Origin of the sequence: Puia sp., assembly GCF_036500295.1 — a bacterium.
In the GTDB taxonomy this organism is placed as follows: Bacteria; Bacteroidota; Bacteroidia; order Chitinophagales; family Chitinophagaceae; genus Puia.
In genome coordinates, this window is sequence record NZ_DASYCH010000092.1 from 1 (window position 1) to 57,227 (window position 57,227).

Annotated in this window: 56 protein-coding genes (1 of these 56 running past the window's edge); 19 read left to right on the forward strand and 37 right to left on the reverse strand. The window is 52.7% G+C overall.

The annotated features are described in order from the left end of the window. The first annotated feature begins 1,328 nt into the window (after positions 1-1,328). From VGM48_RS17225 to VGM48_RS17235, 3 genes are all read left to right on the forward strand, one after another. Complete coding sequence (locus VGM48_RS17225; RefSeq protein WP_331581372.1) at positions 1,329-2,546, forward strand: epoxide hydrolase family protein; 1,218 nt, start codon at positions 1,329-1,331, stop codon at positions 2,544-2,546. A 776-nt stretch (positions 2,547-3,322) separates the two neighbouring features. Beyond that, a complete protein-coding gene (locus VGM48_RS17230; protein ID WP_331581374.1) occupies positions 3,323-3,790 on the forward strand; it encodes a mobile mystery protein A in 468 nt (155 codons plus the stop codon). Further along, positions 3,781-4,386 (forward strand): mobile mystery protein B, encoded by a 606-nt coding sequence (locus VGM48_RS17235; protein WP_331581375.1) that lies wholly within the window; start codon positions 3,781-3,783, stop codon positions 4,384-4,386. The genes VGM48_RS17230 and VGM48_RS17235 overlap by 10 nt, the downstream gene beginning before the upstream one ends. Positions 4,387-4,498: 112 nt before the next feature. Here the strand turns inward: VGM48_RS17235 and VGM48_RS17240 are convergent, their stop codons facing one another. The 5 genes from VGM48_RS17240 to VGM48_RS17260 all read right to left on the reverse strand — a co-directional run bounded on the left by VGM48_RS17240 (position 4,499) and on the right by VGM48_RS17260 (position 7,548). Beyond that, positions 4,499-4,963 carry an SRPBCC domain-containing protein gene (locus tag VGM48_RS17240; protein ID WP_331581377.1) on the reverse strand — a complete coding sequence of 155 codons (465 nt, stop codon included), beginning with the start codon at positions 4,961-4,963 and terminating at the stop codon, positions 4,499-4,501. A 102-nt stretch (positions 4,964-5,065) separates the two neighbouring features. After that, a complete protein-coding gene (bla, locus tag VGM48_RS17245; protein ID WP_331581379.1) occupies positions 5,066-5,944 on the reverse strand; it encodes a subclass B3 metallo-beta-lactamase in 879 nt (292 codons plus the stop codon). A 183-nt stretch (positions 5,945-6,127) separates the two neighbouring features. Beyond that, positions 6,128-6,793, reverse strand: coding sequence for a ClpP family protease (locus VGM48_RS17250; protein WP_331581381.1), 666 nt, complete (start codon positions 6,791-6,793; stop codon positions 6,128-6,130). Between the two features lies 1 nt (position 6,794). Next, on the reverse strand, positions 6,795-7,052 hold the full coding sequence (locus tag VGM48_RS17255; RefSeq protein WP_331581383.1) for a hypothetical protein: 258 nt from the start codon (positions 7,050-7,052) through the stop codon (positions 6,795-6,797). Further along, on the reverse strand, positions 7,042-7,548 hold the full coding sequence (locus tag VGM48_RS17260; RefSeq protein ID WP_331581385.1) for a sigma-70 family RNA polymerase sigma factor: 507 nt from the start codon (positions 7,546-7,548) through the stop codon (positions 7,042-7,044). Before VGM48_RS17260 ends, VGM48_RS17255 begins: the two co-directional genes overlap by 11 nt. A 146-nt stretch (positions 7,549-7,694) precedes the next feature. Here VGM48_RS17260 and VGM48_RS17265 point away from each other — a divergent pair, with 146 nt between their 5' ends. Further along, a complete protein-coding gene (locus VGM48_RS17265) occupies positions 7,695-7,943 on the forward strand; it encodes a VF530 family protein (protein ID WP_331581387.1) in 249 nt (82 codons plus the stop codon). 4 nt (positions 7,944-7,947) lie between these two features. Here VGM48_RS17265 and VGM48_RS17270 read toward each other — a convergent pair whose 3' ends face one another. Next, positions 7,948-9,243 carry a DEAD/DEAH box helicase gene (locus VGM48_RS17270; protein ID WP_331581389.1) on the reverse strand — a complete coding sequence of 432 codons (1,296 nt, stop codon included), beginning with the start codon at positions 9,241-9,243 and terminating at the stop codon, positions 7,948-7,950. A 126-nt stretch (positions 9,244-9,369) separates the two neighbouring features. Here VGM48_RS17270 and VGM48_RS17275 point away from each other — a divergent pair, with 126 nt between their 5' ends. The 3 genes from VGM48_RS17275 to VGM48_RS17285 are packed head-to-tail and all read left to right on the forward strand — an operon-like array spanning position 9,370 to position 12,248. Continuing rightward, positions 9,370-9,780 (forward strand): SRPBCC domain-containing protein, encoded by a 411-nt coding sequence (locus VGM48_RS17275; protein ID WP_331581391.1) that lies wholly within the window; start codon positions 9,370-9,372, stop codon positions 9,778-9,780. Continuing rightward, positions 9,777-10,100 (forward strand): metalloregulator ArsR/SmtB family transcription factor, encoded by a 324-nt coding sequence (locus VGM48_RS17280; RefSeq protein ID WP_331581393.1) that lies wholly within the window; start codon positions 9,777-9,779, stop codon positions 10,098-10,100. The genes VGM48_RS17275 and VGM48_RS17280 overlap by 4 nt, the downstream gene beginning before the upstream one ends. A 27-nt stretch (positions 10,101-10,127) precedes the next feature. After that, on the forward strand, positions 10,128-12,248 hold the full coding sequence (locus VGM48_RS17285; RefSeq protein WP_331581395.1) for an alpha/beta fold hydrolase: 2,121 nt from the start codon (positions 10,128-10,130) through the stop codon (positions 12,246-12,248). Positions 12,249-12,307: 59 nt separating this feature from the next. Here VGM48_RS17285 and VGM48_RS17290 read toward each other — a convergent pair whose 3' ends face one another. Then, the gene (locus tag VGM48_RS17290; protein WP_331581397.1) at positions 12,308-13,765 is read right to left on the reverse strand and encodes a SusD/RagB family nutrient-binding outer membrane lipoprotein; all 1,458 of its coding nucleotides are present in this window, start codon (positions 13,763-13,765) and stop codon (positions 12,308-12,310) included. A gap of 13 nt (positions 13,766-13,778) precedes the next feature. Next, on the reverse strand, positions 13,779-17,033 hold the full coding sequence (locus VGM48_RS17295) for a SusC/RagA family TonB-linked outer membrane protein (protein ID WP_331581399.1): 3,255 nt from the start codon (positions 17,031-17,033) through the stop codon (positions 13,779-13,781). Between the two features lie 216 nt (positions 17,034-17,249). On the opposite strand from VGM48_RS17295, the gene VGM48_RS17300 reads away from it, so the two are divergent. Further along, positions 17,250-18,080, forward strand: coding sequence for a helix-turn-helix domain-containing protein (locus VGM48_RS17300; RefSeq protein WP_331581401.1), 831 nt, complete (start codon positions 17,250-17,252; stop codon positions 18,078-18,080). A 27-nt stretch (positions 18,081-18,107) separates the two neighbouring features. After that, a complete protein-coding gene (locus tag VGM48_RS17305) occupies positions 18,108-19,601 on the forward strand; it encodes an FAD-dependent monooxygenase (protein WP_331581403.1) in 1,494 nt (497 codons plus the stop codon). Between the two features lie 99 nt (positions 19,602-19,700). Here VGM48_RS17305 and VGM48_RS17310 read toward each other — a convergent pair whose 3' ends face one another. Beyond that, positions 19,701-20,789, reverse strand: coding sequence for a DUF2911 domain-containing protein (locus tag VGM48_RS17310; protein WP_331581405.1), 1,089 nt, complete (start codon positions 20,787-20,789; stop codon positions 19,701-19,703). Between the two features lie 293 nt (positions 20,790-21,082). Here VGM48_RS17310 and VGM48_RS17315 point away from each other — a divergent pair, with 293 nt between their 5' ends. Beyond that, positions 21,083-21,448: a LytTR family DNA-binding domain-containing protein gene (locus tag VGM48_RS17315; protein WP_331581407.1), complete on the forward strand. Its 366-nt coding sequence runs from the start codon at positions 21,083-21,085 to the stop codon at positions 21,446-21,448. Between the two features lie 15 nt (positions 21,449-21,463). Here VGM48_RS17315 and VGM48_RS17320 read toward each other — a convergent pair whose 3' ends face one another. Further along, on the reverse strand, positions 21,464-22,678 hold the full coding sequence (locus VGM48_RS17320) for an epoxide hydrolase family protein (protein WP_331581409.1): 1,215 nt from the start codon (positions 22,676-22,678) through the stop codon (positions 21,464-21,466). Positions 22,679-22,819: 141 nt separating this feature from the next. Next, positions 22,820-23,389, reverse strand: coding sequence for an RNA polymerase sigma factor (locus VGM48_RS17325; protein ID WP_331581411.1), 570 nt, complete (start codon positions 23,387-23,389; stop codon positions 22,820-22,822). Positions 23,390-23,593: 204 nt separating this feature from the next. On the opposite strand from VGM48_RS17325, the gene VGM48_RS17330 reads away from it, so the two are divergent. Together VGM48_RS17330 and VGM48_RS17335 are read left to right on the forward strand one after the other, a co-directional pair. Further along, positions 23,594-23,815 (forward strand): hypothetical protein, encoded by a 222-nt coding sequence (locus VGM48_RS17330; RefSeq protein WP_331581413.1) that lies wholly within the window; start codon positions 23,594-23,596, stop codon positions 23,813-23,815. A 73-nt stretch (positions 23,816-23,888) separates the two neighbouring features. Further along, positions 23,889-24,308 (forward strand): response regulator, encoded by a 420-nt coding sequence (locus VGM48_RS17335; RefSeq protein WP_331581415.1) that lies wholly within the window; start codon positions 23,889-23,891, stop codon positions 24,306-24,308. A gap of 41 nt (positions 24,309-24,349) precedes the next feature. On the opposite strand, the gene VGM48_RS17340 is transcribed toward VGM48_RS17335, so the two are convergent. The 13 genes from VGM48_RS17340 to VGM48_RS17400 all read right to left on the reverse strand — a co-directional run bounded on the left by VGM48_RS17340 (position 24,350) and on the right by VGM48_RS17400 (position 42,312). Beyond that, the gene (locus VGM48_RS17340) at positions 24,350-25,273 is read right to left on the reverse strand and encodes a glycoside hydrolase family 16 protein (RefSeq protein ID WP_331581418.1); all 924 of its coding nucleotides are present in this window, start codon (positions 25,271-25,273) and stop codon (positions 24,350-24,352) included. 20 nt (positions 25,274-25,293) lie between these two features. Next, the gene (locus VGM48_RS17345) at positions 25,294-27,096 is read right to left on the reverse strand and encodes a DUF5107 domain-containing protein (RefSeq protein WP_331581420.1); all 1,803 of its coding nucleotides are present in this window, start codon (positions 27,094-27,096) and stop codon (positions 25,294-25,296) included. Further along, positions 27,093-28,913, reverse strand: a complete 1,821-nt coding sequence (locus VGM48_RS17350; protein ID WP_331581422.1) for a DUF4091 domain-containing protein — start codon at positions 28,911-28,913, stop codon at positions 27,093-27,095. Before VGM48_RS17350 ends, VGM48_RS17345 begins: the two co-directional genes overlap by 4 nt. A gap of 189 nt (positions 28,914-29,102) precedes the next feature. Further along, positions 29,103-29,492, reverse strand: coding sequence for a hypothetical protein (locus VGM48_RS17355; RefSeq protein WP_331581424.1), 390 nt, complete (start codon positions 29,490-29,492; stop codon positions 29,103-29,105). Between the two features lie 311 nt (positions 29,493-29,803). Beyond that, entirely contained in the window at positions 29,804-30,058 is a 255-nt protein-coding gene (locus VGM48_RS17360) for an RNA-binding protein (RefSeq protein WP_331581426.1), read from the reverse strand. A gap of 64 nt (positions 30,059-30,122) precedes the next feature. Next, on the reverse strand, positions 30,123-30,548 hold the full coding sequence (locus VGM48_RS17365; RefSeq protein WP_331581428.1) for a DoxX family protein: 426 nt from the start codon (positions 30,546-30,548) through the stop codon (positions 30,123-30,125). Positions 30,549-30,653: 105 nt separating this feature from the next. After that, positions 30,654-33,278 (reverse strand): ABC transporter permease, encoded by a 2,625-nt coding sequence (locus VGM48_RS17370; protein ID WP_331581430.1) that lies wholly within the window; start codon positions 33,276-33,278, stop codon positions 30,654-30,656. Between the two features lie 134 nt (positions 33,279-33,412). Then, positions 33,413-35,605 (reverse strand): alpha-galactosidase, encoded by a 2,193-nt coding sequence (locus tag VGM48_RS17375; RefSeq protein WP_331581432.1) that lies wholly within the window; start codon positions 35,603-35,605, stop codon positions 33,413-33,415. 34 nt (positions 35,606-35,639) lie between these two features. Then, a complete protein-coding gene (locus VGM48_RS17380; protein WP_331581434.1) occupies positions 35,640-36,050 on the reverse strand; it encodes a hypothetical protein in 411 nt (136 codons plus the stop codon). A gap of 109 nt (positions 36,051-36,159) precedes the next feature. Further along, on the reverse strand, positions 36,160-38,874 hold the full coding sequence (locus tag VGM48_RS17385; protein WP_331581436.1) for a glycoside hydrolase family 2 protein: 2,715 nt from the start codon (positions 38,872-38,874) through the stop codon (positions 36,160-36,162). Positions 38,875-38,885: 11 nt separating this feature from the next. Beyond that, positions 38,886-39,740 (reverse strand): ROK family protein, encoded by an 855-nt coding sequence (locus VGM48_RS17390; RefSeq protein WP_331581438.1) that lies wholly within the window; start codon positions 39,738-39,740, stop codon positions 38,886-38,888. Next, on the reverse strand, positions 39,737-40,984 hold the full coding sequence (locus VGM48_RS17395; protein WP_331581440.1) for a sugar MFS transporter: 1,248 nt from the start codon (positions 40,982-40,984) through the stop codon (positions 39,737-39,739). Before VGM48_RS17395 ends, VGM48_RS17390 begins: the two co-directional genes overlap by 4 nt. Continuing rightward, positions 40,981-42,312, reverse strand: a complete 1,332-nt coding sequence (locus VGM48_RS17400) for a polysaccharide deacetylase family protein (RefSeq protein ID WP_331581442.1) — start codon at positions 42,310-42,312, stop codon at positions 40,981-40,983. Before VGM48_RS17400 ends, VGM48_RS17395 begins: the two co-directional genes overlap by 4 nt. 89 nt (positions 42,313-42,401) lie before the next feature. Between VGM48_RS17400 and VGM48_RS17405 the strand changes: the two genes are divergently transcribed. Beyond that, positions 42,402-42,599 (forward strand): hypothetical protein, encoded by a 198-nt coding sequence (locus tag VGM48_RS17405; RefSeq protein ID WP_331581444.1) that lies wholly within the window; start codon positions 42,402-42,404, stop codon positions 42,597-42,599. 10 nt (positions 42,600-42,609) lie between these two features. On the opposite strand, the gene VGM48_RS17410 is transcribed toward VGM48_RS17405, so the two are convergent. Together VGM48_RS17410 and VGM48_RS17415 are read right to left on the reverse strand one after the other, a co-directional pair. Continuing rightward, on the reverse strand, positions 42,610-43,317 hold the full coding sequence (locus VGM48_RS17410) for a DNA alkylation repair protein (protein WP_331581446.1): 708 nt from the start codon (positions 43,315-43,317) through the stop codon (positions 42,610-42,612). 42 nt (positions 43,318-43,359) lie between these two features. Beyond that, positions 43,360-44,307, reverse strand: coding sequence for an SDR family NAD(P)-dependent oxidoreductase (locus VGM48_RS17415; protein ID WP_331581448.1), 948 nt, complete (start codon positions 44,305-44,307; stop codon positions 43,360-43,362). A 50-nt stretch (positions 44,308-44,357) separates the two neighbouring features. Between VGM48_RS17415 and VGM48_RS17420 the strand changes: the two genes are divergently transcribed. Beyond that, positions 44,358-44,786: a rhodanese-like domain-containing protein gene (locus tag VGM48_RS17420; RefSeq protein WP_331581450.1), complete on the forward strand. Its 429-nt coding sequence runs from the start codon at positions 44,358-44,360 to the stop codon at positions 44,784-44,786. 32 nt (positions 44,787-44,818) lie between these two features. On the opposite strand, the gene VGM48_RS17425 is transcribed toward VGM48_RS17420, so the two are convergent. The 11 genes from VGM48_RS17425 to VGM48_RS17475 all read right to left on the reverse strand — a co-directional run bounded on the left by VGM48_RS17425 (position 44,819) and on the right by VGM48_RS17475 (position 52,444). After that, positions 44,819-45,106, reverse strand: coding sequence for a hypothetical protein (locus VGM48_RS17425; RefSeq protein WP_331581452.1), 288 nt, complete (start codon positions 45,104-45,106; stop codon positions 44,819-44,821). After that, on the reverse strand, positions 45,103-45,657 hold the full coding sequence (locus VGM48_RS17430; protein ID WP_331581454.1) for a sigma-70 family RNA polymerase sigma factor: 555 nt from the start codon (positions 45,655-45,657) through the stop codon (positions 45,103-45,105). Before VGM48_RS17430 ends, VGM48_RS17425 begins: the two co-directional genes overlap by 4 nt. Before the next feature lie 11 nt (positions 45,658-45,668). After that, on the reverse strand, positions 45,669-46,511 hold the full coding sequence (locus VGM48_RS17435; protein ID WP_331581456.1) for a helix-turn-helix domain-containing protein: 843 nt from the start codon (positions 46,509-46,511) through the stop codon (positions 45,669-45,671). An 85-nt stretch (positions 46,512-46,596) separates the two neighbouring features. Continuing rightward, entirely contained in the window at positions 46,597-47,901 is a 1,305-nt protein-coding gene (locus VGM48_RS17440) for a spondin domain-containing protein (protein ID WP_331581458.1), read from the reverse strand. A 90-nt stretch (positions 47,902-47,991) separates the two neighbouring features. Then, positions 47,992-48,504, reverse strand: coding sequence for a hypothetical protein (locus tag VGM48_RS17445; RefSeq protein ID WP_331581460.1), 513 nt, complete (start codon positions 48,502-48,504; stop codon positions 47,992-47,994). Continuing rightward, on the reverse strand, positions 48,501-50,180 hold the full coding sequence (locus VGM48_RS17450) for an NRDE family protein (RefSeq protein ID WP_331581462.1): 1,680 nt from the start codon (positions 50,178-50,180) through the stop codon (positions 48,501-48,503). Before VGM48_RS17450 ends, VGM48_RS17445 begins: the two co-directional genes overlap by 4 nt. Further along, entirely contained in the window at positions 50,168-50,551 is a 384-nt protein-coding gene (locus VGM48_RS17455) for a DoxX family protein (protein WP_331581464.1), read from the reverse strand. The genes VGM48_RS17450 and VGM48_RS17455 overlap by 13 nt, the downstream gene beginning before the upstream one ends. Positions 50,552-50,553: 2 nt before the next feature. Next, positions 50,554-50,997, reverse strand: a complete 444-nt coding sequence (locus VGM48_RS17460; RefSeq protein WP_331581466.1) for a YHS domain-containing (seleno)protein — start codon at positions 50,995-50,997, stop codon at positions 50,554-50,556. Between the two features lie 13 nt (positions 50,998-51,010). Then, positions 51,011-51,478, reverse strand: a complete 468-nt coding sequence (locus VGM48_RS17465; RefSeq protein WP_331581468.1) for a YHS domain-containing (seleno)protein — start codon at positions 51,476-51,478, stop codon at positions 51,011-51,013. 5 nt (positions 51,479-51,483) lie between these two features. Beyond that, positions 51,484-51,993, reverse strand: a complete 510-nt coding sequence (locus VGM48_RS17470; protein ID WP_331581470.1) for a hypothetical protein — start codon at positions 51,991-51,993, stop codon at positions 51,484-51,486. A gap of 115 nt (positions 51,994-52,108) precedes the next feature. Continuing rightward, positions 52,109-52,444 (reverse strand): hypothetical protein, encoded by a 336-nt coding sequence (locus VGM48_RS17475; protein WP_331581472.1) that lies wholly within the window; start codon positions 52,442-52,444, stop codon positions 52,109-52,111. Positions 52,445-52,570: 126 nt separating this feature from the next. Between VGM48_RS17475 and VGM48_RS17480 the strand changes: the two genes are divergently transcribed. The 5 genes from VGM48_RS17480 to VGM48_RS17500 form a co-directional block, all read left to right on the forward strand. Beyond that, positions 52,571-53,119, forward strand: a complete 549-nt coding sequence (locus VGM48_RS17480) for a TetR/AcrR family transcriptional regulator (RefSeq protein WP_331581474.1) — start codon at positions 52,571-52,573, stop codon at positions 53,117-53,119. A 109-nt stretch (positions 53,120-53,228) separates the two neighbouring features. Next, positions 53,229-54,089 carry an alpha/beta hydrolase gene (locus VGM48_RS17485; protein ID WP_331581476.1) on the forward strand — a complete coding sequence of 287 codons (861 nt, stop codon included), beginning with the start codon at positions 53,229-53,231 and terminating at the stop codon, positions 54,087-54,089. Positions 54,090-54,093: 4 nt separating this feature from the next. Continuing rightward, positions 54,094-54,960 carry an alpha/beta hydrolase gene (locus VGM48_RS17490; protein ID WP_331581478.1) on the forward strand — a complete coding sequence of 289 codons (867 nt, stop codon included), beginning with the start codon at positions 54,094-54,096 and terminating at the stop codon, positions 54,958-54,960. A 19-nt stretch (positions 54,961-54,979) separates the two neighbouring features. After that, the gene (locus VGM48_RS17495; RefSeq protein ID WP_331581480.1) at positions 54,980-55,201 is read left to right on the forward strand and encodes a hypothetical protein; all 222 of its coding nucleotides are present in this window, start codon (positions 54,980-54,982) and stop codon (positions 55,199-55,201) included. A gap of 63 nt (positions 55,202-55,264) precedes the next feature. Next, positions 55,265-57,227, forward strand: the 5' portion of a protein-coding gene (locus VGM48_RS17500; protein WP_331581482.1) for a glycoside hydrolase family 97 protein. 221 nt of this gene lie beyond the right edge of the window; 1,963 of the gene's 2,184 nt are visible here — the first part of the coding sequence; its start codon is at positions 55,265-55,267; the stop codon falls past the right edge of the window.

Consider the following 57,227-nt stretch of genomic DNA (forward strand, 5'->3'; position numbering starts at 1 on the left):
CACTACTTTGAGGTGGTAGCGCCGCGAGGCGTGTGAGTTCGAATCTCATCCCGCGCACAATCGATCATGGCCCTGGACAAAGTCCAGGGCTTTTTCGTTTTTGCAGCGTGCCGAGCGTTGCTCGGCTAAGCGGAGAAAATGAAAAAGCCGACCGCGAAGCGGGAGGGCCATGATCGGTTGTAGCCGCCCCCCTTGATCGCCGGAGGGCCGATAGGCCCGGAGGCAATCCATCCCGCGCACAAATGCCTTCCGGACGAAGTCCGGAGGGCATTTTAGTTTGGTAGCGGTGCGAGCATGCTCGCGGACAAACTGAAATGCCCGATCCCGCGAAGCGGGATGGAGGCTTTGGGTAAGAGCTCCCCCGGAAGAGATCAGCGGAGCTAATCTCTTCCCGCGCACTGTAAGGCCTTGTAAATGGATTGATTTACGAGGCCTTTTTTACTGTTCCCACCCCAAATAAATAGATAATACTAAAATAAGGTGTTCGAATTCACATGTCCTTCGAGAGTTAAATTTATCGAACACCAGTGTGGCGAGAACAAGTGCGTCTAAAAGTATCGGACGAAAGTCACGGCTTTAATTTCCTCAACCACTTTTTTACTTCCCTTTCTAGTTCTACCGCCCGCTGCACGGTTAACTTGTTATCTGTGATGCGCAAACGCTCTTTCCATAGTCGGTCCGAAACTATCCCTTCTGTTAGGAGGGAGAGTGAGGGATGCTCTTAGGCCGCGAAATATTGCTCCGTTGGGGTCCGTCTTTCCGCATAAGTTGATAGAAGGGGTCGCCAAAGCTATTTTGAATCGCGTTTTCAATATGAAGACCGTCGAATTTATACCAAGACGATGAAAGGGACAACGAAATCCCTGTTTCAGCTGGTAGTTCTCTTGTGGGATATTTTGAAACAGTCGTACCTTGACAACACTTTAATCTTTTTAAGAACCCAGAGTCTCCAATTAAAAGTGCTGTCACGAGCAGCATATTGCCCTCTCTTCCTTTTTATAGATTTTAAAGCTAAACAAGAATCCCCTTGTTTACTCGCTTAACAAGCGGTCTCCATTACCATGCTATTTGCTCAAATGGCTGGTACTTGAAATTTTGGCTTCAAAAAATCGACAATGAAAACCTAGAAAGCACCATTACGGGTACAAAGGGAATTGTCACGCCCAGTTCAGACGGCAGGGAAAGCACCCAAGAACCGCTACTATCTCCCAAAACGCCGGATTGTTGCCACGAGATGCCCGAAAAAGGAACCTGTCAATGATCAGGGTACTCCGCTGGCGCAAATAAGTCTTTAAACATGTCCGATTCAATAATTTAAACTCTTAACAATGACACAAGCAGAAAACACTATTGCTCCAGCATTAGTATCCAAAGACGAAATCCGTCCTTTCCAATTTCGTGCTTCACAAGCTGATCTGGATGATTTGCACCGAAGGATATTAACAACAAGATGGCCTGAAAAGGAACTTGTTACTGATCAAACACAAGGTGTGCCACTGGCGACGCTAAAGGCATTGGCGAAGTATTGGGCAACGGAGTATGATTGGCGAAAAGTAGAAGCAAGACTGAATTCTTACCCCAACTTTACAACTGAAATTGACGGTTTGGATATTCATTTTATTCATGTTCGTTCGAAAGAAACGAATGCGAGACCGCTTATCGTCTCACATGGATGGCCGGGTTCCCCCATTGAGCAGTTGAAAATCATTGGTCCCCTTACAGATCCCATTGCGTATGGCGGCAAGGCTGAAGATGCATTTGATGTTGTGATTCCTTCGATACCGGGGTTCGGGTTTTCAGGAAAACCAACAACTCTGGGCTGGAATCCTGGCCGGATAGCAAGTGCACAGGTTACACTAATGAAGCGTCTTGGATATAAGACGTTTTTTGCGCAAGGCGGAGATTGGGGTGCAATGATCACTGACTTAATGGCTGTACAGTCACCCGATAGCGTACTGGGCTCCGCTATAAATTTCCCGATTGGAGTTCCGCCTGAAATAGAAAAGGGGGCTTTTTCAGGAGCGCCTGGACCATCCAACCTCTCCCCGGAGGAAAAAAAGGCATACGATCAAATAAGCACTTTTATAAGCGATTTTATATTACAAATCATGATGTCAAAACGTCCGCAAAGCTTGCTCGCCGCTGCGGATTCGCCCGTAGGCCTTGCCGCTATATTTCTTGATCACGACCAGATTAGTCTGGCGATGATCTCGCGTGTATTTGTTGACGGAAAGTCTGAAGGACTTACGCGGGATGATATCCTCGACAATATTACGCTTGCCTGGTTGACAAACACGGCGGTTTCAGGATTCCGTATCTATTGGGAGAATAAATATGATTTTTTCAGCCCCCAAGGTGTCAAGGGCCCGGTTGTGGTGAGCGCTTTTCCGGACGAAGTCATCAATATTCCCCGAAATTGGGTAGAGAGCGCATATCCCAACTTGATCTACTACAAAAAACATGACAAGGGCGGACACTTTGCTGCTTTTGAACAACCGGAACTTCTCGTTGGAGATATCCGTGAAGGGTTCAGAATACTTCGCTGAGTGTGGAATGGTAAAACGGCGTACGATGATGAAATGTGCGCCGACTTATATGAAATACAGGTTGGCGTATACCCAGTGAATGGAGCGCTTTTTTGGATGGTATGCTTCTTTCCAAGGAACGACCTGAAAGTGGGGTTGCGACGGAAAAATCCTGATTTCTATTGAAGGCTAGCATCGGCCTGCCAAGCATAGGTGTTCGACACTTTCTCAACCACTCCGTTTTCAATCCACATGTTTATCAAACAATTCTATTCAAAAAAGAGGTCGTAAACGGCCAAGAAGTGTTCGATAGAATTCTCATTGGGTGCACAAGGCCCTTCTGACTACGTCAGAAGGGTTTTTTCGTTTGGAAGCGTGCCGGGCTCCCTCGGCTAAGCGGACAAATGAAAAAACCCATTCCGCGATAGCGGAATGAGGGCCGTGGGTGAGAGCACCCGGAAGAGATCGCCGGAGGCAGTCCATCCCGCGCACCATTACCGTACAAGCTAAATCCTAACCAATTTTGCTTCACCTCGGAGAACTTGTACCAAGATGCAATTTCCACATCCGTTATATTTCCACGTTTTGATTTGGTTCGTAAGAAAGGCAGGTATTGAAGTATGTCCTGGTGAAGTTTTTGATATTTCCTCAGTATCACTTCCATATATCAAAAATGGGTCAATAAATAAGTCTATAAGCTTATAATTAATTATATAAATTAAGTCTTTAAGCTTATAATATTATCCTATTTTTAAACTTATAGACTTATATTTGTAGTCAGTTTAAAAGGATATAGTATGAAAAATAAAAACAATTTGCTCATTATCAAACAATTAGACAAGAAGTTGCAAGACCTGCGACCTTTGTTTGACATAGCACAACCGCCCGAAGGCTGGATCAGCCTTATCCGAAAGACTTTAAAGATGTCCCTTCGCCAGTTAGCAAGTAGGTTATCTATTACCCCGCAAAGTCTGGGTGATCTTGAAGGTCGAGAAAAAGAGGGAACGATCACTCTCAAAACACTCAGGGAAGCGGCGTCGGCACTGGATATGAAACTCGTCTACGCATTTGTCCCGCAAAAAAACCAATCCTTGGAACAGATGGTCGAAAGTAAGGCCGCAGAGATGGCGCGAAAGATCGTGATGCGCACCTCAACGACTATGAAACTGGAAGATCAAGAAAATTCAAAAGAAAGGCTGGAAGAAGCCATTGCCGACCTGACCAATGACATTAAAAGAGAAATGCCGAAAACCTTATGGGATTAATAGAATTACAGTACGAAGAAGGGCAAACCCCGCTCGATGAAGATGAAAAGGATGGCTTGCTGATTCCATCGGTCATGACACGCGGTGACCTTGACGAAGTGGAACAACGAAACATCGAAGAAGCCATCCGATGGACTGTCGAAAGGCGGCGGAAGTTTTCACCTTCGGAAGTGTTGACTGAGGATTTTATTCGTGAGCTTCACAGGAAAATGCTAGGCAGCGTTTGGGAATGGGCAGGGGAGTTTCGGCAATCGGATAAAAACATCGGTGTCGATAAGTACCAAATCGGCGTGGAACTGCGCATTCTTTTGGATGACTGCAAATTTTGGATCGAAAATAAGACGTTCGGCCCCGATGAGACTGCCGTGCGCTTCAAACACCGGATTGTCTCCATCCATTGCTTTGCCAACGGGAATGGCCGGCATTCACGCCTTATCGGCGATATCATCATCGAAAAGCTGTTCGGGCGCGAGGTGTTTACATGGGGCGGGAATAAATTGATTGCAACCGGTAAGTTCCGCTTCGCTTATCCTACGGCACTTCGAGCGGCTGACAACGGCAACTATGAGCCGCTTGTGGTATTTGCCAGATCATAAACAATGACCAAAACAGTGACCAAAATGGCCCTGGACTTTGTTCAGCCCTTTTTCGTTTTTGCAGCATGCCGAGCGTTGCCCGGTCTCTTCCCGTCTCTTCGCATGAGGTGCATCACTTCGATTGAATATACTGCTCAAGCTTGTCGAGCGATTGCTCGGTGCCTTTTTCGTTGTCTTCCGGCCTGACCCCCAACGGGACATTGGTGAAGATGATCGTAACCAGTGTCGACGAACCCTGTCGTTCAAGTTGCACTTCCATGATCATCTCACCGACGAAACCCGGAGAGCCGGAATCAAACCGGATGGCCATTACGATCTTTTTATAGGGCTGCAAGGTGATGAAACGAGCGGTATACCGGTCTTCTGTTGCGTTGGTCTTTCCTCCCGGGCCGGTGTGGTCTTTAGGATAGTAGAGGGACATGACGTAACCGCCACCGACGGCGCCCTCAAAAGACTGCACCTTGCCGGTCATGTTTCCGGGCGCCATCCAGGCTTCCAGCGCAGCGGGCTCGGTGAATGCCCCGTATATTATATCAGGAGTGGCTTTTATCAGCCTTGAAGTTCGCGTTGTCGACATAAAACGATGATATGCATATCGACTATGCAAAAATCCGGCCGGATGGGGTGGCCGCCGGCGACCGTGAGGAAGTGCGCCATGGCCGCGAGGGCCGGGACTGAGCTATTGATCCAGTCTTTTTTTGTATTGCACCTTTATGGCATTGATCGTCGAGTCATACGCCGGCCGGTCGGCAAACACTTCGGGATTATAGCTATCGCCGGGGTTATGCTTCTCGTGCAGATCCATCTGGCTGGCATGGGAAGAAAGCCAGAGATCGAATTGTATCTTCGGCAACGTATCCAGGGTGTAGGCGTAGTCCTTCCCTACCCCGGGATAAGTGGGCATGCCGGAGAGTTTGGTCTCGCTGAGGATGGAGGGTACATTCAGGATCAACACCCGGTAAGCGCGGGTCTGATCCTTTACGGTGAAGATGAAACTGGAGGCCCCCTTGGTATGTCCGGGATGATGGAGCAGCATGATCTCCATGCCCCCGAGCTTTACCATATCCCCATTGTGCAGCAGACGATCGGCTTTCACCGGTAGGAACATCGGGCCATGCCCACCCATTATAAAATCCGAATTGCCGCCATCCGCCAGCAGGGGCGCATCTTTTTCCTCGATCATAAGCTTTGCTCCCGTCATTCGTTTTACTGCCGCCATCGCGCCGACATGATCAAAATGCGCGTGTGTGGCAAGGAGGATCCTGATATCGGAAAATTTGAAACCCAGCGCTTCCACATGCCGGCGGATCATCGTGTCCGATCCGGGTATCCCGGTATTGATAAGGATATGTCCTGCGGGGGTTGTGATAAGATAACTGGCCAGATCGTAGGTGCCGACATAATATAAGTTACCGGCAATCCGGAATGGCTCTTCATCCCTGATCCAGGCGGAATCGAAATTAGGCACATACAGTTTTTGGGCGACGGCGGGTAAGGCGAAAAAAGAAAGAATAGCGGCCAGCACGATGACCATCAGCGGATTCGGTTGCTTTTTCATACCTTAAAGATAAGGAAGCGGGTCTTTATTTATTGCCGGTCTGAGACGCGTCCTGCAGAGCCTTCAATTTCGTCCTGGACTCCCCGGTAAAATCCGAGCTGTGTAATTCAATAGCCTTTTCATAATGCCATAACTATGCATCGTTGCAGAAATTGCGTGCATCCGTAAGGGGGAGAACGAAGGTCATGCCGGATGCTGCTTGAACCCGATGCTCTCCCTGTCCTTTCCGGGCGTCTGAAAATGTATTTTGGTCGGGTCCTCATCCAGGGCGATGAGGTCATCGGTGTCGCCCAAAACCTCGTCTATAAAGCCGTACTGCCGGGCCTCCACGGAATTCATAAACCGGTCGCGGCGGAAAAGCTCTTCTATTTCCTCGCGGCTGTGGCCGGAGAATTTTCCCATCAGGTAGAATATCTGATTCTGCAGCCGTTCCTGCTCCTTGTATGCGATTCGTACGTCTTCTGTGTATCCTTTTGCACCACCACCGGTCGGATGCATGTGGATAGTAGCATGAGGCAGGGCATAACGCTGCCCTTTCTGTCCGGCAGTCAGCAGGAATGTACTCATGCTGCCGCAAAAGCCCATGGCCACCGTCGACACCGGGGACTTCAGTTTTCGGATGGTATCATAAATAGCAAAACCGCCATAAACAATGCCGCCCGGGCTGTTTAAGTACAGCATAATGGAATTGTGATTCTCACTATCCAGGTATAGCAGCTGTGCTACGATGAGGTTGGCGACATTTTCTTCGATCGCGGTTCCCAGGTAGACGATCCGCTCTTTCAGCAACAGGCTATAGATATCATAGGCACTCCTGGTGGCGCTATCGATAACGGTTGGGATGATCATATCAGGCAAATATTGTTTTTATCCGGTGGGCGAAATCAGCCTCATGGAGCAGTTGCCGGTAGATGCTCTCTAGCCTGTGGCGCCCCTCCCTGCGGGCATACCGGCGGACCATCCGGTGTGCCGTGCGCTGTGCTTCCACCTTTTCGGCAAATGCTTCATCCAGCACGAGTCTGGCTTCGAAGTCCTGTGCTTCCTCTGCACAGAGCTGACCGAGCAGCCATTGGTCGATCAGGAATGTCTCGTTCAATTCATTGCGCATACCTCTGGATTGATTTTATTTCTTCCCGGACCTTTTCCAGGCATTTGAATTTCTGGACGGTGGCCGATCTCTTTCCGTTAAAGCCAAATCGCGCAGCGATGTCCTGCATTGAGAAGTGGTCATAATAAAATGCCGTTAGAAGTTCCATACATTTCTTTCCGCTTCTCACAAGGGATTCCATCAGACTTTTCTCCATTTCCTCCGTAGCTGTATCTTCCGGTTCCGCCGCTTCAAACCTCTCGGGCAGGGCCAGGATTGCCCCCTTATCGTTTGCATGCAGCCAGCAGATCTTTGCCGTGCCCAGCAGGTACGCTTTTGGCGAGGAATGAAGGTTCAGTTTTCCCGCCTTTTCCTTTTCCATATAGATGAGTAAAGCGTCATGAAAGGCGTCTTTCGCCTCTTCAAGACTTCCGCCCATCCGCCGGATCATCCGGGCGAAGTGGGGAAATCCTTCTCTATACAGACTGATGATAGGGTCTTCTGTTTGTTTGATCATTGCCGGTGTCTTTTTAATAAGTGTTTAAAAAGGTAGGAAGATCACCCGGAAAACAAAAAAATATTCTATCCGGACACTTCCGGACCTTGGGGTCGCTGGGATGCGCGCTTTCTTGCTATATTTGGGGGGATAAAAGATCAAGACTAATGACCGACAAAAAGCAGGAGCCTTCCCCTTCAAAAGACCCGCTTCATGGACTGACCCTGGAAAGGATCGTAACACATTTGATGGAGAGTTATGGGTGGGAGGCTTTGGGCGAGCAGATCCGGATCAAATGCTTTACGAGCAATCCCTCCGTACAATCCAGCTTAAAGTTCCTGCGCAAGACTCCCTGGGCCAGAACCAAGGTGGAAGACTTTTATAAGTATTCGCTTCGGAAGAACAAATTGAAGTAGCGGTTTATTTCTTTTTGGCGCCTCTTGTCTTTGGCTTGCCATATTTCTTATGCATTCGTTCGGCTTTTCGCACCACGACATTGACCTTTTTGTTCTTTTCCGATTTTTCATGAAAGGCCCCGCCGCCCTGTTCGGGCTTTGGCGTTTTGAGAGGTATCGCTTTTTCAAAGGGCTTTGGCTTTTCATCTTCGGTAAGCATTGCCGAAATTTCCAGGTCGGCCGGCAATGGGACAATGGGGATCCGAAGGTTCATCAGGCTCTCGATCGCTTCCCGGGAAGATCTATCCTTCTCCATAATAAAACTGATGGCAATCCCTTTCCGATCGATTCTGCCTGTTCTGCCGATGCGGTGGATATAATTCTCCGGAACAGCAGGAAGATCGAAATTTATGACGTGGGATACTTCGGCCACATCCAGCCCCCGGGCCACGATATCGGTGGCAATGACAAAATGGTGTTCGCCGGTTTTGAACTTCTTTATCGTATTGAACCGGTAGTTTTGATCTTTATTCGAATGGATGATGCCTGCGAGGCCCGGAAATTTTTCGGCCAATTGTTCGTAAAGCTGGTCGGCCAGTTCCCTGGTTGCCACGAAGATGAGCACCTTTGTCATCTCCTTATCCGTTCTGAAGAGCCACTCCAGCAGGTTGATCTTGGTGTAAAAGTTGGGCACTTCGTATGCTTTCTGATCTATTGTCTCTACCGGGGTGCCTGTCGGCGCCGCCTCGATCCGTTCGGGGCCGTTGAAATAAGTCTCCATCAAGGCCTCCACTTCTTCGGTAATCGTTGCGGAAAAAAGCAGGTTCTGTCTTTTTACCGGCAGCAGGTCCAGGATATTCCTTAGTTGTGGACGAAACCCGAGATTGAGCATTTCATCCACTTCATCGATCACCAGCTTTTTGATCCCATTCAGCCGCAGTGCACCGCTGAGGACCAGGTCGTATAGTCGTCCCGGTGTGGCAACGACGATATCCATCCCCTTTTCCACTTCGACCCTTTGTGTATTGATGTTTACGCCACCATAGATGCCGACGGTCTGGAGGGTCATATAGGGGGTGAGTTCCTTTACCGATTCCACGACCTGCGCGACCAACTCGCGGGTAGGGACAATGATCAGCAGTTGTGTGGTCCGGGTCTTTGACCAGGTTAATTGCCGGAGGCAGGGTAATAAATAGGCATATGTCTTGCCCGTGCCTGTCTGGGCTATTCCACATACATCCCGGCCGGACATGATCACGGAAAACACCTTTTGCTGGATGGTGGTGGGGGAATGCAAGCCCAGGTCGTCTAAGGCGTTCAAGAGCGGTTTGGTCAGATTTAAGTCACTAAATGTCATTGGGCTTCGATTGAGTGCACAAAAATAAGAAAAAATTTGCGTAACTCAAAAGTTACTTATACATTTGAGTAACTTTAAAATTACATAAACGTGCAAAAGGAAATCAACCAAACATGGTCTTTCAACGCCTCCCCGCAAGAAGTCTGGGGCTATCTCACCAAGCCCGAACTCCTGGAACAATGGATGGGAAGCACTAATTTTCAGCCGATTATCGGTCATCAATTTCAACTCAATGGAAAGGGAGGGTGTGTCAATTTTTGCCAGGTGCTGGAGATCATCCCCTGCAAAAAGTTATCCTATTCCTGGAGAGTGAAAAATGCAAGCGGGGTGATCACTGTCGATTCGAAGGTGCTGTGGACCTTATCGGAAAAAGCCGGTGAAACGGAATTAAAGCTGGTGCATGACGGTTTTACCACCCTGGAAGATCACCAGGCACACAACAACGGCTGGACCACGTTAGGAAACCGCCTTACCGCACTCTTACATCCAATTAAAATATGACAACACAAAACCTTGATGTGTTTCAGGTCATTGCCGACCCAAGCCGCAGACAAATCCTTGTTATGCTTTCAAAGGAAAGCAAGACCATCAACGCGCTGGCACAAAATTTCGAAATGAGCAGGCCTGCTGTTTCAAAGCATGTAAAAATCCTGTACACCGCGGGTTTCATTTCTATCACGGACGTCGGCAGAGAACGCTATTGTACGTTAAAGCAGGACGGATTTATCGAATTACAGGACTTCATCAACTACTTCGATAAATTCTGGACGGGCAAACTCACCACATTAAAGGGCATTTTAAATGTGAAGTCAAAGCGGTAACTTCGGTTTTGTACAACCGTAGGGACCATGAAAAATATCTATCTCCTTCTCCTTTTCCCACTCGCGCTGCAAGCGCAGCAATTCCAGGTATACCCCGGGGAATACGACAACTGGGTACGCCATCCGAAAAGCAAGCGGGTTTTCAATATTGTTTCCAGCAGTACCGAACCGGTGGCGGATCTTCCGGCCATTGCCGATGGGGAGGGCAAGGGTTCCGCTTCGCTTCACACGGCGGGGTTTATCGGTGTCGATGGGTTTGCGTATGTATGGGGAGACAATGTCTGTAACATCTCCGGTCGTGGGTTAAAGGCGGCGTCGATCGGGGCGACGAAGACGGCGGTTTCGAATGCCCGGCAAATTGTTGCGTATGCGAATTCCGGCGACGGGTCCGGGCCGGGTATGGGATATGGATTTGCTATTGTCACCAACGACAACAAGCTGACGCTGCTCGGCAATACCCAATCGGGATTCAGAGGGGACGGCACGGAAGGCAACAGGGCCGAGCCGGCTCCCTATGTGGTAACGGCGATTAAAAAGCCTATACGAAAGGTGGCGGTCGGCTCATTCGTTTATGTCCTCTATATGGACGGGACCGTCGACAGCTGGGGTGGAACGCGGCTGAAATACTATCCCACTTACGTCCTGGGCCGTGGGGTTGACAATCCTGATCCGACCCGGCCCGGCGTCATGAAATTCCCCGAGCCGATCGTGGACCTTGACGGCGGGGGGGCCTGGACCTATTTCAGGGGTAAGAGCGGTGCTATTTATGGGGTTGCCTATAACACCCGGTATCTCGGTCTCGGTCCGGATGTCAGCGGCCGGAATATTCCTTTCAATCTTACCAAGACGCTCAGGCTTCCGGGCAATCCGGCGCAGTTGGCCGTCGGCACGCAGGCATCCTATGCGCTGATGTCCAACGGCGATGTCTACGCGTGGGGCGACAATACGCAGGCCGCGATCGGGAACGGACAGGAGGCGAAATTCGAGAATTTCGTCGCGCCATGGGGCGGCGGATCGCTCTGGGTTGACAAGCCTCTTAAGATCAATCCGGCAGGGGTATCTTTCGTGAAATTATTCACCAGTATCGGCGATGCCTTCTATGTGGTCGCGGAAGATAAAAGCGGCCAGCTTTGGGTATGGGGCCGGAACAAGGGCCATGTTCTCTGGAATGGCCGGGGTTCGGCTGATCCTACTATTCAGGCCAGCCAGCCAAACAAATGGGACGTTCTCGCCCCGATGAAGATCGCCGGGTTTAGTCAGGCGCAAGGCCAGGCGCAGGGTCAGGCGCAAAACCGGTCGCAGGATAAATTGCAAAACGAATCGCGCGGTCAATCGCAAACCCAATCGCCGGCGTCAGCGCAGGACCAACGCGTATCGCAAGGCCAATCGCAGGATCTGGACACCCTTGTTGACGTTGGCGGATATAAACTGCATTTTATTATTACCAGGGGTGACGGCTTACCGATACTCTTTGAAGCGGGTGGCGGCGAAGACGCCACTACCTGGAATAAGATCATCCGGCCCATTGCACAGCGTACGGCAACCACTATCATCACTTACGACAGAGCGGGATTTGGCAAGAGCACCTTCGACACGACCAGGCATGGGATCCAGAATGGGATCACCGGCCTGGAAACCGGGTTAAAGAAACTTGGCTACGACGGCAATATCATCCTGGTCGCCCACTCTCAGGGCGGTCTATACGCGCAGCTTTATTCCTCGCGGCATCCTGACAAAGTTGTGGCAGCCGTACTACTCGATGTTACTACAACCTGCTTCTACGATGAACAAAGACTTGCCGCAACCCAACAGCTGATCAACCGCCAAAACACCAACGCACTAAAGGCGACGAAGCCCGGAACCTATTACCAGGGGGCGGACTTCAGCGCAAATATTGAATGGATGCGAAAATTTGCCTTTCCCAATACGATCCCGGTTACGGACTTTGTTTCAGACCATCCGCCCTTTACCGATAGCGCGGACATCAATGACTGGAAACGCTGTCATCGCGAATTCGCCGCGGCGTCAGCGAACCGGACCGGCATCCTGGCAACCGGTTGCGGGCATTTTATATTCAATGACGATCCCTCGCTGGTGATCAATGCCATTGTCAAAACCTATTACAACGCATTCCACGAGATCAAATAAAAAAACCCGGAGAACCATTCTCCGGGTTTTTGCTTGTGAAGCAGGATTGTACTTCCATATTATTTATCCCACCATACCGGGGTCGTCTCCGGGACGGTGCCGGGGTATTTCAGGTTTCCGGTGAGTTCCGACTGCGGATACAGGAACCGCAGCGGGAAGGTCCGGCCGCCGGCGGCTGCTGAAGTCACCAGGAAGTCGGGATAGCCGGTACGCCGCCATTCGGTCCAGGCTTCGAAACCCTGAGAGCCGCACATGGCGTAATACTTCTGCGTGATGATGACCTTGAGCTGATCAGCCGCACCCGCGGGGAACTGGGCATCCGGTGCGCTGGCGATATAGGCAGCCGCGGAATCCGGAATTCCATCGGAGGCAAAGCTTGCCTTGATGCCTTGCGTGAACAGGGTGCTTGCCGAGCCTGATGCCCATCCACGGGAAACGGCCTCTGCCTGCAGGAAATTGCTTTCCGCCGCCGAAATCAGGATCACGGGTGCAAGCGCCGACTTGGCGTTCTGGGGATCGCCTGCTACCAGGGGGGAAGGGGTAGAGGTAATCGTATTAATATTCTGAGCGAAGGACCCTTGGGGCAGATAGGTGACTGTATCGGTGCTATCCAGCAGCGTAAATACAGCGAACTGCCGCGGATCATTATTCCGGACAAAAGCATCAACAACCGTCTTGCTCGCCGCGAGATTCACGGTCTTGCCCAGAGCCACCTCTTTAATGTAGAAGGGGTTCTGATTGCCACCGGTGGACGTATAAGTCATCTCGGCATTGGCGTTGAGAAAGCTGGCATTGGATGCATAAAGCGCCTTTACACCGGCCTCGGCCCTTGCGGGATCGATCTGGCTCAAACGCAGGTAGGCCCGCAACTCCAGGGTATTGGCGAAAGCGATCCAGCTGTCCATATCTCCCTGGAAGATAAGGTCCGGGGAAGTGGGGGCATTGGGGTCCGTATCGCTCATCAGCGCCTTGCCTTTTTCTATCAGGGCGAAAATGGAATCATACACCGTAGCCTGTGGATCGTAGGAAGGGTTTTTGTTGTCCGACCCTTGCAGGGCCTGGCTTACGGGAATATCGCCAAAGGCGTCGGTCGCCAGCTGCAGGCTATACGCTTTCAGCACATCGCCGATCGCCAGGTACTGCGTGAGCGCGGCATTTCCGGTGCTGTTGGTGATCATCAACTGCGTATTGATCAGTGCACTTTGATAAAGGTGCTGCCATGCGTAGTTGAAATCCGCATTTACCTGCAGGTACTGATCGATCGTCTTGTATTGCGAAGCGACCGCACTTTGGGTAAAATACTGGGACCAGATGTTGCCGTAGGGATAAAGATCATCGCCTAACGCAACGCCAATGGCCGCCTGGACTGTCGGCAGCAGCTGATCCGGTTGAGCGGCGACAAGATGGTTCGGATCCTGGTTTACATTGAGAAACTTTTTGCAGCCGGACGATAGTAGCAATATCGCGGGGAAGGCAAACAGCGCGATCCTTTTTAGTATATTGATTCGTGTGGTCATAATTGTTTGCATTTTAGAAAGTTAACTTTATATCAACGCCATAGTTCCGAACAGACGGTTGTGCCGTAAAGTCGAAGCCCTGCTCATTACCCGATCCCGAAGAGTTCATTTCCGGGTCTACGTATTTGTTGGACCTGGGCGTCCACAGGAAGAGGTTATTCCCGAACACGCCGATGCTGGCGTGCCCGAACGGCGTCCTTGTCAGTGTGTTTGCCGGCACCTGGTATTCCAGCTGCAGGGAGCGCAATTTGATATAAGATGCGTCAACAACGTTCATCCCCGCAGGCTGAACGTTGACGTAATAGTCCTGCTTGATATACCTGGCTGTCGTGTTTGGCTGGTAAGAAGGCTGTGCTGTTGTTCCCGTATTGATAACGGAACCTGCCCAGATCTGCGGATCGCGGACCCCGCCCGTTTCCAGGGAGGTGCCGTTGAAGTCAGCATTGGCCTTGGTATTGCTGTAATACACGCCACCCTGTTTTGTGTCGAACAGGAAGCCCAGGCTCCAGTTCTTGTACGTGAGCGTACCGCCCAACGATGCCGTGTACTTCGGATCATAGCTGCCCAGGTAGACCGCACTGGAAGTTGGAACAGGTTGCCCATCGGCAGCGCCTACGACAGTATGACCGTTCACGGTCTGATTGGTTACCGCATAGAATTCGCCATAGGGCATTCCTTCCTGAGCGACAATGGCCATGCCGTTAAACCCGCCGACCACTATCTGTGCATGGTTGGGCAGGGAAAGTACTTTGTTTTTATACTTGGTATAGGTGCCGAACAGTTCCAGTGAGAAGTTCCTCGTCTTGATGGGGGTTCCGCGAAGGGTGAGTTCGACCCCTTTATTTTGTATCGTCCCCGCATTCACCGTCGAGTTCAGGTATCCGCTGGAGGGTGCAACGGAAGAAGAGACGATCTGGTTTCTGGAGGTCTTCGTATAATAGTTGGCAATAACGGACAAGCGGCTATCCAGGAAACTGAGTTCCGTGCCAAATTCCGTAGCGGTGGTGATCTCCGGCTTAATAGCCGGATCACCCAGGCTGCTGTTGATCATGAATCCGGGCACTCCGCTAAAGGGAAAGATGGTGGTGCCGCCGGTATAACCGTCCGCAATCTGCGCCTGGGAATAGGTGGTGCTCAGCAGGTACGGCAGGGCATCGTTACCCACTCTGGCCCAGCTGGCGCGGACTTTACCATAGTTAAGGATCCGGTTGATATCGCTACCTTTCAGCAGTTCGGTAAAAACGAAGGCGCCGCTTACGCTCGGGTAGAAGAAGGAATTGGCACCGACCGGCAGTGTCGAGGACCAATCGTTTCGGGCTGTGGCGTCGACGTACACCATATTCCGCCAGGAAAGGCCGAGGTCGCCATAAACAGACACCCTGCGCTGAACCGTGCGCGTATTCTGCGCTAAGACCGGACCGTCACTGTTCCCGAAATTGTACCAGCCCGGAACGATCAACCCGGAACTTTGGTTGGTAGAAGTAACCGTAAGATTGTTATTGTTCAACCGGACGTTGTTGCCCAGCATCAGGGAGCCGGAAAAGTCATCCCAAAAAGTATGTTTGGCGGTGACCATCAGGTCGTGGTTGAATTCGCCGTTCGTAATGACATCTTCTTCGTATCCACCGTTGCTGGTGGCGATCGCCGCCGCGGGATAGGCCGGCGGGTTTCCGCTGGTTCCGGGGTCTGCGGGCGAATAAAGATATTTTGGACTGAGCAATCTTCTGCGGTCGGAATAAAAGTCTTCCGTTACGCGTTCCAGTACGTCCAGCCAGGGAGTCGGCTTGTAGCCCAGGCTGAAGGCGCCCGTGGCTCTGTCCACATCGTCATAGTTCTTGTAGTTCGCCAGCAGGAAATAGGGACTGGGGTAGAACTCCTGGTAGAACCCGTATTTGTCGGAATGGTATACCCCATTGGCATCGGTGTAACCGTAGCCGTTGTACTTGTTGTTCAGATCACTCATCTTGTCGATCGGAATATCCCTGGGGGTCTGATAAAGGCTCCCCAAGGCCGAACCGCCTGCCTGACCGGCAGCGACATTATTGCTATTTATCTTTGTGTAATTGAAGTTGATGCTGGTATAAAAATTATTGGAAAGATTGGCCTTTCCGTTGAACCGCAGGCTATACTTGTTATATCCATCGACATTGGTGGGATAGATGCCATTGGAGTTGAGCGCGCCCAACCCGAGATAGTAGCTGGCTTTGTCGTTACCCGAGGAGATGCCGATATTGTTATCGGTAGCGAAACCGGTACTGAAAAAGTTTTTGATGTTGTTGGGTGTGGCGGAATATGGCTTCGTCTGCTGCACACCGTCGATGGTCTGTCCCCAGGGCTGTACTTTCCCGGTGAACGGAGCGCCCCAGCTGAAGTTATCACCCCAGTCTTCCGTGTTATAAGCGAGCGTTCCATCGCTGTTCACACCGCTATAGTAACCCTGGCCGTACTGATTCTGGAAGTCAGGCAGCTTGAGAACAGAAGAGAATGTGTTGGTGCTGCTGACCGTTATCTCGGCCTTCCGGCTGTTGGACCCGCTTTTCGTCGTGATGATGAGCGCGCCGTTGGAAGCCCGGGCGCCGTACAGCGCGGAGGCTGCGGGGCCGGCCAGGACGGTTACGGATGCGATATCGTCAGGGTTAACGTCATTACCGCGGTTGCCGAAGGTCACTGCGGTCAATGATCCGCCGCCGATCTTGTCGGTGTTGTCATAAGGCACGCCGTCTATTACGATCAGGGCCTGGTTGTTACCCGTGATAGAAGAACCGCCTCTTAATACGACACGCGTGCTTCCGCCGGGAGCTCCGGTGCTGGAAGTGATGTTCAGACCGGCGACTCTGCCACTCAGCGAAGTGAGCGCGCTTGAGCTCTGACCTACGTGAAGCTCGCTTGCTTTGATAGTCGGAGCGGCATAACCAAGTGAGCGCTGTTCTCTTTTGATCGCATTGGCTGTTACGATGACCTCCGTGAGGCTGTTGTTCTTTTCCTTCAGGACCACCTGAAGATTGTCTTGTGCTTTAACTTCGCTTGTTTCATAACTCACGGCACTGAAAATGAGCGTCTTTCCGGGTGCAACGGGGAGGGAAAAATTTCCGGCTTCATCCGTTTGGGTGCCGACATTCGTATTCTTAATCTTAACAGTTACGCCAGGAACAGCGATTCCTTTATCATTTTTTACTGTTCCTTTTATCGGGGGTGTTTGCGCGTTAGAAGTAGTAGTGGCAAACAAGAGCGCAACTGAACTTAACAGCAGTAGCAGTTTTCTTCTCATATTAAATTTGTTGACTAAATGTGACTGTGTGAATTTGCATTGGACGTATAAATCCTGAAGGATCTCATAGTTGTTGTTACGGCATATATATTTTTAAGTTAAAAAAAGTGCAAAGTTATAATGACAACAGTTCTCTACGAAATTTTATTAAGCAATTGTTAATGGAAAAAGAAATTTTATCTTCGCGAAGTGCGCGCAAAAAAATCACGAAACAAAATGATCGGTAAGATGCAGCACCAGGAATTTGAAACTCCTGAGGAGCTACGAGATACCATAAAGTGTTTTTGGTACAACAGCGGAGACTTCGGAGACCTGCCCGCGAGTTTTGAGGTGTTACCCGATGGTTATGCTGAGATCATTTTTTATTTCGGCAGTGTGTGCAGCGTTGCTTACCCGGAAGGCTTGCGGCCCTTATCATCGCCATTTATAATGGGGCTGCTCGATCAACCTGTTCATTTACACACGAGAGACCGTTTAGAGGTCATTGGCATCCGGTGCTTTCCCTGGACCGTGTTCGATCTGCTGGGACTGCCGTCCGGTAAAGACGGCGTGCAGCTCTTCGAGCATCCTATCGTGCAGCTTCAATCCACCTTGTCCGGGAGTATCCATGCCGGCAGGATCGATGAAGCAATGGCCCAGGTAAAACAGTATTTCCTGAATATGCGGGCGGGAGTTGCCGTTGACAGTCTATTATTCAAAGCGGGACTTGCCATGAGGGCAGCAAACGGCACCCTGCCGGTTAGCCAGGTAGCGGCGGCGGCACATGCGACGGTTAGAACACTGGAAAGGAAGTTCAAGCAATCTTCCGGCTATTCTGTTAAAGACGTGTCCGGCCTTATGCGTTTTGAACAGGTGAGGAACCAACTATGGCTTTATCCAAATTCCAGCATCGCCGGCTTAGCCCATGAGCTTGGTTATACAGATCAATCCCACTTAAGCAGGGAATTCAAGCGCTACAGCGGCACTACGCCGGCGGCATTCGCGCGCAAAGCAAAGAAAAGTAAACAGGCTATAAGCGACGATTTTGTCGCGTTTGTACAAGCCTAGCGGGAGAGCGTTCCGGAATTTTGCGGGATGAAAGATGTAATTATTTCCGGGGCCGGCCCTGTAGGCCTGTTCCTTGCCTGTGAACTGGCCTTAGCCGGCTGTTCCGTCCTGATATTGGAAAAGACAGAGAATCCGCTCTCGCCATTGAAGCAACTTCCTTTCGGGATACGGGGACTTTCGGCGCCTACGATCGAAGCGCTTTACCGTCGCGGGCTGCTTGAAGAACTTGAAATACATAAACACCTTAAAAGTCCTCATTCCAATGCCGTACAAGGGCCTCGCCGGCAGGCAGGACACTTCGCCGGCATTCCCTTTCATGACGGAGATATCGACACCTCACAGTGGAGGTATCGACTGGCAGGCTCGACCAAAACGAGTATTATTTCTGAGATGGCGGAGCTCGAAACGGTGCTGGGCAGCCGCGCAGCGGCCCTTGGTGTAGCGATCAGGCGGGGGCTTGCGCTTAGCGGATTTTATCAAACCGGGGACGGAGTAACTGTTCAGGCAGGTGACGAGACTTTTACCGGTCGATGGCTTGTGGGGTGCGATGGAAGCCGCAGTGTTGTACGCAAGGCAGGCGGTTTTGAGTTCGCGGGTACGGAGCCGAAATTTACCGGCTACTCGGTCAAAGCGGACATTGACAATCCGGAGAAACTCCTTCCAGGCCGCAACTTTACCTCCACAGGCATGTACCTGCAGTCGCAACCCGGGTATCTGATCATACAGGATTTTGATGGCGGAGCCTTTCACCATTCGGGAGCGCCGATCACGCCCGAACATGTTGAGCAGGTGTTAAGCCGCATCTCGAACACCGACGTTACTATCGGCGCCCTGCATGTCGCAACCACGTGGACGGACAGGGCACGACAGGCTACCACCTATCGCAACGGGCGGGTACTCCTGGCCGGCGATGCCGCGCATATCCATGCACCGTTGGGCGGTCAGGGACTTAACCTTGGGCTGGGTGATGCCATGAACCTGGGCTGGAAGCTTGCCGCAACCATTCATAAGAAAGCGCCAGAGGGCCTGCTGGATAGTTATAACACCGAACGGCACCCTGTTGGTGCACAGGTGCTGGATTGGTCACGCGCCCAGGTGGCCATCATGGGACCGGAACCACACGCCCGGGCGTTGAGCTCAATTATCCGTGACCTTATGGATACGCGCGATGGTGCGACTTATTTTGCAGGCCGGGTGTGGGGCATTCACACACATTATCACCTGGGTGGCGGTCATCCGCTGGTGGGTTATGGAGTTCCTGATTTTGAGCTGCAAGAGGGTGTAACGATCGGTGAGTTGATGCACGATGGTCTGGGGATCCTGCTGGATTTTGTTGGGAATAGCTCACTAAAACAGCTGGCGGGTGAATACGGCAACCGGATCAAGTATGTTTCGGGCCAGGCGAAGGAACAGTTGGGCCTGACCGCGGTACTGATCCGCCCGGATGGGTTTGTCGTTTGGGCTACTGAGCAGGACCCCGATCCTGGGGAAGCCAAAAAGGCTGCCGCGGCCTGGTTTTAAAACTAAGCGCTAAGGGAGCTGCATTGAAGAAAAGACAGGCTGAGAGGCAACCCGATACGAAAGAACCAACGGCCGGCTCCCAATACTGTCATTGAATTTTTATAGCGCCCCGAGCTGTTTCAGGAATTTCTCCGAATTGAGTTTGGTGGCTGCGGGCGGGTTCATGCTGAGCGATTTTTTAAAGCTGAGGATCGCATTCTTCTTGTCGCCCTTGGCGGCATAAGCTTCGCCCAGGCTGTCGAATGTGTTGGGGCTCTTCGGATGCTTTTGCGTGTTCAGGACGAAGACCTCGATGGCGCGGTCGTAGGATTTGTCGTTCAACAGCTGATAGCCGAACTGGTTGAGTTCGTTCTCGCTGCCGACGGCGACCGCATCATGCATCAGACTGTCGGATTGCGGGTTGTCACCTGTGGCCTTAAGCAGTTTTGCTTTTGTGGAAAGCGTATTGAAATTCGGGCTGATCAATATGGCGCGATCGATCCAGGCCATCGCCTGAGCAAGATTTACGTTGTTTGCCAATGCATAATTGGCCGCACCCGCATAGCCCTGCCAGTTGAATCCGACCGGACCCTTCAGTTCTTCCTGTGCGTTGGACATTACGATCTGATCCACCTCAAATTCGATCTTTACCGGGAATTGCTTTTTCTCCCAGTTGAGGTCCAATTCTGCGGAGGTCTTTGTCAGGTTTTGAAAATCATAGGTCAGCATTTCCGTGGGTGCGATCTCCTTCAGGTTGATCTTCGCCCGAAAGAGATCATGATCGCTCACATACCAGAAGCTTCCCCAGGACCGGCTATCTTTTGAAACGATGACTTCCCCTGTGTTGTCCTCGTTGATCACAAAAAAGAGCCCATATTCGCCGGCGGGGACGGCATGTCCCTCGATGGTTGCGGGATGGGACAACCGGATCACCGTATTTTCATTGGCGCCTGCCCGCCAGGGTGCGGGGTTACCGGCACCAAAGGCCTGTTTGTTATAGCCATAGGGAACGAGGTTGCCCCAAACCGTCCGGCCTTTGACCGACGGGCGGGAATAGCTGACCGTTACCGTGGAGATGCCGATGGTCTGGGATACCGTTGCGGCGGGGCTCGGTGTTCTTGGCGTGGTGATATTCTGGGAGTGGGCCGTAAATACGAGGATGAATAGCGGCAGGGCAAGCCAGTGCCTGACGACAGTCAACTTTAACATGTTAGTTGGTTTTCCTTAAGATACGAATAAACCGAAGACCGCGCAAAAAACCTTACCAGGACCGGAATTAAGGGCGCTGAAGAAGTTGATGACACGGCCGGGACCGGTTATTTAGCATCTGCCGCTGTCTGCAACGCCTTTATGTCGATCTTGATCATCTTCATCATGGCTTGCATAACGCGACCGGCCTTTGCTGAAAGCGCATTCCCCAATCTCATTTCATCGGATTCAGTACCTTTACCCCGCTAATCTTCCCATCCACAGGCGTGGTCTACAATTCAAAATCAAACAAGATGAGAACAGTAGAAAAAGACACCATTAAAAGCAGCTTCCTGGTATACCGGCAAAACAAGTACTTCCCCATACCGGTCGACACCATTGCATTTTTCTATGTAAAATTCACCGCTTCGGTGATGGTCTGTTTCAACCGGGAGGAGTATTCGATCAACGACTCGCTCGACCATATTCAGAACAGGTTGCCGGACCTGAAATTCTTCAGGGTCAACCGGCAGTTCCTTGTCAACTTCAATGCGGTGAAAGAAGTGGAGCACTATTTCGCGCGGAAGCTTTTGGTCAGCCTGATGATCCCGGCTGCCGAAAAAGTACTCGTCCCAAGAGAAAAAGCCAGCGCGTTTCTGCGCTGGCTGGAAAACAGATGATGCCTCTAAGCCCGCTTACCGCAGGGTCTTAAAGGCTTTGCGCATCTCTTCACAAAAAAGTTGTGGCTGCTCCCAGGCCGCAAAGTGGCCGCCTTTTTCCAATTTGTTATAATAAATGAGACTGGAAAAGGCCTTTTCAGCCCAATCCCGGGGACAGAAGAATAGTTCATCAGGAAAGGCGCTGACGGCCACCGGGATGGTGATATTCTTCGGGGCGAAGAAAAAGTGTTTATTCTCCCAATAGAGCCGGGCCGAAGAAACTGCCGTATTCGTCAGCCAGAAAAGGGTGACATTATCCAGGACATTTTCCGGGGTAAGCCCTTCGGCTTGTCCGTCAATGGACCGGGCGATCATCTCGAGGCTGCGGGCATCGTGATCGAGCATATAGGCGGCCAGGCCGACGGGTGAATCCGCAAGACCGGTGAGCGATTGAGGCCGCGTGGCCATATGGAAGGCATAATAAACCTGCGTGTAGAAAAAGCTAAGCTGCTGGTAAGCATGTTTCTCCTCTGCGCTAAGGCCGGCGGGCATGGGAGCATTGGCGAGGGCAGCCTTGTCGATCTCGGGGGGAACGGCACCGGGCATGTTCGTGTGGATCCCGATCAATTCAGGGGGCGCCTGCACTGCCATTAGTTCTGTAATAAGTGCTCCCCAATCGCCACCCTGCGCCACGTATTTTGTATACCCAAGACGCTTCATCAATTCCACCCAGGCTTGCGCGATACGATCCGGGCCCCAGCCGGTGCCGGTTGGCTTACCTGAGAATGCATACCCCGGCATCGACGGGATCACGAGATGAAAGGCATCCGTTGCTTTGCCGCCATGGGCCGTTGGATCGGTGAGGGGTTCGACGATTTTCAATTGTTCCACCACGGATCCTGGCCAACCATGCGTCACGATCATCGGCAGGGCCTTTTCATGTTTGGACCGTATGTGGATGAAATGGATGTCCAGCCCGTCGATGGTCGTCATGTAATTGGGTAATGAATTCAACCGGGACTCCACTTTCCGCCAATCATACTGGTCCGCCCAATACTGCGCCAGTCGTTGGATCGTGGCAAGCGGGGTGCCTTGTGAAAAATCATTGACCGTTTCTTTTTCGGGCCATTTTGTCGCCACGATGCGGCGATGCAGATCGTCGAGATCAGCCTGGGGGAAATGGACTTCGAAGGGCTTGATCGACTCGGCGGTCACGAGCGCCGGAGCGACACTGGTTTCGCTTGTTTTCATTGCTTTGTTGTTTTGCATTGAAGGTAGGCCCGCCACCCTGCCATCGCCAAGCAGCAACACGGAGAAACGGTCCAACTGACGGGTGAGACGTTCAGCCGACTCCTTCGGTCGGCTTCGATGCCGGCGCATCGGCCGCGGGATTCAGCTACCCAGCCATTTCCTGAACTGTTCACGGGCCGCCGACACCAGTGCCGACGCTGTCCCCCGGTCGATGCTCATCAGGCCCGTCACCATTTTCATGGGATATCGATCAATGACTATGAGGTTATAGGCCATCCGGTGGTTACGCGGGAGTCGTCGAAGCAGTTCGATCAGGTGACGATCGTTCAGCGCGTCCAGATCCTCTATGGGAAGCCGTTCATCCTGCCGGATCGCCACCTGGGATCGAATGCTGTTACCCGCTGCATCATCGGCGGTGCTGCCATCGATGGCTCGCGCGGCGGCGACGAAGGACTTTTCAAGACAGCGAACGATCACCTGCTGCTTCATCCAGTCCAGGACCCAGTTCTCGTCGCTGAGATATTCTATCGACATCTGCTTCAACTCGCGGAATACGGTCAGCATTCCCTGCTGCGTCACTTCCACCGCGTCTTCGTAGGTTTCGCAGTATCGATACGCCACCCGCAGCAGATACCCATAGTGTCTTTCATAAAAATGCCGGTAATCGATCCACCCCACCCCGCCGGCCCATTCCTTTTTCGCCGTTGCCATGCCCAGACCTTTGTATTCTGGTAACAATCGGGGTGCCAATTCAAGGTGGGCCTGAGGCTCAATGGGCTATAGATTGTATCCGGGGTTTTTGGTTGCGATATATCGACATTCGGCGTCCAATAAAGCTATTGACCGACCGTTGGCAAACTGGGCTGGAATAACTTTTGCCTGTTATACTATCGATTTGCCAATTATAACATCCATATGAAAAGAATACTCGGCATTTTATTACTGGTTATCGGGGTCCTTATGCTGATCTACACGGGTTTTTCCTATAAAAAACGGGAAAAGGTTGTCGACGCGGGACCCCTCCACATCTCCGCTGACAAGGAAAAGTCGGTCAACTGGCCGCCTTATGTGGGCGGCATCCTCGTCATAGGCGGGATCGTACTGCTGGTTGCCGGCAGCGGGCGGAAGGCGGCATGAGTCAAAATATCCAGAAAGGTGCTATTTTTGTCCTTAGTTGCCTCCAGCAATTCCTAACCCAATCCCTAACTACATGGCTATCAAAACTATTTTCTTAGCCGACGACGATAAAGACGATCTCGATATGCTTTCGGCCGTTCTCTCAGAACTGATGCCTGGCAGTCTCATCCGGACCTTTTTGGACGGCACCGAACTGGTTATGCATCTGGCCGCGCACCCCGATCAGCAAGCCCCGCAGTTGATGATCCTGGACTATAAAATGCCGCTTATGGACGGGCCCGCGGTGTTAAACCGGCTTCAGTCAACTCATCATGCTTTTATCCCTGCCTTTATTTTGAGTACTTCCCAGGAAGAGCGGGACAAGGCGCGCTGTCTGCAGGCGGGCGCATCGGGTTATTTTTCCAAGCCTACCAATTATGGTGAATTAAAATTCATTATTTTGGAGATCATGCGCCGATGCGAAGCAGGCGGCCACCACTCAAACCGGAAATAGCCCATGGCTTGAACCTACGCGGGTCTTTGTTCTGTTTGGCTTTACCGGTACGATGCTGCTGCCGGCTTTTTCCCGTCAGCCGAAGCGGCGGGCAGCGGCTCATACTTCATCCAGTCTACCTCCAGTTCGTAGGGATGAAGGGGCTTTTCGGTAGAATGAGGGTTGGTTTGCACCGACCAGGTATTGGTATACCAGAAATTCATGCGATATTCTGTCCGGTTGAGGGGAATGCCGAGCTGCGACCCCTGATAATCCCACAACATTATCTTTTTTCCCGAAACGGGGTGTATGATCCACCAGCATAAACGGTTTGGATACCAATCGAAACCATAGGTGTAGAATTTGGAGGAAGCATCAAAGCCTTCAATGGCGGGAATTGTCTCCGGCCGGGCTTGCAAACCCGTCAGATCAGTCGCAACCCCGTTGTGATTCACCTTCGAGATCGTATTATAGATGATGCCTTTGGCGAGATTGATCGTCCTGCCAATGCGCTGTAATTTATTTTCAGAACCCGTCCAGGTGCCGATATACAGGACGGTGGGATCCGCGATCAGCCATTCGATATCGATCTCGCTAAGACCCTGAACACTGTCCATATGGTAGGTGAAATAGCCAACAACAGCACCTACATCGGGCTGCACATTCTTTACATCCGGGATCCTGATCCGGGCGGAATAGTTTCCGAAATGTGTGAATTTCCCCGAGATGATCTCCGGTCCCCTGCCCGCACCTGCGCTGTCCGCCGGATCGATCTTAAACAACAACACCCTGGTTCCCGGCTCTATCGACGAATTGGCGCCGACCACGTATTTAAAACCATCCCTTCTTCCCGTCGATCCATACCGGAAGTTGTGCAACACAGAATCATTGAACGCTTCTGTAAAAGAATGTGCCGCGGTTTCTTTTTGGGCGCTTGCCATAGAGATGGTCAGGCCTGCAATTGCGGAAAGGATCAGTTTCTTCATGGTCGACGATTGTTGAGGGATTATTCGTACTCCCGGTAAGCCCCGAACCTGGCAAGGCGGTCTTCACCCAACTGCTTTGGGATCGGGAACGCGGGGATATTTAGTTTCTCGCAAATTTGCATCCAAAGCCCGGTACGGGTATAGGTCTGATGCACCATTTGAAAGGGTGTCGATAGCAGCAGGTCTTTTGCCGCACCTGGCTCCCCTTTGTCGATCAGCAGCTGAATCTCTCTTTCAATAACCCATTCATCCTTCAACGCATCGACTTTCGATAACCATTTTTCGCGTTCGACAAGGGTTTCGGGCCCGATCTTTTTGAGCATTTTATCGCGTTCGATAATCAACTGGGGGTGGATCTGTAGCCAGGGTTCGGTTATTTTGTCAAAGGCTTTCCTTGCGCCGGTTATGTCCCCCTTTTGCTTTAGCAATCTTGCCAGAAGGGCCTTTGCCAATCCATTCTGTGTAGCCGACAATACCTGAATGGCTTCGGCCGATCTGCCCCTGCCTGCAAGCCATGTTCCATAATAGAACTTCCATTCGTCGGCGATAGTTCCCTTCGTGTCCGCGATGACCGACTTAAAAGGGTCTGCCAGGTTTTCCATTCCGGACGGCGGCCAAAGGTCCTGATCGATTGCAGGAGGAGCGGGCGGAAGCGACTTCTTTTGATAAGCATGCTGAAGACGTTGCCACACCTGTACAGTCGCGGGGCGGGACCAGCCAAAAAGGGGAATGTCTTTAACCGGCCTCAACGGCGCGGACGGCAGTTTCAAGGAATAAATGTCCAATTCCTGATCCGTGGGTATCCAATATTCTACATGCCATTTCGTTTCTTTTGGCCGCAATTGCGCTTTCACCGACTGGTCGCCTAAAGGGCCGCCCTGTAGCTCCAGATATTGCTGGCTTCTGGCTGTGCTTAGCATCGACCACGCGGTGTCGGCCGCTACTCCATAGCTCCACAACTTTATGCCGGGTGCGATATTTTCCTTTGCTATATGATATAATCCTGTTCCCAATGAAGGCGTATAGGCGCCAAAGGCATTTGCGTCCTTGCTTTCCCAGAAATAACCGGTCATTTCCTTTATGTCCGACTGGGTTTTTGGCCCCTGCGTTTCCCAATCGATCGTATCGACTTTTGAGGAGTGAGACAGCACTTTCCCTTTGGGAAAATAAAACCGGGTATCGGCCGCCGATGGGATTGCTGCATTTGACCAGGACATCCATGGGTAAGCCTCTGTTCCGGGATTGTAAAAGACGGCCCGTTCTGTCAGGAAATCATCGTCGGGTCCCAGTGAGTATTCCACAGACCATTGCATGCCGAAACGCAGCTCCCGTTCGCCACAGGTCACATAGATGCGGTCTTTTGTCCGGTGGATAGCAAAGTCTACCTTTTCATTTTGGCTGGGTGAATGCGATATCGGAAAACTCACTTCGATTCCCCCCGCTGTAAAGTAAAAGCGGGGCAATATGCGGGTTTGCCTGATGACATCGGGCACATATAACACCTCTTTCCCGGATTTTCGAAGGAGTATCGAAGTGATCTTACCCCCCAGGTCCGGACATATCGTTACTTTGAGCCAGTCATTCTGCAAAACGATATAGTGATATTTTTTGAGGACCGGGCGGTTTGATGTTTCACAGTAACTCACGTAGGGGTATACTCCGTTTGGATCAAAGGCCGTTGGGATCGGCCCGAACGGCGTCAGGTTATGCGTTAACTTGTAATCGTCGAATTCGGAGCAGGATAATTTCGACGGGGAGGGTTGCGCCGCTGCGTTCATAACGAGGGCCATCCAAACGGCCGCTATAAGGGCTTTTCGTTTCATTTTCCTATTTTATTCAGGAATGCGCTCAATTCCCTGATCAGTCTTTCTCCCTCGTATACCTGTGACTTAAGCGTATCCTCATTAAATGTATGCTCGATGGTTAGGGGTTTCAGTTGTTCATCCAATTGGCGTAGCAGGTCGCGGCATTTTTTATCCGTGGAAGATGCCAGTTTTTCCCTCAATATCCTGATCTTCTCGAAATCAACGATGCCCTCCCGCAATTTTTCAAACCGGATACAGCTATTGGCGCCCGGGTACACCAGGTAACAATCTCCTGCCGGCCAGCTTCCGTGGCGCGCGTCCCTGTCGGGATCCTGGGTCCATGCATCATAAGCCCAGCGCAGGAAGCCGCTATAGCCATAAGCCGCCGCGTACCAACTAAGCCATCTGCCTTCGATCGGTGGCGAAAATAGAAAGGTATTTGGTTTTGCGGGCTGACAACACACATAAAAAGTGGTCGTAAAGCCTTTGACCTTGCGCTGTGCAACGACAGCCATCGGGGATTCCTTTTCTTTGACATACGAATAGTCATCCAACAGGTCTTTTAGTTCGGGATGCCAGTCGCCGGCATAGGTAATCTTCCAGCCGCGCCAATTGGATCTGATGAAGGTAATGGCCGCCAGTGTCTCGTCCAGGGGGTTTTCGTTGATGCCGATGTATGTCTTGTTCAGCCAGCCCTTTTTTGTCAAATGTGCCCTGAGGTCATCGAGGAACGGTCCCCAGTAGGCTTTGAACTTATCCGAACCGGGTGGCCAGTGCTCTATCACATAGTTTCCCGTTGCAGCATCGATATATCGAAAACGGTACTCGCCGGGTACGGGCGTATAGACCGTGATGGCTTTATCGATGCCTACACTCATGGCGAGTTCAACGTACTCGTCAAATATTTTATAGTCGAATTTCCAGGTACCATCCTTTTGTTTGAACGACTCGATCATCCCTCCTTCGATAGCATAGGAATTATCACCCCAGGGAGAGTTCACTGCATAGGTAGTGATATATTTGCCGCCTGCGCCCGCATAAAGTTTCAGGTGTTTTTTTAAAAGCGACTTATGCTCCGCGGACCAGGGCTGCAGATGGTTGTCCCAGGCGACCACCCAGGGATTTTGCCACAGATCGAGCCGGTATTTCCATTCATGCGGTGGGGGGAGAAGCGGCGGTTGCACCTCCAGGTTTACCGGTAGGGACTTTTTAAAGCCTTTGGCGAGTATTTCAATGTTCCCTTTGTAATGCCCGGGCTGTGCACCGGCGGGGATATCGATGCTCACCCAAACCGGCCTGACGGTCATCCCCGGCACATCGAAGCGGTCAAATGGTTCGAAGCGGTCAGGCAACAGGTACCCGTTTTTGTATGGCGACTCGCCGCAGTTGCCCTCTTTTGATCCATAAGGATAGTTGCCCAAAACATAACGCACCATGTTGACGGTGATGTTATCCTTGCTTATGGAAGCACCCTTGGCCGTTTTCAGGTCGCTCAATTTAAACCGCACCTGTTCGAGGGTATCGGCGGACCAGACGACTATCTCTATGTTCAAGCGTTGGCCCCGCCACCCACAACCATCCCATGCATCCGTTTCCTTTACCGTGGGGACTTCCGTCCGGAAGTAAGGCTCATCCGTGGAACCAAAGCCGACATGCGGACCCTGTTGTGAATTCCAGGCAGCAGGATGGGTTGGTTTGTCGAAGGTGAGTTCTTTTTGGTAATGTGGGCTTAATGCAGGCATCAGGGACGAATCAATTTGTCCGTAATGTTCCTGGGCAAACGCTGGTTTTATGACAAACTGTAAGATCAGAAAAAACAGAATACTCTTTCTCATTATCTGGATTTACTCATTGAGTGCATATTAAAGATACTTTTTTTTAAGGGTTGTGTACACGTCCATTCAAATCATCAGTAAATGCCGGAGCTGGGGATCGCAGGATATGCGATCCAGTTCGGACTTGACAAGTGCAGCGATATCCGCGCGAACCTGTAGTACAGGATGGTTCCTACTTTTGCGAAGGCTTTATTTTTGCAAGCATATTTCGTAGAGTTGAATGAGGAGGGTTTTTATTGCCGTCATGTTTTGCGTCAGGCTGAATTCTTCGGCCAGCAGGAATTCGAGGATTTCCTGTCCAGCCGGGCCGGGTAAATGAGTTTGCAGATGTTCCACCGCTGCGGTAAAGCTTCTGCGGGCTGTTTCCAATTCGTTTTTGATGCTGATGAGTTCGTTGTGGAGGTCGTCGAGGGATTGGTTGCGGACCTTTTTTACAATGGGTTCCTGTTGCAGGAGGGCGCGCACAAACTCAGCGAATATCCGGTGGTTGGTGCCGGCGAATTTTTCCTTTAGCGCCGCCAATTCGGTAGGAGTGACAGAGACGACAACCGTTTTGCTCCTGCGTTCTTTCTTCTTCATGATCTTTCTCTTCTGTTGAACGATTACCCATTTGCAGTGGGAGGCAATGGTAGATTACTTATTCGATCACGAATTTAGTATAACGGATGAGAGTATCGCCTGATGACTCAATTTTACCTATCAGGGATCTCCAGGCCGAGCGGCTGTCGTTTTTGGGAGTGACGATCAGGGCGGGGCCCTGATCGTCTATTATAGATGATTGTTTGTGAAGTATGGCGTCGCATGACGCGGACTGATGGAGAAGGCGACGGTGGAGCAGATGACCGGGCCGGACCTACGCGGCAGGCCAGATGAGAGGAAAGCCGGCAGTATTATGGCAACGGGCGCGGCGGCAATTTGGCCTCTTTAATATTTAGTGGGCTCGGCCCCAGCATTTTACCCTGCAAAGCGGCCATCGCCTGTTTTGCCTGATCTTCCCTCATTTCAACGATTCCCTTGCCCCTGCTTAAGCCCGTGATAGGGTCAATGATGATCTTTGTATAGTCAACCCAGCCGAAGGGGTTAAAAAGGCGCTGAAGATCAAACTTGTCGTAGTGGCGCGGAAGTCCCGATATAGTCATTCGCATAAGGCAAAAATAGGCCGTTTTTCCGGCCTACCTAGGCCTCAGGACGAAATTCGGGGCTTTTTATTTAAAAAGCTACCCGGGCAGAAACGGTTTCTTCACTATATTTTGCCGAAGTCTGTGGCTGCCGATCGGCCATTTTCCGGAAGTAGACATACGACAGGACGGCCAGGGTCAGGGGTAATGCCATAAAGAGATAGTTGGCCGCCGGGGTACCCACGGCAATAATGGAAACGGTGGCGCCGATGAGGTCAAAGAACAATCCCGCAAAGGCCCATTCCTTGATACGCCGGCTGATGGGAAGCAGGATGGCCAGCGCGCCCAGCGCTTTGGCAATACCGATAAAGGGAACGAAATACAGGGGATATCCTAACCCGTCGTGAATACCCTTAACCGCAGACGGGTTGGACATAATGTCGGGAATGGCGGAGCCAGCCATCATAAAAAGGAACAGACCGGTGAACACCCAGTACAAAATTTTAATCTTTTTCATCGTTGCAGGTTTTTTTTGTTATTAATGCTTGACCACACAAAGATGAAAACTAAAATCGAGTCCGGGCGGTGGTGGTTCTGTCAATTAAGCGGGGTGATTACGACATTACTCACTTCTGAGGCTTTTCACCGGGTTGGCCAGGGCCGCTTTTATTGCCTGGAAGCTCACGGTTAAAAGCGTGATCACCAATGCACCGGCGCCGGCGGCAGCGAATACCCACCAAGAGATATCGGTCCGGTAGGTGTAGTTGGAGATCCATTTGTGCATGAAGTAATAAGCGATGGGTGAAGCGACGAAAAACGCAATGATCACCAACAGTACGAAGTCTTTTGACAGCAATCGCCATACACTAAATACCGTAGCGCCCAGCACCTTTCTCACGCCGATCTCTTTGATACGGTTCTCGGCCATATAGGCGGACAAAGCAAAAAGCCCCAGACAAGAGATCAGGATCGCCAGCCCGCCGAAAAGAGCCGACTGAACACCCGTACGGCGCTGATCCTCGAATTTTTCGGCATCGGCCTCGTCGACAAACCGGAAATTGAATGGATACTCCGGGTTATATTTTTTAAAGATCGTTTCGATCTTTTTCATATTATCCGCAAGGCCATCGGCCGGATCCAACCGGAAGGTGATCGCACCAAACCAATTCTTTGGCCCCTGAATGATCGTCGGCGCCACGGAATAGAAGGGAGACCCGGGTACAAAATCTTTTACGATCCCCACTACCGTCCAGTTTCCCTGCGGGTTTTTAATCGTCTCACCGATGGGCTTTTTGAGGCCCATTGCGGCCATGGCCGATTCGTTCAGTAAGACCGCGGTGGTGTCGGTTGGGTGAACAACGGTGTTGATCGTGCGACCTGCGATCAACTTCAACCCCATGGTCTCCAGGAAATCGTTGTCCGTATAAAATTCATTAAAAAAAACCTTCTTATTGGGGTCGGCGCCCGGCCATTTGTAATTGTCGGCACCGCTCCAGATATAGGTGATCGGCGAATTTGACCGGGTAACGGAAGTAACCGCGCCACTGGCCAGCAAGTCCTGCCTGATCGACCGGTATTCGTTATTTACATTTCCGTTGATATAGACAAAAGCCAGGTGGTCCCGATTGTAGCCGGGATCGCGTTTGCTGGCATAGTTGATCTGCCGGTAGATAATGACCGTACAGATGATAAACGTAATGGCAAAGCAAAATTGAAAGACGACCAGGACCTTTCTTATGCTGACCAGGTTATAGGCTGTTTTGAATGTCCCCTTCAGAACGCTGATCGGCTTATAGGCCGATAAATAGAACGCGGGATAACTCCCGGCGATCAGGCCGGTGATGACGGTAAATCCAACGATCGCCAGCCAGAAATACGGATTCTGATAGGGAACGACCAGGTCTTTCCAGGTCAGCCAATTGAATCCTTTGATGCTCAATTGCACGATGCCCACAGCGATGAGCCCCGACAAAAACGAGATGACGATGGATTCACCCAGGAACCTGAAAATGATGGAACCTTTTCCGGCCCCGATCACCTTACGCACACCCACTTCTTTTGCCCTTTTCACGCTCTGCGCCGTACTCATGTTCATATAATTGATACAGGCGATGAGGAGGATGAACCCTGCGATGATCCCGAACAGCCGCACATTCTCAATTCCGCCGCCGACAATTTTACCATTTTCAAACCGGGAATAGAGGCGCCATTTGGTTATGGGATGCAGGAAGACCTCGTTGCCACCCTTGCCGGCATGCGCTTTTATTACGTTGCGTAAAAGATTATCCGCAGTCTGCTCAGAAATTCCGGGTTTTAACAATACAAAAGTCCGGGTACCATCATCTGTCCAGCTTGGTTTATACCAATGGATCTCCTTCATATAGCTATAGGGGATCAGGTATTCAAAATCGAGTGCTGTATTTTTCGGCAGGTCTTTTACGATCCCATCGATCCTGAAATAGGCATTGCTATCTATCCGGATAACCTGACCCATTGCATCCCGGCCGGGAAAGATCTTTTTTGCAAATTTTTCGGTAATCACCATCGATCGCGGAGCGTTCAACGCCTGTTGGATGTTTCCTTCGACGAGGGGGAAGCTGAAGATCTTCAGAAAGCCGGGGTCTACCATCATACCATTTGCTTCAAAATGCCTGTCGCCTACGTTGAGTACCAGAGGTCCGACACCATTCAACCGGCAAACTTCCTCCACCTGAGGATAACTTGTCTGGATGACGGGCGTCAGCACCGAGGGCACCGCGCCCCAGGATTCGATCTTCCCGTTGATCGTCGCACGACTGAACAGGAGATAGATGCGGGCTTTCTTTTCATGAAACTGATCGAAATTCACTTCATCCTGTATCCATAGCAGAATGAGTATGGCGCTTGCCATCCCGATCGCCAGGCCGGAGATATTGATGAAGGAGAATCCCACATATCGCGACAGATTCCTGAAAATGACCTTGAGATAGTTTGCCAGGATGGCGGGGTTATAAATGGACGGACGTTCGGCTCTTTTGGCGGTCTGCATTTTTCGTTCCAGCCGGCGCATATGCCTACTATATGCTTTTTCCAGTTGCTGCTCGTTTTGGCCTTCCGCGGGCTTCCATAGGTGGCCGAGGGTTTCGACAAAGGCCCGCAACTCAGGGTCATCCTGCATGAGGCCATGCAATTCCCGCAATTCCTCCGGGGATGCTTCCCCAGTCATTTTCCGGCTGATCAATTGCCAGAGGTGCTGATTGTAATTCATAGTCAGGTCAGTTACGGGAATGCTCGCCAAGAGTATACCATTTTCTCAATCTATTGAAAAATAAGCAGTTGACGGTTTTTCCGGAAAGGATTTTGTCCGTAATTGTTACAAGAGTGCACGGTTTAAAGGCCGGCTCATTCCGCGGTCAGCCGTATGACGACACTGGTGCGGCTGCTGTTTATCTGCGGGTCGAGACCGATCTTCATCAGGAAGTCGCCTGAATAGACGCCATTGTTCTCCCGGCCGGATCTCGACCCGGGGTAGCGGTCGACCTCTTGCACCCGGTAGTGTTTTGCCGGATCAAGGCCTTTGAGCCGGATCGGCGCTTTGTTACCTGCACCGTACCGGTTATTGGCGAGGTAGTTGAAGAGGACGGCGGATGAACGGGCGGAATCGACAAAGAGCATGGAGGCCATATCCGCTATATGAGGATCCGAAAGGCGGTATTGGTCACCCTGCCAGATAACCGATCTTATTTCGCCGTATAGTTTCAGCGCGTTTTGACAAAAGGCGAGATCGGCGGGGGAGAGCTTAGCTACCGGGATGTCGAATCCCAATTTACCCATCATCGCGACGTCGATCTTGAATTTGAGGGGTTGTTTGCCCCAGTTGGTGACATGATTGGCGCTGGCGATGGCCGGATAGAAATAGGAGTATTCCCATTGGATAAAGATGCGTTCAAGGGGATCGGTGTTGTCGCTGGGCCAGTATTCGGTGAAATATTTCAGGGCGCCATAGTCGACCCGGCCACCGCCGCCGGAACAAAGCATCATGGGTATGGCGGGATATTTTGCGCGGAGGCGATCAAGGACATGATAGAGTCCGCGGACGTAATCGACATAGAACTGGGATTGGTCTTTTTTCAGATAAGCGGAATACGCGTTATAGATGACGGCATTGCAATCCCATTTGATATAGGCGAGGCCCGGATTTTTTATGAACAGGGAGTCGACGATGCCATAGACGAAATCCTGGACGGCGGGATTGGCGAGGTCGAGGACCAGTTGATTCCGGTAGTAGTGTTCTTCCCGGCCCGGCTGCTTCACCACCCAGTCCGGATGGCGGAAATAAAGGTCGCTTTTGGGGTTCACCATTTCCGGTTCCACCCAGATGCCGAACTTCACCCCGTCCTGCTGTGCTTCCTTTACGAGAGCGATGAGGCCATTCGGCAATTTTTTTCGGTTTTCCTGCCAGTCACCCAGCCCCGCGTGATCGTCGTTGCGCGGATAATCGTTGCCGAACCAGCCGTCATCGAGTAAGAAGAGATTGACCCCGAGTTTTTTGGCATCCTTTATCAGCCCGCGAAGCGTATCCTCGTTGAAATTAAAATAGGTGGATTCCCAGTTGTTGAGCAGGGTCAGCCGGTCGCCCCTGCCATTCGGGATCTTATAATCGCGGGCCCAGCGGTGGAGATTCCGGCTGGCCTCCCCTTTACCTCTTGCGGAGAAGGTATACAGGAAGGCGGGAGTGGTCAGCTGCTGGCCGGGCTTGAGAACATAGGGGGATGCGTAGTTATTGATGCCGGCAATGATGCGGAGGTCGTCATTGGGATCGACTTCGAGATCGACGCGGAAGTTGCCGCTCCATTCCACGGAACCATAGAGGACGCTGCCTTCGTCCTCGCCGGCCGGCTTGTCGAGGGAAACCATAAAGACCGAAGGTTCGAAGAGGTCGGCGCGAGCACCCAGTTTCGTGTCGATCGTCTTTATCCCATGGGTCAGCTGTGACTCTTCCGGCTGCATTTCCTTTGCCCAGTCGCCATGATATTGGCGCAGCCAGTACCTATCCGCTTTCAGGCACAGATTGGCAGATGCGTATTTGTCGAGGGTGACCGGCCCTTTTTCTTTATTGTCTATCCGGCTCCATTGTTCGATAACGTCGTCGTTTGCGTAGACCTTATAATATAAGGTTACTTCAAGGGCATAGACGGGATCTTTGAGAAGGATGGCCGTTGTCGACACGTTTGCATTTTCGCTTGTCGTGGTATGGCTGACGTATCTAAGATCGAGCGACTTGTTGCCGTCGGTGTGGGTGACGGCAATGGCGGGTTCGGCGAGACTGGTCGATCCGGCAGGAGTATAGGCTGAAGAGAGAATATCGGCGCCATCGCGCCGGGATATCGCCAGGCGCGAATAGTCGCTGGTGTCGGTGAGTTTCTCCCCGAAATAGAGCGTGTTCAGGCGACCGGTGGCATCGGCATGAAGGACGAGGGCGTTGTGGGCGGTCGTGATGGGAATGGTCAGCTGAGCGGAGACGGGAGTGCTTAGCCCGCAGAATACGGCGGCAGCGATCACTGCGTGGCGAACGACGGTGGATAGGTTATACATGCCCCAAAAATAAGGGGAAAAACTCTCCGGCTTATCAGACGATGCTGAGTTCTGCTTTTAGCAAATGATCGATCTGATGAACGACGGCTTCGAGGTCGGAAAGCCCGGCGGGTTGCTGGAAGATCGTTTTTACCCCCAGCATCCGGCATTCTTCGAGTTCCCGTTGCTGGCCGGTGCAACTCCAGACCAATTTGGGGATGTCTACGTAACGGGACTCCATCACCAGCGTGCGCAGCAGATCGGGCGCTTTCATATCGGGGAGATCGTAGTTGACGAGGATCATCGAAGGGAGATCGTCCCAGTTGCGGCTATTGAGATACGAGAGGAAGGACTTGCCATTTTCGACTGTCTTTACTTCGGCGTAAGCGATATGCCGGTCCAGTTCTTCAACGAAGGAACCACAGAGACCGGAGTCGTGGTCGGCCAAGAGAATGTAAGGCAACATGGATTAGTGCTTTAGTGAATTTAAGGGTGTAAAATCTCAATTCACATAAAGATAATAATTACTTAACATTGGATCGGGGATTTTTTTAACCCGCTGATTTACAATATACTTATAGTTGTGCCGAATCGGCGTTCCAGGCCGTGACGAGGAAGAAGGGCGCCGCGCCTTCGGCATCTTTTGTGGCGTAGGTGACGTGGATGATGCGGCTTTCGCCGGGGGCCACTTCGAGATAGTTGTCGCTGAAGATCACCGGCAGGATGTCATCGCCCGAACTGCCTTTCAACGCGCGGAGGTGTACCTGGAAGGCGACGGTCTTGCCGGTGTTGGTGATGGTTACCGTGTGGGACGAGCTGTCGGCCGATCTGGCGTCGGCCGACCTGGCTGCCGTTGCGGTCAGCTTCAACGTGGTTTTTGCGAGCGTCTGCAGCGCCGAGTAGTCGGCATAGCCGGATTCGGGCGTCACGTACCATTTCGATTTGCTCCAGTCGAGGACATCGCCTTTTTGGGAGAGCCAGTACCAGTTGATGCTTTTTATCGCGCCCTGCGCATCGGCGAGTTGCAGGCGGAGGAAGTAGGTGGGTGAAAAGCCGCCGGCCGGGGGCAGGTCAAAGCATTTCGTGATGCTGTCGGGCTCGACGCCGGCCGTGATCTGTTTGGAGAACTTGAGCGTGCCGTCGAGGTTGTAGATAGCGGCTTCGGCCTTCAGGCCTGAGAATCTTTGTTGCAGCGAGTTGGTGATGTCGACCTCGTTCGCGGCATAGGAATACATGATGTGCAGCGGTTCCATCGACTTTTTCATACCGAAGTAGGTGCCGGCCGGGTAGAGGTAATAGTCGTAGGTATGCCAGATGAGGCCGGGCCATGGGTTGCTGCCCATCCACTGTACGACGCCGGTGGCGGTGTGGTATTTGCGGAGGCCATAGGCTTCCATCATCGCGCGGTGTGCCTCGTAGTTCTGCGCCTGGGCCTTGGCAATATAGTCCTTTATATCGGTGGCCTTTCCATAGCGGCCCTGGAGTGCGTCATTAAAAACGTCGGTGGTGCCGAAGTTCATGGTCCCGCAATGGTATTTCCAGGTGGCCGTGGTGAACCAGAGGGAGTCTTTGGGGATGAATTTTATCAGGCTTTCGTAGGGTGGGATGGATGGGCCGGGGGAGATCTCGGTTGCGAAGCTATAGGTGCCCCCGTATTTCATTGCCGTATCGGTTTCCCAGTAGATCGGCGGCACCCACTCGTAGGGGCCGGCCATCTTCACTCCGCTAAAGCCGGACACTTTGGATTTGCTGCCGTTGGCAGTTGCGACCAGCGGATTGGGCCATTTCAGCGATGCTTCGATGTTCAGCCAGTCGCGTTCCACGGATGTATCCCGAGGGGGCATGTCGCTGCCGTTTAACCAAACCATCAGGCTGGGTTTGTTGCGCAACCAGAGCATCACGCTGCTGTCCGAGGCCATGGCCGACGCGCGTTTGGCGGCATCCCAATTCTCCGGATACTGCCATGCGCCGCAGCACATCCAGCCTGTCATCACCAACATCCCGTATTTATCGCAAAGGGCATAGAAATTATCATCCTCCATTTTCCCTTCCGAACGGACGACGTTCATGTTCATATCCCGGTAGAGCCGGATCTCCTGTTCCTGCCGTTTGGGCGAACGGCGCTGGAAGATATCCGGCGACCAGGCTGCGCCACGGATGACGATGCGTTTGCCGTTGACCACGAAGACCCGGGATTTGTCGTCGATCAATTCCGAGGTGATCTGGCGGATACCGAAATTCTCGCTGATGGTATTGCTTACGGTGTTCTCATGGACGGCCGAAATTTCGAGGTGGTTGAGTTCGGGTTTGCCGTACTGCCAGGGCCACCAGATGCGGGGGTGATTGACATTCAGCTGCGGGTAATCGGCGGGTGTGAAGGTTACGTTGGCGACGGCATGACCGTCGAGATGCACCTTCTGCTGAAAGCTGACATCGCTGTTGATCTTTCCTTTTACGACTACGTCCTGGGGATTGGCGGAGTAGTTGGTCACCAGTGCATCCACCGTCAGGTGGGCGATGTCCAGGGATGGTCCGTCGAACCGGGTGGTGACCAGCGGATATTGGATGCTTACGCGGTCGTAGGTTTTGATCTCGACATCGTTGACGATCCCGCCGTTGTAGTCCGGGGGATAATGTATCCAGTCGGCGTAGTCGATGGCCAGATCCCCCCCGCGTTTTTGGGGGTTGATGGGCCGTCTGATCTCCAGTGCCAGGACGTTGGCCCGCGCTGCCCGGATATTTTTGGTAACGTTCAACTCGATGATGCGGAAGGGGTTCATGATCTCATTGGAATCGGCTATCAATACCCCGTTGAGCCAGATATTGGCCTTGTAGTTGATCCCGTGCAGCCGGAGTACGACGTCTTTGCCTATTTCCGTCTTGGGCATCGTGAACTCTTTACGGAACCACCAGGGGGAATCGAATCTTGGATCCTTTAGTTTCTCGAAGTTCATGCCGTAGAAAGGATCGAAATCATATTCCTTGTTTGCGAGCAGTCCGGCGATGATGGTAGTGGGTACGCTGACCTTGTACCAGCCCGCCGGCGTGTAGCCGGGCTGCGAAAGAACGGCGGCGCCATCGGTGACTTTGGTGACGGATTGCATCTGCCAGCCGTCTTTCAGCGTTATGTTGGAATTCCCGGCAAGTTGGGCAGCGCTGGGAAGAGCTTCGGATCGTTGTGCTTTTTTGTGCCGCGCTTTGCCGTGTTTTGCCTTTGTATGTTGTGCGAATGCCGGGATGAGCAGGAGCGAAAATGCGGCAGCAAGACTCAATCGTTTTATTTTTCTCACAGGTTTGCGTTTTATTGTGCGTTATAAAAGAGAGCGGCAGCGCCGAGGATGCCGCTGTTTTTCAATTCTGAGACCCCGATGCGAATGCGCTGGGCGGACTGAGTATAGGCAAGCGTCCTGACCTCGTTCATCATCGCGTCTTTGAACCATTTGTAGGCCTGGCTAACCGAGCCGCCCAAAACGATGAGTTGCGGATCATAGGTATAGATCACCGCTTTGATGGCCTGGCCGATGTGCGTACCGAGTTCGGTGTACAAATGCAGGGCGCGGACATCGCCTTTCTTTGCGTCCTCAAATACCTGCAGCCCGTCGAGGTCATAGACATTTTTAAAGAATGATCCGCTGCAATAAAACTCCAGGATGTTGTCCTTGTATGGCAGCAGACCGAACTCGCCCGCGCCGCAGTTATGACCCGCGAATAATTTGTCATTGATGATGATGCCGCCCCCCAGACCGGTGCCGATGGTCAGTCCGACCATGGAAGAGGCGTCCGTGTCCCTGCCGAAATAGTACTCGCCCAGGACGAAACAGTTGGCGTCGTTGTTTACGAAGACGGGTTTGTGGTATCGGGCTTCGAGCAGCTGTTTCAGGGGCACTTCCTTCCAGGACGGGATGTACTGGACGTCGTAGACGATGCCTTCGATGACGTCGACGACGCTGGGTACGCCGATGCCGATGGCGGCGATGCCGGGTTCCATCAGTGCGTCGATGACCTGGTAGATGTCGGCGAGGACGTCTTCTACGCTTCCTTCGCTGTGGATGCGTACGGAGATGATGTCGGACAGTGAGTCATCGCTTACCACTGCGCCACGGATATTGGTGGCGCCGAGGTCGATACCTATTACCGGGATGTCTTTTTCCCTCATGCTGGCTTTTCGTTTTTGTTAAAGACTGTTTGATTCGTGATCAGCGGTTTGGCCCAGAAGCCGACGCTGAGAATGTAGCCCATGGTAATATACAGGAAGAACATCCCGGTACGCAGGCCCAGGACGTCGCCCAGGCCGCCGATGATGAGCGGAACGATGGCTCCGCCGATGATGCCGGTGACCATGATGCCCGCGAAGGAGCCGTGATGTTCGCCGATGGAATTAAGCGCCAGAGAGAAGATGACGGGGTACATCACCGAGGCGAAAAAGCCAACGGCGGGGAAGGCGATGAGCGCTACGGGGCCGCTGCCGAAGAATGCAGCGCTAAGGCAGATCAGGGCGGCGACCGTGAAGCCGATAAGGACTTTGCGGCTGTCGAGGACCTTCAGCAAGAACAGGCCGAGGACTCCGCCCGCCGTCATCAATCCCCAGAAGTAGGCGACGGTGTCGGCGCCTTTGGTTTGCGGATCGTAGTGATGATAGGTCTCGAGGAATTTCGATATCCAGTTGGCGATGCCTTGTTCGGTGCCGACATAGCAGATCATGGCGATGAAGAAAAGGACCACCGTCCGCTTTTTGAAGAGCATAATATGGGTTTGGAGCGCGCCGGCCTGTTCATCGGCCTTCAGTTCGACTTTGGGGAAGCGGGATATCTTTATAACGACGATCATCAGCAGCGAGATGACCGCGAAGATCCAGTAGAGGGATATCCAGGGGAGGCTTGATGGGACGATGCCGCTGAACATCCCCATGAGGCCCGTGGTCTGGCCTTTCAGGTTTTGGGCGAAATAAGAGTAGACCATCGGGCTGACGAAGGATGCCGCGCCGAAGATGAGTTGGGCCAGAACGGAGTTGAAGGCATAGTGCTCTTCGCCCCCGGCGGTCCGCAGCAGGGGATTGATCACCACCTGGAGCATGGCCATGCCGCAACCGATCAGGAAGAGGGAGAGGATCGCACTCCAATAGTTGTGGACGACGGCCAGCAGCAGCGAGCCGATGAAGGCCACTATGAAGCCGGCGACCATGATCTTTTTTTCCTTGTATTTTTCGAGGAGCATGCCGGTCGGGATGGATACCAGGCCGTAGGCGATGAAGAATGCGAAGGGCAGGAAGGCCGCCAGCGTAAGGCTGAGATCGAATCCCTTTATGAAATCCGGGTTGAGTGCTCCGATGACATTCGTGAGGAATGAGATGACGAAGAACGTGAGCATGATCAATGCTACGATGTAGTAGTCGCGTTTCATGGATGGAGATAGGCGTTTACGGTGTTGGGTTTTATTTGATAGAGGATGAAGGCGCCTTTTTCGTCGTGTTCCAATTTCGGCTTTTGCGTAGCTTTCCCCTGGGTGACGGTTACCTTTTGCCAGTTGGCGGGGAGATAGGTTTTGAGGGTCAGCGGGAGATCGTACATGCTCTTGTCGAGGGAATGGGTGAGCGACACGGTTATCGATTGGCCCTTTTCATCGGCGTGGACCGTGGCGTGTTCGCGCTCGCGCATATATCTGGTAGCATCGCCAAAGGTGGCGATCCATAGCTTGTCTTCCCGCGCTTTGATGTATTTGAAGTATTCTTCGAGTTTGGGGATGGGTGTCCATTCCCAGCCGAGGCTGTCGATGCCGTGGAATACGAGCACCAGCCACATGTCCTTGTTGTTGACGGTGGTGTCCACCCAGGATTCCATCAGCGGCAGCGGTGTTGCGTGCAGCGGGCCGCGCTGCCATTGTACATAGTCCTTATCGGCCGGGTGGGGCAGCATACGGCTTGCCCGGTCGATCTCTTTGAGGAAGGGTTCCGGCATCCGGTTGCGGAGGGCCGGGTAGATCTTATAGGCGATGTGCATCACACGATCATCCTCATAGCCGTAAGGTACTTCGGTGGAGAAGGTATATCTCTCTCCCAGCTGGTTTTTGATCTCTTCTTTACTTTTTTCGAGTTCATACCGGATGTTGGCTTCATCCATGCCGGGCATGGTGGCGTGGGTGATGGAGTGGCTGGCGATCTCGTAGCCCTGGGCCACGTCCTTGCGGAAATCATTCCAGCTGGAGCCGAGGGCTTCCTTGTATTCGGGGCAGGGCTCATAACCCGGCTTAAAATCGCCGTGGCGGACTTTGGCATAGAGGCTGTCCATCCAGTGGAAGGCTTGTTGCTTTTTGCCCGAGGAGTAGAAGCCGCCCGCACGGGTATGGTAGGAGATCGTCCCTTCGTAGCCGAGGTAGCCCGCCGCGGAGCATCGTTCGAGGAAGTTATGTTCGTCGGTGGGGATGGTGGCGGACTCTTTTATGATCTCCTGTACCGGCCGGCCGACAAACTTGCCGTGGTATTGGGAGCCGGTAATCGGCCCGGTGATGACGAAGAAAGTGGCCGGGAGCTTCAGCCGTTGCATGAGCGGCAGGGCGCGGGTAAACTGGTGGCGCGAGGCATCATCGTAGGTAATGGATAGCGCGCCATTCTTTCCGTATTGCCATTCGGTGATGGTCGTGGTGGCGGATTGGGCCCGGCAGAGGCTGGTGGACAAGCAAATCGTGACAAGGGGGGTGAGCCATTTTGGGCCGACCCGAAAATTAAGGTTCATAACCAAATATAAATTAACTATTTGATAAGGCGGCACGCCCCGGCGGCGGAGGCACGATTTTTTCATTCCCTATCCAAAATCTCGTTTTTATGGCAAAAAAGGAACAATCGAAGCCCGATCCCGAGACATTTGAGAGTACCGACCCGCAGGAACATATGGAAGGCCCGGTATCATCGATGATGCAGAAAGCCAAAAAAGGGGCGGAACATAATGATAATACGAAGAAGGAGGCGGAAAAGCACGAACATAAGAAGAATACGACCGGGGGCGACTTTATAGCAGAGTGACCGGGGACTTTTAGCATTTCACCGTCTTCTTCTTTTTACCGAGGGAGCCGCGAGCTTCGATCTTGCCGATATACCCGGCGACATCAGGGATCCTGCATGCTGTGCCCTCCATATTCACGGTGGTGGGACCGATCTTTTTTGCGACGGCGAGCACTTCCTTTGTCAACGGGGTGACATAGGCGCCCGCGCAGATCATAAAACTGTTCATGGTATATCGCACGCGGTTAGGGGAAGACTGAATGGTCTTTTCGATCCGGGCGAGCAGTGTTCGCAGTCCGGCGACGTCGAGGTCTGCGTCGGGTTTTAGCGATACCCAGGCGGCGAGAGTAGACCAGCCCGCGGCGGCAATATGTTCTTTTTTATCATCGATCCATTCCAGGGCCAGTTTGTAGCCATGGGGATTACCCGCGGCCACCCAGGGAACGGTATACTCGGCGATATTTTGGGACAGGGCCTGGCTGACCCAGGTGTTGAGATCTTTCTTTGTCATCTTCTCGTCTTCTGCTAGGAGTCCGGCCAGGTACATGGCGTCGGCGTTGCCCGTGGCATAGAGTTCCTGCGCGAGGTGATGATCCTTTTTTACTTTTTTCTGGATGGTTTTGAGGTGTTCTATTTTCACGCCGAACATCGGTTCTTTGACGCCGTGTTTCAGGAAGATGTTCTTTATCTTCTCATCGCCGTGGGCCTGCAGATCGGCCATGATCTCTTTTGCAGTCATGATAAAAAGTTAATTAAAAACCGGCGGAATCTGAAATAAATTTTATCCCGAATACTTCATACCGGTGGCCTTTTCACTAAACTGCCACAAGGCAGCCGCGTTGACCGGGTCGACGGCAAAGAAGCGGACGCCGCGGGGCGCCGGGGAGTCGTCGGGAAGCAGTTCGGCGATGTCACAATCTTCGCAGTAGACGCCGCCCATCCCGTCGAGTTGATGACTGAGGGCGCACCAGACGGTGGTGGCTGCACCTTGCTGTGGGGTTTTAAAGGTCTTTACCTGGGCGTTCCATGTCTGGCGTTCGTCATCGGTCATAAAGCGGAAGATGTCGGTCTGGATTGCGCCCGGGTGGACGGCGAACGACCTTATCCGGTGCCCCTCCCCGATCCTATCCAGCTGGACGGCAAAAAGTGAGTTTGCCGTCTTTGATTGTCCATAGGCATTCATCTTGTCATACGGATGCTGTTCAAAGTTCGGGTCATCGAGTTGCAGGCCTTTTCGCCGGTGGCCGACAGAAGATACGGTCACCACCCGTGCGCCCTTTGCCTGTTTGAGGGCGGGCCAGAGATGCCCGGTGAGTTCAAAGTGGCCGAGGTGGTTGACCCCCAATTGAAGTTCGTAGCCCCGTTTGTCTTTTAGCAATTGGGGCGGGCGGAAGATGCCGGCGTTGTTGACGAGGAAATGCAGGGCGGTGTATTTCGAGAGAAAGGCCTTGGCGAAAGCGCCGACGGAAGAAGGATCGGCCAGGTCGAGGGAGATGAAGGAGATATTGTTGAGATGCTGTAATTTCTCCTGCGCCTTGTTTGCGTCCCGGGCGCCGATGACGACCTGTGCGCCTGCGTCGGCGAGAGTTCTGGCGGTCTCGAAGCCGACGCCGGAATTGCCGCCGGTGACGATGGCGATCTTTCCGGCCAGGTTATGTCCGGCCGCGATCCCGGCGGCTGTGGTGGTTGCGTTGTATCCCGAGTGGATCGGTTTTTGAGCGGTGTTCATGGGGCAAAGTTATTACCTTTACCCTATACCGTTAAAACGATGTCAACTTTATGAACAAGTCAATATTTTTTGTGCTTATCGCCGTTGTTGTGATCGTGAGCGCCTTTAGCCGCCAGACAGATCCGTGGACGCCGGCGCAGTTGCTCGAGCCTGCCGACCTGGCGGCGCAGATCGGCCATCCCGCTGCTCATCCACCGCTTGTCATCTGTGTGGGGCCTTCGGGGATCATCAAGGGTTCGGTGGAGACCGGGCCTGCCCGCGACAAGGAAAATCTCGCGAAGCTGAGGACGTTGCTGGCCAAAGAGGATCGTAACAGGGAAGTGATCCTCTATTGCGGTTGTTGTCCGTTCGATCACTGTCCGAATGTGCGGCCGGCGTTCAGCCTGCTGACGGAAATGAAGTTCCAGCATGCGAGGCTTCTCAATCTTTCGCATAATATCAAGACGGATTGGATCGATCACGGGTATCCTGTCAAGTAGGGCCGCTGATCGGGGATCGAAAAAAGTGGGCGCTAATTGGGCAGCCGCTGATTTATCTTCTCCTGCATCTCCTGTTTGAATTTTTCGTCCAGTAAATGGGGCCGGGCGGCCGATCGTTGGAAAATATTGCGCATCAACTGCGTGATCTGACGGTTTTGGCGCCGGAAGAGCCGGCAGACGGAGCAGCCGGCCAGGTGGATCAGCAATTGGATATTCTCCTTTAGCGTGAGAGGTTTGTGCTCGCGCTTTTCGATGAGATACGTCGCATGGCGGCAATCGTATTGTATCTTCTTTATTCTACCCATGGGTTTATGGTTCATAGTCCCTCCTTTTGAATACAGGCCCGCAGATTGAGTTTGGCCCGGTGAACGATGACCCAAAAGTTGGCCGATGTTATCTTTAGTTCTTTGCAGATGGTGTCCGACGGCAGTTCGTCCATGTGCTTCATGGAAAAGATAGACAGCCAGAGGGTGGGCAGCTTCTGGAGGCATTTCTGCAGGATTGCGGCCATTTCTTTTCGAAGGGTGGGATCGGTGGCTTCCAGGTCAAATGCCTTTGGCGCATCGGCCTCTTTCCAGTGACCGTTCTCCGCCTCGAAGAATTCCAGCTCGGGTTCGGGGTCTACCCGGGTGACCTGTAAACCGGAGCTCCTTTTCCGATAGACATCGATCACCTTGTATTTAAGGATTGCCGTCAGCCAGGTACGTTCGGAGCTCTGCCCCCGGAACAGATCCACTTTTTGGAGTGCTGCGAGGAAGGTCTCCTGCACCAGGTCGCGGGCCAGGTGCTCATCAGCCAGCCTGGCCAATGCATAAGTATATAAGTGATCGGCGTGCTTTTGGACCCATTGCCGGGGATCGGGAATAACCATCGGAACTATTTTTATGCCATTACCTTATACTCGGAGAAATTCCTGCCCGTGCCTGCCTTGAAGAACCTGCTAAAATGCGCCGAACTGGTGAAGCCCAGGTCTTCCGCCACCTCTTTCGCCGATTTGTCGGAGAAATAAAGGTACCGTTTTGCTTCGAGAAGGATCCGCTGCCGGATCAATTCCGAAGGAGACGGATAATTGCAAAGACCGAAAAGATTGGCGAGGGTCTTGGGGGATTTGTTCATGCTCCGGGCATAGAACTGCACTTCATGCCGGGTACGGAAATTTATTTCCAGTAAGAGGCTGAACTTGCGGATGATCTCCATGCGGTCGGGGCCCTGTTGCCGATAGTTATCGGTCTGCTGTTTGGCGACGCGGGTGATATTTATGATCAGCCGCTTGAGCAGGGTGCGCAACATCTCCCCCTGCATCTTGTCTTCGATGAGCATATCGTCGATGCACTGATTTTGGATCAGTGAGATACATCCTTTCTCTTCCGGCGATAACCGGATAAAGAACGGATGCTGGATACCGTAAAAAAGGAAGCCGACACAGCCGACCTCTGCGTCGTGGTCGACGATGCAGTAGAATTCGCGGTTGAACTGCCAGGCGACGAGATCCTCCGGTTGTTCGAAACTAAAGGTCTGGTTGGCCACCAACGGGAGGATGGCATCGGCGGGCATGGTGTAGGTGATCTTATCGATCGTTACCTGTTGTTCGCTACCCGTGTTGAGGACAATGGTGTTGATCATTTCCTTTCTTCCATTGAGCAATCCCCGCCCTTTCAGGGAGGGGTCGCCCGTACTGATCATAAATTTTCCTTTGGCGGCCTTGTCTTCAAATTCCCATTTCATATGCAAATTTTTAGCTGTCAGGGCCCCCGGAATAAAAAACGGGCGCCCTAACACTTAGTGGGCGCCCGGTGCGATTCCTTACAAACTATTGCAAATTTACTTTTATGATGTTTGGGATCGGCGGTAAAGTGGTGAATGCGTTGGGGTTAGGAACGACGGAGATCGGTTGGTTCTCGACCAGTGGGGTACCCGCGAGGTTGAACTGGGTAACTCCGGCGCCCGGGAACTGGTCAACGGCCGTTCCGTCATTGTACAGCTGGATGCTTGTGGAAAGGTCGCCGGTCTGAGTGGCGTCGACGCCGTTGCCGGTGGTCGCAAAGAACCAGTCATTGGAGAAGCCGTACATGGTCGCAATGGCCAGGCGGTCGCCTTTTTTGACGGAAAGCTGCTGAGAAACCTTGGAACCTGACGTACTGCCGATGACGGGTAACAGTACCCCGCTGGAGGGCGCCGGAAGAATATAAACATTCCGTACTCCTTTCAAGGTCTTCAGGTAGTTGGCGAGCGTGTCTGCCGCCCCGCGCTGCGCGAGATATTTCAGCCCCTGACCGCGATCGAGCTCACCCACTTTATAGATGGGGTTATCGATGCCATTGTAAACGACCACCAGGATGGGGGACAGCGGCGTGAAGATACCCGTCACCGTCTGAACATAGGCCCAGAGGGCAGAGTTATCGCCCATCTCCGCAATATTGGTCAGGCCATGAGCGGTGGGCTGACCCGCTGTATAAAGGGGATTTGGCAGGAGCAGGTTGCCGCCGACGATGTACGATACCGTCCAAACACCGGGGCTTAGCGGGGTCTCGTTTGCCGTGCCGCCTGAGTTGTTCTTGAGGGTCAGCGTAAAGCTGGAATTCCCATTGTACTTGAGCGTTGCACTCACTAACCTGGATGCAGGCAGGTAAGTGTTGCCCTGGGCGTCCGTTCCGGCTACCTCGGTGATGTTCTTGCTGTCAGCAGTACCAGGATGATTCACGCTTGCGCCGGGCTGCTGGTTGATGCGGGTGCCGTTGTCCCAGAGCTTAACCTGACCGGAGACGTCCCCTTCGATGGGATTGCCGTTATCGTCATAGACCTTGATGCCGGGGTTGGCAGGTGCGAAGAACAGATCGTTTGACCAGCCGTACATCGTGGCGAAGCTGAGTGCTTCCCCTTTTGCGGCCGAAAAAGTGACCGTGGTGGATTGACCGGGGAGGATCAGGGCCGGGGAACCGGTGCCCTGGAAGGTGCCGGATTCGACCAGTGGCTGGGACTTCAGGACGTTCTCGACCGTGATGGTTTCCAATTGGGGCGCACCGCTGCCGGGAGGATTATCTTTCTTGCAGGCTGTCATGATAAAGGGCACTGCGACAATCGCGGGCAACAGGCCAATCTTAGCAAAGCGACTCATATTATTTGATTTTGTTGAACAAAGGTATCCGGGGCGGGAGGGCTGGGCAATGACGATTGTTCCCGAATGTTTGACGGTATCGCCCTGTTTTTAAAGCCGCACGAAGAGATTGCCGGCGACACCGTATACGAGAAAGGCCAGGGCTGTCCCCACGCCGAGAGCTGCTGAAAAGAGATTGTATTCGGGAGGGGTATTGCCGAGCAGCTTTTTAGACCGCAAGGCGGCTCTCCAGCCCAGCCAGAAAGGGAGATGCAGCGGGTTGAACAGGCTGAGGAGCGTGCCGGTGATGAACGGGTACCGGCTGAACGCCACGGACCCGCCGGGATGAAGGAAGGCCAGCAACAGCAGGAGACCTGTGGTTATGAGATATATCCATTTGCGCCTGGGGTTAGGACCGGTTGTTTTTAATGACGTTGTGCCGGCAAGAGCTATACGAACAACGAGCATCTCCGAAAGGATGGCACCGAGACCAAAGCTGAGACTTGCCGCAACGCCTTGTTTGACGGCCAGGCCCGTAATACCGGTATTCAGGATACCCGGCGGAAGGCTGCCGGCGAAGCTGATGGCCAGGACTGTCCAGAAAAGTTGTTTGCGGCGGTTCATCCTGCGATGAGTTTTTCGTGGCGGGAATAATCCCAAAGCATTTTTATTCCTTTGCCGAAGCTCATCTGTGCGAGTCCCTGTTGCCGGGTATTGGCGCGGCTGATGGCGAACAGGATATCCCAATGCCGGCGGATCTCGCGCCAGGCAAAAAAGATCGAGTGTTCCGGATCGTAGATATGGGTGGGCTCGCTGCCGGCCCCGTTGAGCTCGATGACCGAAAAGGCTTCACCTGCTTCGAGGCTTTGCCAGTCGCGGAACCGGATATCCAACCTGCCGAAATAAAAACCGGGGATCCGGCGGCAGAGGTCGTCGATCGCCGCTTGCAGGCCCGGGGTAATGCGGTGGCTTTCATCGGTGAATTTGGCGCCGCGGCTGTGGTTCCCATAGGGTGCCAGGGAGAGTACTTCGCCGTTGGCGGGTACCTGTTGCAGGGCGGGACCGAGGGCTCGCCGGAGTGCGGGAAGTTGGAGGACATATCGTTCGTTACGGCTTAAGAGGGTTTTCACCGTGCTGCGGCCGTCCCCGGTGACAGTGAGCAGTTGCTTTCCTACGATTCCCGTGACGCACCCGGCAGGCTGGCCGGGCATGCGGTAGTAAAAGACGCCGATCTCCAGCGGATGGTCGATATATTCCTGCAGCAGGAAGTCCACCCTGGTACGGGCTGCATAACGCAGGAGCTGGCATTCGTCTTTCAGCAACTGGACGGCCATCCCCCGCTGGCCGATATCCGGTTTAGCCATTATCGGATAGGTGAGCCCGAGAGCTTTCAGCCGGGGGACGAGTTGCCCGATGCGGGTTCCTTTTTGACAGTATAGCGTCTTGGGATAGCTGCCTTCGGGCATCAGGTGATAAATCTGTTTTTTGGATTCCAGCAGGAAGCCTGAGTGGGTTATCGTTGGATTCGCCGCGCTGAACCAGAAAAGTGACCGGGCTTTCAGGCTTAACCAGATCCAATAAAAGAAAAGCGGGGCGTATATGATGGTGGCAGGCCAGTACTCCCAGTGTTTGAGCCGGATGAGAAAGGGGTTTGTGGAAGGCGCCGATTCTTTTTGAAGCGGGAAATACCTGAGTTTTCCTTTGCCGTTCGCGATCCGCACCGTCGTGATGCTTACCGTCGCCACTTCACCCTTCCTGGCGGCCCGCCGGTGAAAATCGAGGATGCTGCCTGTATCGAGATCTTTCTGCCTGTACCAGTCGGCCAGAGCGGTTTCGCGTTGGGCGCGGGTGGGTTCATCATAGAGCGTGACGGAGGTCCAGATGTAGGGGCGGCCGGGATCCAACTGTTTGACGTGCTTTTGTCCGCCATCCCAACGGCATTCGAAGAGACGGCCACTGATGAAGAGGATAACGGTGAAGGGCTCGATAGCCATGAGGCAGACGGCGTTGAAATACGCTACAGGGTCCCGCGCGTCGATGATCTCCAGGAACACGAGCCCGCGGCTTTTGCGATAGGGAGCGAGCCGCCGGTGATTTTCGAATGCCCCGTTCAGCAGGACACCGGCGTCGGTGTCGCGTTTGAGGGCCACCCAGCTTCCGCCGCCCGCGGGATCCTTTGGATAAAAGATATCGCTGTATCGCTGGGGCGGAAGAGCATGGATCCTGCCGCTATGCTCGTCGCGATTCGAGGTCAGGTGATAGACCCCGGACTCACCGGGAAGGAAGGTTACCGTACACATAATTGTTTGAGGAAGGACCAGGCCAGGATCAGGCAGCAGATAAAGACCAGCAGGGCATAGATGAACAGCTGGCCATGATCACCACGAACTTCGATACCCAGCCGGGTAAGATGAAAGAAAAGAGCGCCGCTCATGATGCCCAGACCTATCAGGGCGCCGACGGGCGTGGTTCGGGGGACCAAAAGGAGCACGGAGGCGATGAGTTCCGCCACCCCCGTGCCAATACGCCCCCAGGGCTCCATTCCCAGCGTCGAAAAGATAAAGACCGATTCTTCGGCGCCAGAAAATTTAAAGAACAGGGTCTGGAGCAGGATGACCGCGGCCAGAATGCGCAACACCCAGGAAAGGAGGATCATCTTGTTCGTTGCCATGATCACTCTTTGTCTTTTAATGCCGGCCAGACTTCATCTGCTTTCTTTATCATGCCGGGTCGATCCTTCGACCAGGTTTCTTTGACCTTTTCATTATAGTTGAAATACAATTTATCGTTTACGATGGACCAGGTTTCCACCTCTGTGGGGGCCTTATGACCCATGGCCATGCCATAGGCGCAGTAGCCGCCGTACCGGGGTGCATACCTGTCCGGGTTGGCCTTAAAGCTCTCGAGATTGTTGCGGCTGCTGAATAACCAGCTGGCGCCGTTCCAGGCGTACATCAAGCTGTCGCGGCCCATGACGGGTTTGGATTCCGTAAAGAAGGCAACGGGGTCGTAGCCCTTTATCGCTTTGCCGTTCGCGATGTAGATCGCCGATTTTTGCGCATGCGCGCCGAGCAGGATAAAAAACGCCAATGCGGCTGTTGTGATGGTCTTTTTCATATCGTTATCATTTTTAGTGTTGCTTCGTCCAGTTGACGTCGGCCTTTGTTTTCAGCTGGGGCTCGTCTTTGTTCCAGGACTTGAGCGTGTTGTTAAAAAACTTGTTATAGAACAGGAATAATTTACCGTCGATGATCTTGAAGGTCTTTGGGTCCACCTCCACTTTTTCGCCGGTCGAGCCCATGGCAAAGGCGCACCATCCGCCGTATTGCGGCCGGTACCGCGCGGGTGCGGCTTTGAACAGTTCCCTGTTTTGAGCGGTGGCAAACCGGTAAGTTGCTCCGTCGAGTGTAAAACTGTACTCCTTGTTCCCATCGACGGCTTTGCCGGTGGTGAAATAAGCAACGGGATCATAGCCTTCGATGGCCAGACCGTCGGAGTTGAGATTACAGTCAGGGGCATGCGGATGCATGGGTTGCTGGGCGATTGTGTTGCCGGCCAGCAGGAAGATGGCTATCGCCAGGTTCAGTAGCTGTTTCATATTCTCTAATTATGGAGGAGTGAATGATCGATGTTTTTGCGATATCTTATCGTAGCATGGGCGACGCCGAAGTCTTCGGGCAGCCGGACGCCGGAGAATGTTGTCAGTCCGGCGCGGATCATCGCCATATGGTGAACGGTATGATCGAGATTGTGAGCCAATTCGCGATAATAGCTGGAACAGAGGCAAAGCTCCGGCGTATCATCGAAGGCGGCGTGCAGGCTAAGCGTTCTGTCCGGTTTTGCCAGTGTTTCCTTCAGCGCGGATATATGGCGAAGCGCGAAACCGGGATCGATCTCCAGCAGCCGGTTGCGCTGACGGCGATCGTAATTCACCAGGCCGGAATAGTATCCGTTCTCTAGTTGCTGGAAACATTCTATGACATGTCTGAGATGCTGGCCGACGGAAGCGCCGGAAAGCACTGCTACAGGAAAGCGGTATTCTTCCGCGGGAAGCCCTTCCAGCAGGGCGGTGAGCTGATCGAACAGCCGAAAGACAACGGGTGTCAGTTGCATTTTGCGTCGTTTAATGACAATGCAAAAATGCGATAAGAATGATGGCTGGAAAATACCCGGAGTTCCCGATGTGTTATCGGAACTTCCTTATTTTGGCAAGAAAAGGGCTAGCGGGTTATCGCCGGTGCGCTTTGCGGCGCAACCTTTCCCGCAGCAGCGGGCCGATCTCCAGCCGCCGCCCGGGATATAGCCGTTGAGTAAGCGTGAGCTGGATGACGCTGATGCCGGGGAAGATGCTCAATGTTACCGAGGTGGTCCATTGCAGATAGCAGGCGAGGAGCACCACATAGCCCGTGAGCAGGGCCTGGGCAAGACTGGCCAGATAGACGATGATGATGTAGGTGGCGACGCCCCAGGTAAAAAAGAAGACCTCCCGGCCGGTGAAGACAAAAGACATGGCCAACGGGAATAGAGAGATGCAAAACAGGAAGACGAGATTAACGATCAGCAATGGTGATGGTTCATAGCAGGTGTTTTGTCAGGTGTTTTGGGAGGTTTGGCAAGGCGGAAGATAGACAATTTTCCAGGCGGGAGCCTAAAACAGACTTGTCTGTTCTTTTTTTCTTAATTTTGGGTCATGCAAACAGAAAGAAAAAATGCCATCAGGGGCACGGTCATCGAGACCGCTTCGAGGCTTTTCTATAAGCAGGGTTATGCCAACACCGGCATCAACCAGATCATCGAAGAATCGGGAGTGGTGAAATCGTCGGTTTATACCGCTTTCCGAACCAAGGAAGATATCCTGATGGGCTATCTGGAAACCACGGGTGCGTCTCTTGACAAAGCCTTGCAACAGGCGGTGGATCAAAAGGATACACCAAAAGAAAAAGTTTTGGCCGTGTTTGATCTCCTGATTGGCCAGGTACTGGGGAAGGAATATTACGGCTGTCAATTTCTGAATATCATCTCCGAGATCCCGTTGGAGAACGAACGGGTGATCAAACAGATCCAACAACAGAAAAACGGCGTGCGCGGCCTTTTTACCAGAGTCCTCGAACCCATTGGCAAACAATCGCTTGCCGACGAATTCTACCTGCTTTTCGAAGGCGCGTTGATCGCCAATAAGGTCCATCGCCAGGTTTGGCCGGTGGAGACCGCTAAAAAGATCGCCGAGAAATTAATATGAAAAACAGACTTGTCTGTTTTCTAATTTATCCTTAGCTTTGAGTTGTGAATGAAGCGGGCCATTAGGGTGTCTCGCCGAAAACAAGTCAGTCTGTTTTAAATCAATCAAAATGAAAAAGCAAGCTATCCGCTACAAGCAAACCCGGGTCGACGGGCTCAATATCTTTTATCGCGAAGCCGGGGAACCGGGCAAACCGGCAATCGTTTTGCTCAACGGGGTACCCAACGCCTCCAGCGCCTTTCAGCAACTGATGAATGATCTGAAGGAGGACTTTTTTCTGGTTGCGCCGGATTTTCCGGGCTTCGGCAACAGCGACCTGCCGGATCCGAAGCAATATGATTATTCCTTTCATAATCTGTCGGTGACCGTGGAGCATTTCATCGACGCGTTGAAACTTCAACACCCCTTTGTTTATGCACTTGGGTATGGAGGTCCCATCACATTTCGCATCGCCTTACGGCGGCCCGACCTTTTCGCCGGCTATATCCTTCAAAACTCCAATGCCTACGAGGAGGGGCTTGGACCGGCCATGCACGATGCGGCGCCCTACCTCAGCAACCGCAACGCCGAAACCGAAAAGCTTGTGAAGCCGCTGTTGACGCTCGACGGGATCAAGCTGTTCTTTCTCAACGGAGCAAAGGACCAGCAGGCGATCGATCCCGACCACTACCACAACGCGCTTTATTATTTAAGCCGGCCCGGCCAGCAGGAGATCCAGCTGGACTTGCTCTATGACTATCGCAACAACCTGGCGGAATATCCGAAATGGCAGCAATGGCTCAAAACCACGCAACCCCGCATGTTGCTGGTATGGGGAAAGAACGATGTCTTTTTTCCGGTAAGCGCGGCCGAGGCCATCCAACGGGATGTACCCGGCGCAGAGCTGCATGTATATGACACCAGTCATCTCGCCCTCGAAGAATTCCATGTGGCCATCGCCGACAATATTCAATCATTTCTCAAAAACTAGATATATGAACGTACAAACAGTAAGCTACCACACCGTCGAGGTGGATGATCGCAGAGTTTTTTACCGGGAATCGGGTCCCCAGGATGCGCCGACTATTTTGCTGCTCCATGGATTTCCCACTTCCTCGCATATGTACCGGAATCTGATCCCGCTGCTCAACAAGGAATATCGGGTGATCGCACCCGACCTGATCGGATTTGGGTTTTCCGATGCGCCGGATCGTAGCCGGTTTACCTACAGCTTCGACAACCTGACTAAATATGTGCAGGGGTTGATCGACCTGCTGGGTTTGAAGCGGTTTGCCATCCAGGTATTCGATTATGGTGCTCCGGTCGGCTACCGGCTGGCCGTTGCCAACCCCGAGAAAATAACCGCGATCATCTCGCAAAACGGCAACGCGTATGAAGAAGGGCTGAGCGAAGGCTGGAACCCTCTCCGCAAGTACTGGCAGGAACCTACCGACGAAAATCGCAACAACCTCAAGGCGATGGCCAGCGCGGAGATGACCCAATGGCAATATTTTACCGGGGTAAGGGACAGGTCGCTTGTCGCGCCTGAATCTTATCTGCTCGATCAGTTCCTGCTGGACCGGCCGGGCAATATCGATCTGCAGTTGGACCTGTTTAAAGATTATGCGAGTAACGTAGCTTTGTATCCAAGGTTTCACCAATATTTCAGGGATTACCAGCCCCCCTTCCTGGCCGTATGGGGTGATAAAGACCCTTTCTTTTTACCTGCCGGCGCCGAGGCGTTTAAAAAGGACCTGTCGAAGGCGATTGTCAAATTTTATGATACCGGTCATTTCGCGCTGGAAACACATGTGCAGGAGATTGGCGAGGGGATCCGGATCTTTTTACGATCACTCACATAATATTCATAAAACTGCGGATATGAAACCAAACCTTTCCTATCTGGGGCTTATCTATCAAACCAACTACCACCACCATCACATCGATGGAAAGAGCCGCCGGTTATTTCGCATCCGTAGTCTGACCACGTTGTCACTAGCTGTATTCGCGATGGGCTTTGCCTTCTGGCAGCCCATCGTTAGCTTTTCCCTTATTTGTGCCTGTTTCTTTCTTTACCTGAGACCGGGGGTGCGGGAAACCTGAAAATTTTCCGGTATGTTTGCAGTGATTTTATAATGTGTATTATTTACACAAAAACTACTGCTAATGTCCCAACTCCAACGCCCCGCCCGCAACTTCTTCCGTGTGAAGTGCGGAGCGGCCATGCTGCTGACCGTTTGCCTTTTTCTTTCTGCCCAGGCGCAGGAGCTTTTCTCGCCCAACCGGAATTTCCGGATGGTTTTCCAACTGGATGCCGGCGGCCAACCGGGATATGAATTATTTTATAAAGGCAAGGCAATCATCCGGCCTAGCCGGCTGGGTCTCGAACTGAAGAACGACAGCTTTTCGTTGACGAGTGGTTTTGTCGTCGCCGATTCGGCAAGGGGCAGTGTCAACGATTCATGGACGCCGGTGTGGGGGGAAACGAAAACGGTTGCTGACCATTACAATGAGCTTGCCCTTACGCTGGAGCAGCCGCGTGCCCGGCGGAAGATCCTGATCCGGTTTCGCGCATTTGACGACGGGCTTGGATTCAGGTATGAGTTTCCCACGCAGCCCAACCTGGTGTATTTCGTGATCCGGGAAGAGAAGACGCAGTTCGCGATGACGGGGGATCATACGGCGTGGTGGATCCCGGGCGATTATGATACCCAGGAATATGACTATACGACCTCGAGATTGTCTGAGATCCGCGGGCTGATGAAGCAGGCCATTACCCCCAATGCTTCGGAGACGCCCTTCTCCCCTACCGGGGTCCAGACGGCGCTGATGCTGAAGACAGCAGACGGTGTCTATATCAATTTACACGAGGCTGCGCTGATCAACTATCCCTGTATGCATCTCAACCTGGACGACCGGAATTTTGTCTTCGAGTCCTGGCTGACGCCGGATGCGCGGGGTGACAAGGGGAACATCCAGGCGCCCGCCGTTTCCCCCTGGCGGACCATCATCGCCAGCGATGACGCGCGGGATATCCTCGCTTCGAAGATGACCTATAACCTCAACGAACCCTGCAAACTGCCGGAGACGTCGTGGATCCGGCCGACGAAATATGTCGGCGTCTGGTGGGAGATGATCTCGGGCAAGTCGACCTGGGCCTATACCGACGAGTTTCCTTCGGTGGTGCTCGGGAAGACCGATTATGCCACCGCAAAGCCCAATGGACGGCATGGCGCCACCACCGCCAATGTGAAGCGGTACATCGATTTCGCGGCGAAGAATGGATTCGATGCGGTGCTTGTCGAGGGTTGGAATGTAGGCTGGGAGGACTGGTTTGGACATATGAAGGACCGGGTTTTCGATTTTGTCACCCCATACCCGGATTTCCATGTTCAGGAACTGCATGAATATGCGCAGGCGCATCATATAAAGCTGATCATGCATCATGAGACCTCTTCGTCGGTGAGAAATTACGAGCGTCAGCTGGATACGGCTTTCAAGTTTATGAAGCAGAATGGCTATGATGCCGTGAAGACGGGTTATGTGGGGAATATCCTGCCGGCCGGGGAATATCATTATGATCAGTGGATGATCAACCACTACCAGTATGTCGTTGAAAAGGCGGCTGCCTATCATATCATGGTCAACGCGCATGAGGCGGTGCGGCCGACGGGGATCGCGCGGACCTATCCCAATATGATCGGCAATGAGTCGGCGCGGGGAACCGAGTACCAGGCCTTTGGCGGGTCGAAGCCGAACCATGTGACGATCCTGCCGTTTACGCGGTTGCTGGGCGGCCCGATGGATTATACGCCGGGGATCTTCGAGATGGATCTGAGCAAGGCCGATCCCAATAACCATTCGCATTGCAACAGTACGCTTGCCAATCAACTGGCGCTTTATGTGACGATGCCCGGTCCCTTGCAGATGGCCGCAGATTTTCCCGAGAACTATGAGCGGTTTATGGATGCCTTTCAGTTTATCAAGGATGTTGCCGTAGACTGGGATGACAGCAAATACCTGGAGGCCGAGCCGGGGAAGTATATTACCGCGGCGCGGCTTGCCAAGGGTACGGGGAACTGGTTCGTGGGGAGCGTGAACGGGGACAGTTCGCGGCTGTCGTCGATCG

Bases quoted from the DNA above. Each gene is read 5' to 3' on its own strand.
- VGM48_RS17225 (WP_331581372.1), top strand. From the start codon at position 1,329: ATGACACAAGCAGAAAACACTATTGCTCCAGCATTAGTATCCAAAGAC.
- VGM48_RS17230 (WP_331581374.1), top strand. From the start codon at position 3,323: ATGAAAAATAAAAACAATTTGCTCATTATCAAACAATTAGACAAGAAG.
- VGM48_RS17235 (WP_331581375.1), top strand. From the start codon at position 3,781: ATGGGATTAATAGAATTACAGTACGAAGAAGGGCAAACCCCGCTCGAT.
- VGM48_RS17240 (WP_331581377.1), bottom strand. From the start codon at position 4,963: ATGTCGACAACGCGAACTTCAAGGCTGATAAAAGCCACTCCTGATATA.
- bla (WP_331581379.1), bottom strand. From the start codon at position 5,944: ATGAAAAAGCAACCGAATCCGCTGATGGTCATCGTGCTGGCCGCTATT.
- VGM48_RS17250 (WP_331581381.1), bottom strand. From the start codon at position 6,793: ATGATCATCCCAACCGTTATCGATAGCGCCACCAGGAGTGCCTATGAT.
- VGM48_RS17255 (WP_331581383.1), bottom strand. From the start codon at position 7,052: ATGCGCAATGAATTGAACGAGACATTCCTGATCGACCAATGGCTGCTC.
- VGM48_RS17260 (WP_331581385.1), bottom strand. From the start codon at position 7,548: ATGATCAAACAAACAGAAGACCCTATCATCAGTCTGTATAGAGAAGGA.
- VGM48_RS17265 (WP_331581387.1), top strand. From the start codon at position 7,695: ATGACCGACAAAAAGCAGGAGCCTTCCCCTTCAAAAGACCCGCTTCAT.
- VGM48_RS17280 (WP_331581393.1), top strand. From the start codon at position 9,777: ATGACAACACAAAACCTTGATGTGTTTCAGGTCATTGCCGACCCAAGC.
- VGM48_RS17285 (WP_331581395.1), top strand. From the start codon at position 10,128: ATGAAAAATATCTATCTCCTTCTCCTTTTCCCACTCGCGCTGCAAGCG.
- VGM48_RS17290 (WP_331581397.1), bottom strand. From the start codon at position 13,765: ATGACCACACGAATCAATATACTAAAAAGGATCGCGCTGTTTGCCTTC.
- VGM48_RS17295 (WP_331581399.1), bottom strand. From the start codon at position 17,033: ATGAGAAGAAAACTGCTACTGCTGTTAAGTTCAGTTGCGCTCTTGTTT.
- VGM48_RS17300 (WP_331581401.1), top strand. From the start codon at position 17,250: ATGATCGGTAAGATGCAGCACCAGGAATTTGAAACTCCTGAGGAGCTA.
- VGM48_RS17305 (WP_331581403.1), top strand. From the start codon at position 18,108: ATGAAAGATGTAATTATTTCCGGGGCCGGCCCTGTAGGCCTGTTCCTT.
- VGM48_RS17310 (WP_331581405.1), bottom strand. From the start codon at position 20,789: ATGTTAAAGTTGACTGTCGTCAGGCACTGGCTTGCCCTGCCGCTATTC.
- VGM48_RS17315 (WP_331581407.1), top strand. From the start codon at position 21,083: ATGAGAACAGTAGAAAAAGACACCATTAAAAGCAGCTTCCTGGTATAC.
- VGM48_RS17320 (WP_331581409.1), bottom strand. From the start codon at position 22,678: ATGAAAACAAGCGAAACCAGTGTCGCTCCGGCGCTCGTGACCGCCGAG.
- VGM48_RS17325 (WP_331581411.1), bottom strand. From the start codon at position 23,389: ATGGCAACGGCGAAAAAGGAATGGGCCGGCGGGGTGGGGTGGATCGAT.
- VGM48_RS17330 (WP_331581413.1), top strand. From the start codon at position 23,594: ATGAAAAGAATACTCGGCATTTTATTACTGGTTATCGGGGTCCTTATG.
- VGM48_RS17335 (WP_331581415.1), top strand. From the start codon at position 23,889: ATGGCTATCAAAACTATTTTCTTAGCCGACGACGATAAAGACGATCTC.
- VGM48_RS17340 (WP_331581418.1), bottom strand. From the start codon at position 25,273: ATGAAGAAACTGATCCTTTCCGCAATTGCAGGCCTGACCATCTCTATG.
- VGM48_RS17345 (WP_331581420.1), bottom strand. From the start codon at position 27,096: ATGAAACGAAAAGCCCTTATAGCGGCCGTTTGGATGGCCCTCGTTATG.
- VGM48_RS17350 (WP_331581422.1), bottom strand. From the start codon at position 28,913: ATGAGAAAGAGTATTCTGTTTTTTCTGATCTTACAGTTTGTCATAAAA.
- VGM48_RS17355 (WP_331581424.1), bottom strand. From the start codon at position 29,492: ATGAAGAAGAAAGAACGCAGGAGCAAAACGGTTGTCGTCTCTGTCACT.
- VGM48_RS17360 (WP_331581426.1), bottom strand. From the start codon at position 30,058: ATGCGAATGACTATATCGGGACTTCCGCGCCACTACGACAAGTTTGAT.
- VGM48_RS17365 (WP_331581428.1), bottom strand. From the start codon at position 30,548: ATGAAAAAGATTAAAATTTTGTACTGGGTGTTCACCGGTCTGTTCCTT.
- VGM48_RS17370 (WP_331581430.1), bottom strand. From the start codon at position 33,278: ATGAATTACAATCAGCACCTCTGGCAATTGATCAGCCGGAAAATGACT.
- VGM48_RS17375 (WP_331581432.1), bottom strand. From the start codon at position 35,605: ATGTATAACCTATCCACCGTCGTTCGCCACGCAGTGATCGCTGCCGCC.
- VGM48_RS17380 (WP_331581434.1), bottom strand. From the start codon at position 36,050: ATGTTGCCTTACATTCTCTTGGCCGACCACGACTCCGGTCTCTGTGGT.
- VGM48_RS17390 (WP_331581438.1), bottom strand. From the start codon at position 39,740: ATGAGGGAAAAAGACATCCCGGTAATAGGTATCGACCTCGGCGCCACC.
- VGM48_RS17395 (WP_331581440.1), bottom strand. From the start codon at position 40,984: ATGAAACGCGACTACTACATCGTAGCATTGATCATGCTCACGTTCTTC.
- VGM48_RS17400 (WP_331581442.1), bottom strand. From the start codon at position 42,312: ATGAACCTTAATTTTCGGGTCGGCCCAAAATGGCTCACCCCCCTTGTC.
- VGM48_RS17405 (WP_331581444.1), top strand. From the start codon at position 42,402: ATGGCAAAAAAGGAACAATCGAAGCCCGATCCCGAGACATTTGAGAGT.
- VGM48_RS17410 (WP_331581446.1), bottom strand. From the start codon at position 43,317: ATGACTGCAAAAGAGATCATGGCCGATCTGCAGGCCCACGGCGATGAG.
- VGM48_RS17415 (WP_331581448.1), bottom strand. From the start codon at position 44,307: ATGAACACCGCTCAAAAACCGATCCACTCGGGATACAACGCAACCACC.
- VGM48_RS17420 (WP_331581450.1), top strand. From the start codon at position 44,358: ATGAACAAGTCAATATTTTTTGTGCTTATCGCCGTTGTTGTGATCGTG.
- VGM48_RS17425 (WP_331581452.1), bottom strand. From the start codon at position 45,106: ATGAACCATAAACCCATGGGTAGAATAAAGAAGATACAATACGATTGC.
- VGM48_RS17430 (WP_331581454.1), bottom strand. From the start codon at position 45,657: ATGGTTATTCCCGATCCCCGGCAATGGGTCCAAAAGCACGCCGATCAC.
- VGM48_RS17435 (WP_331581456.1), bottom strand. From the start codon at position 46,511: ATGAAATGGGAATTTGAAGACAAGGCCGCCAAAGGAAAATTTATGATC.
- VGM48_RS17440 (WP_331581458.1), bottom strand. From the start codon at position 47,901: ATGAGTCGCTTTGCTAAGATTGGCCTGTTGCCCGCGATTGTCGCAGTG.
- VGM48_RS17445 (WP_331581460.1), bottom strand. From the start codon at position 48,504: ATGAACCGCCGCAAACAACTTTTCTGGACAGTCCTGGCCATCAGCTTC.
- VGM48_RS17450 (WP_331581462.1), bottom strand. From the start codon at position 50,180: ATGTGTACGGTAACCTTCCTTCCCGGTGAGTCCGGGGTCTATCACCTG.
- VGM48_RS17455 (WP_331581464.1), bottom strand. From the start codon at position 50,551: ATGGCAACGAACAAGATGATCCTCCTTTCCTGGGTGTTGCGCATTCTG.
- VGM48_RS17460 (WP_331581466.1), bottom strand. From the start codon at position 50,997: ATGAAAAAGACCATCACAACAGCCGCATTGGCGTTTTTTATCCTGCTC.
- VGM48_RS17465 (WP_331581468.1), bottom strand. From the start codon at position 51,478: ATGAAACAGCTACTGAACCTGGCGATAGCCATCTTCCTGCTGGCCGGC.
- VGM48_RS17470 (WP_331581470.1), bottom strand. From the start codon at position 51,993: ATGCAACTGACACCCGTTGTCTTTCGGCTGTTCGATCAGCTCACCGCC.
- VGM48_RS17480 (WP_331581474.1), top strand. From the start codon at position 52,571: ATGCAAACAGAAAGAAAAAATGCCATCAGGGGCACGGTCATCGAGACC.
- VGM48_RS17485 (WP_331581476.1), top strand. From the start codon at position 53,229: ATGAAAAAGCAAGCTATCCGCTACAAGCAAACCCGGGTCGACGGGCTC.
- VGM48_RS17490 (WP_331581478.1), top strand. From the start codon at position 54,094: ATGAACGTACAAACAGTAAGCTACCACACCGTCGAGGTGGATGATCGC.
- VGM48_RS17495 (WP_331581480.1), top strand. From the start codon at position 54,980: ATGAAACCAAACCTTTCCTATCTGGGGCTTATCTATCAAACCAACTAC.